General features: G+C 57.4%; 57 protein-coding genes (2 of these 57 running past the window's edge). 8 read left to right on the plus strand and 49 right to left on the minus strand.

Annotation, left to right across the window (positions count from 1 at the left end):
• Positions 1-381, plus strand: partial view of a hypothetical protein gene (locus tag BLV81_RS10785; RefSeq protein WP_369823854.1) — the 3' portion only. It extends 21 nt beyond the left edge of the window; 381 of the gene's 402 nt are visible here — the last part of the coding sequence; the start codon falls outside the window, past its left edge; its stop codon occupies positions 379-381.
• 64 nt (positions 382-445) lie between these two features.
• On the opposite strand, the gene lpxC is transcribed toward BLV81_RS10785, so the two are convergent.
• From lpxC to tyrS, 26 genes are all read right to left on the minus strand, one after another.
• Positions 446-1,381, minus strand: coding sequence for a UDP-3-O-acyl-N-acetylglucosamine deacetylase (lpxC, locus tag BLV81_RS10790; RefSeq protein WP_092355518.1), 936 nt, complete (start codon positions 1,379-1,381; stop codon positions 446-448).
• A 151-nt stretch (positions 1,382-1,532) separates the two neighbouring features.
• On the minus strand, positions 1,533-2,039 hold the full coding sequence (locus BLV81_RS10795) for a peroxiredoxin (RefSeq protein ID WP_092355521.1): 507 nt from the start codon (positions 2,037-2,039) through the stop codon (positions 1,533-1,535).
• A gap of 254 nt (positions 2,040-2,293) precedes the next feature.
• Positions 2,294-3,469 carry a cell division protein FtsZ gene (gene ftsZ, locus BLV81_RS10800; RefSeq protein WP_092355524.1) on the minus strand — a complete coding sequence of 392 codons (1,176 nt, stop codon included), beginning with the start codon at positions 3,467-3,469 and terminating at the stop codon, positions 2,294-2,296.
• A 129-nt stretch (positions 3,470-3,598) separates the two neighbouring features.
• Positions 3,599-4,831 (minus strand): cell division protein FtsA, encoded by a 1,233-nt coding sequence (gene ftsA / locus BLV81_RS10805; protein WP_092355527.1) that lies wholly within the window; start codon positions 4,829-4,831, stop codon positions 3,599-3,601.
• Positions 4,832-4,841: 10 nt separating this feature from the next.
• Positions 4,842-5,609 carry a cell division protein FtsQ/DivIB gene (locus BLV81_RS10810; RefSeq protein WP_092355530.1) on the minus strand — a complete coding sequence of 256 codons (768 nt, stop codon included), beginning with the start codon at positions 5,607-5,609 and terminating at the stop codon, positions 4,842-4,844.
• A gap of 71 nt (positions 5,610-5,680) precedes the next feature.
• Positions 5,681-6,667, minus strand: a complete 987-nt coding sequence (locus BLV81_RS10815) for a D-alanine--D-alanine ligase (RefSeq protein ID WP_092355533.1) — start codon at positions 6,665-6,667, stop codon at positions 5,681-5,683.
• Between the two features lie 14 nt (positions 6,668-6,681).
• On the minus strand, positions 6,682-8,088 hold the full coding sequence (gene murC / locus BLV81_RS10820; RefSeq protein ID WP_092355536.1) for a UDP-N-acetylmuramate--L-alanine ligase: 1,407 nt from the start codon (positions 8,086-8,088) through the stop codon (positions 6,682-6,684).
• Between the two features lie 9 nt (positions 8,089-8,097).
• Positions 8,098-9,186 (minus strand): undecaprenyldiphospho-muramoylpentapeptide beta-N-acetylglucosaminyltransferase, encoded by a 1,089-nt coding sequence (gene murG, locus BLV81_RS10825; RefSeq protein WP_092355539.1) that lies wholly within the window; start codon positions 9,184-9,186, stop codon positions 8,098-8,100.
• Positions 9,183-10,418 carry a putative lipid II flippase FtsW gene (ftsW, locus tag BLV81_RS10830; RefSeq protein WP_092355541.1) on the minus strand — a complete coding sequence of 412 codons (1,236 nt, stop codon included), beginning with the start codon at positions 10,416-10,418 and terminating at the stop codon, positions 9,183-9,185. Before ftsW ends, murG begins: the two co-directional genes overlap by 4 nt.
• Positions 10,415-11,941 carry a UDP-N-acetylmuramoyl-L-alanine--D-glutamate ligase gene (murD, locus tag BLV81_RS10835; RefSeq protein ID WP_092355544.1) on the minus strand — a complete coding sequence of 509 codons (1,527 nt, stop codon included), beginning with the start codon at positions 11,939-11,941 and terminating at the stop codon, positions 10,415-10,417. The genes ftsW and murD overlap by 4 nt, the downstream gene beginning before the upstream one ends.
• A gap of 35 nt (positions 11,942-11,976) precedes the next feature.
• The gene (gene mraY / locus BLV81_RS10840) at positions 11,977-13,146 is read right to left on the minus strand and encodes a phospho-N-acetylmuramoyl-pentapeptide-transferase (RefSeq protein ID WP_092355547.1); all 1,170 of its coding nucleotides are present in this window, start codon (positions 13,144-13,146) and stop codon (positions 11,977-11,979) included.
• Position 13,147: 1 nt separating this feature from the next.
• Positions 13,148-14,548 (minus strand): UDP-N-acetylmuramoyl-tripeptide--D-alanyl-D-alanine ligase, encoded by a 1,401-nt coding sequence (gene murF / locus BLV81_RS10845; RefSeq protein WP_092355550.1) that lies wholly within the window; start codon positions 14,546-14,548, stop codon positions 13,148-13,150.
• Positions 14,545-16,089: a UDP-N-acetylmuramoyl-L-alanyl-D-glutamate--2,6-diaminopimelate ligase gene (locus tag BLV81_RS10850; protein ID WP_092355553.1), complete on the minus strand. Its 1,545-nt coding sequence runs from the start codon at positions 16,087-16,089 to the stop codon at positions 14,545-14,547. The genes murF and BLV81_RS10850 overlap by 4 nt, the downstream gene beginning before the upstream one ends.
• A complete protein-coding gene (locus BLV81_RS10855; protein ID WP_092355555.1) occupies positions 16,089-17,870 on the minus strand; it encodes a peptidoglycan D,D-transpeptidase FtsI family protein in 1,782 nt (593 codons plus the stop codon). The genes BLV81_RS10850 and BLV81_RS10855 overlap by 1 nt, the downstream gene beginning before the upstream one ends.
• The gene (gene ftsL, locus BLV81_RS10860; protein ID WP_092355558.1) at positions 17,867-18,139 is read right to left on the minus strand and encodes a cell division protein FtsL; all 273 of its coding nucleotides are present in this window, start codon (positions 18,137-18,139) and stop codon (positions 17,867-17,869) included. Before ftsL ends, BLV81_RS10855 begins: the two co-directional genes overlap by 4 nt.
• Positions 18,136-19,119 carry a 16S rRNA (cytosine(1402)-N(4))-methyltransferase RsmH gene (gene rsmH / locus BLV81_RS10865; protein ID WP_092355561.1) on the minus strand — a complete coding sequence of 328 codons (984 nt, stop codon included), beginning with the start codon at positions 19,117-19,119 and terminating at the stop codon, positions 18,136-18,138. Before rsmH ends, ftsL begins: the two co-directional genes overlap by 4 nt.
• Positions 19,120-19,129: 10 nt before the next feature.
• Positions 19,130-19,558 (minus strand): division/cell wall cluster transcriptional repressor MraZ, encoded by a 429-nt coding sequence (gene mraZ / locus BLV81_RS10870; protein WP_092355564.1) that lies wholly within the window; start codon positions 19,556-19,558, stop codon positions 19,130-19,132.
• A 502-nt stretch (positions 19,559-20,060) separates the two neighbouring features.
• Positions 20,061-20,603 carry a crossover junction endodeoxyribonuclease RuvC gene (gene ruvC, locus BLV81_RS10875; protein ID WP_092355567.1) on the minus strand — a complete coding sequence of 181 codons (543 nt, stop codon included), beginning with the start codon at positions 20,601-20,603 and terminating at the stop codon, positions 20,061-20,063.
• A 68-nt stretch (positions 20,604-20,671) separates the two neighbouring features.
• On the minus strand, positions 20,672-22,237 hold the full coding sequence (gene purH / locus BLV81_RS10880) for a bifunctional phosphoribosylaminoimidazolecarboxamide formyltransferase/IMP cyclohydrolase (protein ID WP_092355570.1): 1,566 nt from the start codon (positions 22,235-22,237) through the stop codon (positions 20,672-20,674).
• 216 nt (positions 22,238-22,453) lie between these two features.
• Entirely contained in the window at positions 22,454-22,687 is a 234-nt protein-coding gene (locus BLV81_RS10885; protein WP_014007929.1) for a Fis family transcriptional regulator, read from the minus strand.
• Positions 22,688-22,800: 113 nt separating this feature from the next.
• Positions 22,801-23,817: a tRNA dihydrouridine synthase DusB gene (gene dusB, locus BLV81_RS10890; RefSeq protein WP_092355573.1), complete on the minus strand. Its 1,017-nt coding sequence runs from the start codon at positions 23,815-23,817 to the stop codon at positions 22,801-22,803.
• Positions 23,818-23,902: 85 nt separating this feature from the next.
• Entirely contained in the window at positions 23,903-25,039 is a 1,137-nt protein-coding gene (locus BLV81_RS10895) for a GGDEF domain-containing protein (protein ID WP_092355576.1), read from the minus strand.
• A gap of 233 nt (positions 25,040-25,272) precedes the next feature.
• Positions 25,273-25,950 (minus strand): histidine phosphatase family protein, encoded by a 678-nt coding sequence (locus BLV81_RS10900; protein WP_092355579.1) that lies wholly within the window; start codon positions 25,948-25,950, stop codon positions 25,273-25,275.
• A 26-nt stretch (positions 25,951-25,976) separates the two neighbouring features.
• Positions 25,977-26,612: a YbhB/YbcL family Raf kinase inhibitor-like protein gene (locus tag BLV81_RS10905; RefSeq protein WP_092355582.1), complete on the minus strand. Its 636-nt coding sequence runs from the start codon at positions 26,610-26,612 to the stop codon at positions 25,977-25,979.
• Between the two features lie 57 nt (positions 26,613-26,669).
• A complete protein-coding gene (gene dtd, locus BLV81_RS10910) occupies positions 26,670-27,158 on the minus strand; it encodes a D-aminoacyl-tRNA deacylase (protein WP_092355585.1) in 489 nt (162 codons plus the stop codon).
• The gene (gene tyrS, locus BLV81_RS10915) at positions 27,155-28,426 is read right to left on the minus strand and encodes a tyrosine--tRNA ligase (RefSeq protein ID WP_092355742.1); all 1,272 of its coding nucleotides are present in this window, start codon (positions 28,424-28,426) and stop codon (positions 27,155-27,157) included. The genes dtd and tyrS overlap by 4 nt, the downstream gene beginning before the upstream one ends.
• A gap of 244 nt (positions 28,427-28,670) precedes the next feature.
• Here tyrS and BLV81_RS10920 point away from each other — a divergent pair, with 244 nt between their 5' ends.
• A complete protein-coding gene (locus tag BLV81_RS10920; RefSeq protein ID WP_092355588.1) occupies positions 28,671-30,104 on the plus strand; it encodes a M23 family metallopeptidase in 1,434 nt (477 codons plus the stop codon).
• A gap of 94 nt (positions 30,105-30,198) precedes the next feature.
• Complete coding sequence (locus BLV81_RS10925) at positions 30,199-31,365, plus strand: anhydro-N-acetylmuramic acid kinase (protein WP_092355591.1); 1,167 nt, start codon at positions 30,199-30,201, stop codon at positions 31,363-31,365.
• Between the two features lie 168 nt (positions 31,366-31,533).
• On the opposite strand, the gene erpA is transcribed toward BLV81_RS10925, so the two are convergent.
• From erpA to rplM, 6 genes are all read right to left on the minus strand, one after another.
• The gene (erpA, locus tag BLV81_RS10930) at positions 31,534-31,896 is read right to left on the minus strand and encodes an iron-sulfur cluster insertion protein ErpA (protein ID WP_092355594.1); all 363 of its coding nucleotides are present in this window, start codon (positions 31,894-31,896) and stop codon (positions 31,534-31,536) included.
• A gap of 92 nt (positions 31,897-31,988) precedes the next feature.
• Positions 31,989-32,384: a bactofilin family protein gene (locus tag BLV81_RS10935; protein ID WP_092355597.1), complete on the minus strand. Its 396-nt coding sequence runs from the start codon at positions 32,382-32,384 to the stop codon at positions 31,989-31,991.
• Positions 32,385-32,396: 12 nt separating this feature from the next.
• Positions 32,397-33,131: a DUF6776 family protein gene (locus BLV81_RS10940; RefSeq protein ID WP_255365125.1), complete on the minus strand. Its 735-nt coding sequence runs from the start codon at positions 33,129-33,131 to the stop codon at positions 32,397-32,399.
• 55 nt (positions 33,132-33,186) lie between these two features.
• A complete protein-coding gene (gene argC, locus BLV81_RS10945) occupies positions 33,187-34,224 on the minus strand; it encodes an N-acetyl-gamma-glutamyl-phosphate reductase (RefSeq protein WP_092355600.1) in 1,038 nt (345 codons plus the stop codon).
• 327 nt (positions 34,225-34,551) lie between these two features.
• Entirely contained in the window at positions 34,552-34,944 is a 393-nt protein-coding gene (gene rpsI, locus BLV81_RS10950) for a 30S ribosomal protein S9 (RefSeq protein WP_092355603.1), read from the minus strand.
• A 9-nt stretch (positions 34,945-34,953) separates the two neighbouring features.
• Complete coding sequence (rplM, locus tag BLV81_RS10955; RefSeq protein WP_014007943.1) at positions 34,954-35,382, minus strand: 50S ribosomal protein L13; 429 nt, start codon at positions 35,380-35,382, stop codon at positions 34,954-34,956.
• Positions 35,383-35,920: 538 nt separating this feature from the next.
• Here rplM and BLV81_RS10960 point away from each other — a divergent pair.
• Positions 35,921-36,367, plus strand: a complete 447-nt coding sequence (locus tag BLV81_RS10960) for an OsmC family protein (protein ID WP_092355606.1) — start codon at positions 35,921-35,923, stop codon at positions 36,365-36,367.
• A gap of 9 nt (positions 36,368-36,376) precedes the next feature.
• Here the strand turns inward: BLV81_RS10960 and coq7 are convergent, their stop codons facing one another.
• From coq7 to BLV81_RS11040, 16 genes are all read right to left on the minus strand, one after another.
• Positions 36,377-37,003: a 2-polyprenyl-3-methyl-6-methoxy-1,4-benzoquinone monooxygenase gene (gene coq7 / locus BLV81_RS10965; RefSeq protein ID WP_092355747.1), complete on the minus strand. Its 627-nt coding sequence runs from the start codon at positions 37,001-37,003 to the stop codon at positions 36,377-36,379.
• Positions 37,004-37,071: 68 nt separating this feature from the next.
• Positions 37,072-37,893, minus strand: coding sequence for a DUF3025 domain-containing protein (locus tag BLV81_RS10970; protein WP_092355609.1), 822 nt, complete (start codon positions 37,891-37,893; stop codon positions 37,072-37,074).
• A 30-nt stretch (positions 37,894-37,923) separates the two neighbouring features.
• Positions 37,924-38,724 carry a uroporphyrinogen-III C-methyltransferase gene (gene cobA, locus BLV81_RS10975; protein ID WP_092355612.1) on the minus strand — a complete coding sequence of 267 codons (801 nt, stop codon included), beginning with the start codon at positions 38,722-38,724 and terminating at the stop codon, positions 37,924-37,926.
• Positions 38,725-38,743: 19 nt separating this feature from the next.
• Positions 38,744-39,571: an ABC transporter ATP-binding protein gene (locus tag BLV81_RS10980; protein ID WP_369823860.1), complete on the minus strand. Its 828-nt coding sequence runs from the start codon at positions 39,569-39,571 to the stop codon at positions 38,744-38,746.
• Positions 39,572-39,609: 38 nt separating this feature from the next.
• The gene (ntrB, locus tag BLV81_RS10985; protein WP_369823862.1) at positions 39,610-40,386 is read right to left on the minus strand and encodes a nitrate ABC transporter permease; all 777 of its coding nucleotides are present in this window, start codon (positions 40,384-40,386) and stop codon (positions 39,610-39,612) included.
• Between the two features lie 249 nt (positions 40,387-40,635).
• The gene (locus tag BLV81_RS10990) at positions 40,636-41,808 is read right to left on the minus strand and encodes a CmpA/NrtA family ABC transporter substrate-binding protein (RefSeq protein WP_369823861.1); all 1,173 of its coding nucleotides are present in this window, start codon (positions 41,806-41,808) and stop codon (positions 40,636-40,638) included.
• A gap of 418 nt (positions 41,809-42,226) precedes the next feature.
• A complete protein-coding gene (locus tag BLV81_RS10995; protein WP_092355622.1) occupies positions 42,227-42,847 on the minus strand; it encodes an ANTAR domain-containing response regulator in 621 nt (206 codons plus the stop codon).
• A gap of 150 nt (positions 42,848-42,997) precedes the next feature.
• Positions 42,998-44,032 carry a dihydroorotase gene (pyrC, locus tag BLV81_RS11000; RefSeq protein ID WP_092355625.1) on the minus strand — a complete coding sequence of 345 codons (1,035 nt, stop codon included), beginning with the start codon at positions 44,030-44,032 and terminating at the stop codon, positions 42,998-43,000.
• Between the two features lie 185 nt (positions 44,033-44,217).
• Positions 44,218-44,943 carry an amino acid ABC transporter ATP-binding protein gene (locus BLV81_RS11005; protein ID WP_092355628.1) on the minus strand — a complete coding sequence of 242 codons (726 nt, stop codon included), beginning with the start codon at positions 44,941-44,943 and terminating at the stop codon, positions 44,218-44,220.
• Between the two features lie 85 nt (positions 44,944-45,028).
• Positions 45,029-45,724, minus strand: coding sequence for an amino acid ABC transporter permease (locus BLV81_RS11010; RefSeq protein ID WP_092355631.1), 696 nt, complete (start codon positions 45,722-45,724; stop codon positions 45,029-45,031).
• Between the two features lie 2 nt (positions 45,725-45,726).
• A complete protein-coding gene (locus tag BLV81_RS11015; protein WP_092355634.1) occupies positions 45,727-46,479 on the minus strand; it encodes an amino acid ABC transporter permease in 753 nt (250 codons plus the stop codon).
• 136 nt (positions 46,480-46,615) lie between these two features.
• Entirely contained in the window at positions 46,616-47,563 is a 948-nt protein-coding gene (locus tag BLV81_RS11020; protein ID WP_092355637.1) for an amino acid ABC transporter substrate-binding protein, read from the minus strand.
• A 275-nt stretch (positions 47,564-47,838) separates the two neighbouring features.
• Entirely contained in the window at positions 47,839-48,771 is a 933-nt protein-coding gene (locus tag BLV81_RS11025; protein WP_176992819.1) for an amino acid ABC transporter substrate-binding protein, read from the minus strand.
• Between the two features lie 214 nt (positions 48,772-48,985).
• Complete coding sequence (locus tag BLV81_RS11030) at positions 48,986-50,272, minus strand: Glu/Leu/Phe/Val family dehydrogenase (RefSeq protein ID WP_092355640.1); 1,287 nt, start codon at positions 50,270-50,272, stop codon at positions 48,986-48,988.
• Positions 50,273-50,513: 241 nt separating this feature from the next.
• Positions 50,514-51,494 (minus strand): LysR family transcriptional regulator, encoded by a 981-nt coding sequence (locus tag BLV81_RS11035; protein WP_092355753.1) that lies wholly within the window; start codon positions 51,492-51,494, stop codon positions 50,514-50,516.
• A gap of 83 nt (positions 51,495-51,577) precedes the next feature.
• Positions 51,578-53,455 (minus strand): ABCB family ABC transporter ATP-binding protein/permease, encoded by a 1,878-nt coding sequence (locus BLV81_RS11040; protein ID WP_092355643.1) that lies wholly within the window; start codon positions 53,453-53,455, stop codon positions 51,578-51,580.
• A gap of 101 nt (positions 53,456-53,556) precedes the next feature.
• Between BLV81_RS11040 and BLV81_RS11045 the strand changes: the two genes are divergently transcribed.
• Positions 53,557-53,964, plus strand: coding sequence for an acyl-CoA thioesterase (locus BLV81_RS11045; protein WP_092355646.1), 408 nt, complete (start codon positions 53,557-53,559; stop codon positions 53,962-53,964).
• A gap of 17 nt (positions 53,965-53,981) precedes the next feature.
• Here the strand turns inward: BLV81_RS11045 and BLV81_RS11050 are convergent, their stop codons facing one another.
• Entirely contained in the window at positions 53,982-54,815 is an 834-nt protein-coding gene (locus tag BLV81_RS11050) for an IclR family transcriptional regulator (protein ID WP_092355649.1), read from the minus strand.
• 197 nt (positions 54,816-55,012) lie between these two features.
• Here BLV81_RS11050 and BLV81_RS11055 point away from each other — a divergent pair, with 197 nt between their 5' ends.
• The 3 genes in view from BLV81_RS11055 to dgoD are tightly spaced (at most 47 nt apart) and all read left to right on the plus strand, a layout consistent with a single transcriptional unit that may run on beyond the window.
• Positions 55,013-56,023 carry a 2-dehydro-3-deoxygalactonokinase gene (locus BLV81_RS11055; protein ID WP_092355652.1) on the plus strand — a complete coding sequence of 337 codons (1,011 nt, stop codon included), beginning with the start codon at positions 55,013-55,015 and terminating at the stop codon, positions 56,021-56,023.
• A gap of 47 nt (positions 56,024-56,070) precedes the next feature.
• The gene (locus BLV81_RS11060; RefSeq protein WP_092355656.1) at positions 56,071-56,718 is read left to right on the plus strand and encodes a 2-dehydro-3-deoxy-6-phosphogalactonate aldolase; all 648 of its coding nucleotides are present in this window, start codon (positions 56,071-56,073) and stop codon (positions 56,716-56,718) included.
• A gap of 16 nt (positions 56,719-56,734) precedes the next feature.
• A protein-coding gene (gene dgoD / locus BLV81_RS11065) for a galactonate dehydratase (protein ID WP_092355659.1) crosses the window boundary here: on the plus strand, positions 56,735-57,160 show its beginning. The gene runs 723 nt beyond the window's last position; 426 of the gene's 1,149 nt are visible here — the first part of the coding sequence; the start codon lies at positions 56,735-56,737; its stop codon lies off the right edge, out of view.

The raw sequence follows: 57,160 nt of genomic DNA on the forward strand, positions 1-57,160 counted from the left end.
GTCACACGCATGGCGGCATTGCAAAAGCAATGTGCCGCCGAATTGCCTGCCATGTTCAGTACCTGCGAAGTATTGCAATGCGAAGCCGGGCAACTGGTACTGTCAGCGCCCAACGCAGCCCTTGCAAGCAAATTGAAGCAGCAACTGCCACGCCTGCAAAACCAATTGCTGGCAGGAAATTGGCAGATTAATGCAATCCGAATCAAAGTGCAAGTAAGCCAAAACCTAATGAAAGCACCCGCCGTCAAGCAAGCCCTGCTTTCATCCAAAGCGCTTTCAGCATTCTCTACATTAATGGATGAACTGGAACCATCAACAGCAAACGAAGCACTGAAAAATGCTATTGCAGCGATGGTCAGACGCTATAGCGACAAAAAATAAATCCTCAAACCGCTATAGGCAAAGAAAAACGCCATCTTGTAAAAATGGCATTTTACACAAACGCTTAGTTCAGAGCCCACTCCTGCCCGACCTGGCGCTGGTAGGCGCCCGGCGCCTCGGTCAACTCATCGAAACTGACCACTTCATACGCATCCGGCTGAGCCAATAAAGCGCGCAACAACTGGTTATTCAATCCGTGGCCGGACTTGTGGGCGGTGTAACTGGCCAGCAGCGGATGGCCGATCAGGTACAGATCACCGATGGCGTCCAGGATCTTGTGGCGGACGAACTCATTTTCATAGCGCAAGCCGTCGCTGTTGAGGATGCGGTACTCATCCATCACGATCGCATTCTCCAGCGAACCGCCGCGCGCCAGCCCCAGGCCGCGCATGGTTTCCACATCTTGCATAAAGCCGAAAGTACGCGCACGCGCAATTTCTTTCACATACGACTGGATGCTGAAATCGACCTCGGCCGTCTGGCCGGTGCCATCCACTGCCGGGTGATTGAATTCGATAAAAAATTTGAGCTTGAAACCATTGCAAGGATCCAGCCGCGCCCATTTTTCACGCTCACCCTGGCCTTCGCGCACTTCAACGGATTTTTTGATGCGGACAAATTTCTTGGCGGCGTTCTGCTCTTCCAGCCCGGCTTGCTGCAGCAAGAACACGAACGATGATGCCGAACCGTCCATGATGGGAATTTCTTCAGCAGTCACGTCGACATACAGATTGTCGATGCCAAGCCCGGAGCAGGCTGACATCAAATGCTCGATGGTCGATACCCGCACCCCGTCCTTGACCAGCACCGAGGCCATGCGCGTGTCGCCGACTTCGGTAGCTTTTGCTGGGAAGTCGACGGCCGGGTCGAGATCGACACGACGGAAAATGATCCCGGTGTCCACGGCAGCCGGACGCAGGGTCAGTTCGACCTTGGTGCCGGAGTGGACGCCAATGCCTGTCGTCTTGACAATTTTCTTGATGGTGCGCTGTTTCAACATGATGACATTATAAATCTGACTGATAATTATTCTGTAACGATGTGTAGCCGCTGTGGGGTAAAAAACACGGCTTCATGCATTTATTTTTTTTGCCCGTACAAGCGAAAAGCGGCGCTCGCGGCGCCGCCTTGTCTACGGCCGATAATGCAGCTTATGCCAGTTGCGCCAGCAGGGTTTCTGCATTGGACACTTCAAACTTGCCGCCTTGCTCAACGTTCAGCTGCTTGACCACGCCATCGTCGATCAGTGCCGAGAAACGCTGCGAGCGCACGCCCATGCCGAACTTGCCGAAATCGGCGTCCAGGCCCAGCGCCTTGACGAAGTCGGCATTGCCGTCAGCCAGCAAACGCACGGTGCCGGCAGCGTTCTGATCACGGCCCCAGGCGCCCATGACAAATGCGTCATTGACCGAAATCGCCCAGATTTCATCTACGCCCTTGGCCTTGAATTCCGCTGCGTGCTGGATATAGCCTGGCAGGTGCTTGGCGGAACAAGTCGGCGTGAAAGCGCCAGGCACCGCGAACAAGGCGATTTTCTTGCCTTTCACCAGATCGCTGACATTGAACGTATTTGGTCCAAGTGCGCAGCCTTCGGTTTCGGTTTCGATGAATTCTGCTAATTTGCCTTCTGGCAGGCGATCGCCGATCTTGATAGTCATGATTTAGTCCTTGTCTTGGTAACGGAGCCTCTAAAACCGCAGCATCATGGTGTCATGGTGAATTGAACCGCTTTGCCGCATCTCAGAGACATCGAATGTATGTGGATGCCACAAAAGAAAACGCCGCGCCTTTCGACGCGGCGTGGAACCCGCAGTATGCCTTGTTCCGCAAATTCATGCAGAACGCTGGCGCTGATAGCGGGTATACGGTCCCGCCATCAGCACCGGCCAGGACAACCCGACCTTAATCGACCTTAGTCGGCCTGCTTGCGCAAGAAAGCCGGGATGTCGTAGGTTTCCATGCCGTTCTTTTCCAAAGCCCGCACCGTGTCGGAAGCCGATTCGCGACGCCATACTGCCGGCGCCTTCATGCCTTCGAACGAAGAGCTGCCATGTCCCACCGATGCCTGGCCATGCATCATCGGCTCGTTGTGGGTACCGGTACGCATCATCGGCGCCTGCACCAATTGCACCGACTTGCGCGCACGGCCCAGGCCGGTTGCCACCACGGTGACGCGGATATCGTCGCCCATGGTTTCGTCGTAGGCAATCCCTTGGGCAATCGAAGCATCCGGTGCCGCAAAAGCACGCACGGTTGCCATCACTTCCTTGATTTCCTTACCCTTCAGGCTGCGGCTGGCAGTAACGTTGACCAACACCCCGCGGGCGCCGGACAAATCGATGCCATCCAGCAGCGGCGAGGCAACTGCCTGCTCCGCTGCCAGACGCGCGCGATCTACGCCGTGCGCAGTAGCAGTACCCATCATCGCCTTGCCTTGTTCGCCCATGATGGTCTTGACGTCATTGAAGTCGACGTTGATATGACCAGGCACATTGATGATTTCGGCGATCCCGGCTACCGCATTGTTGAGTACGTCGTCGGCGTGCTGCAGCCACTCCATCATGCTGTCGTCTTCATAAATCTCTTCGAGTTTTTCGTTGAGAATGATGATCAGCGAATCGACATGCTGGGACAATGCTTCCAGACCTTCATCGGCGATGTCCATGCACTTCTGGCCTTCGTAGGAGAATGGCTTCGACACCACCGCCACCGTCAGCGCGCCTTGTTCCTTGGCGATCTGCGCCACCACCGGCGCAGCACCGGTGCCGGTGCCGCCGCCCATGCCCGCGGCGATGAACACCATGTGCGCACCGCGCAGCGCATCTTCGATGCGGCTACGCGATTCCTCGGCCAGCTGGCGGCCAACCGACGGCTTCATACCGGCACCCAGGCCGGTCTCGCCGATCTGGATCACGTTATGCGCCTTCGACTGCTTAAGCGCCTGTGCATCAGTGTTAGCGGCAATAAACTCCACGCCGGACACACCCTTGTTGATCATATGTTGGACCGCATTACCGCCAGCGCCTCCGACGCCGACGACTTTAATCACGGTGCCCAAAGTTGCATTGTCAAGCATATCGATTTCCATGATATTTCCTCATAAAGATGCAGCATTCAGTCAATAGGCATCACGCTGTGTGAGGCCTAGCAACTGACAACTGCGTGTTGCACAAACAACGTTAAAAACAAATTTCGTATTAAAAAAAATATAAACGTATTAAAAATTACCCAGGAACCATTCCTTCATGCGTTGCCAGATCGCCTTCGCCGAACCTTCCTGGCGTGTCACGATGTAACCGCGCAGATATTGCTTTTTCGCTTCCAGCAGCAAGCCCAGCACGGTCGAATAACGCGGGCTGCGCACCACGTCGGCCAGCTGCCCTCGATATTCAGGCGTCCCCAGACGCGCCGGCTTGAGGAAAATATCCTCTGCCAGCTCGATCATGCCGGGCATCATTGCCGAGCCGCCGGTCAGCACCACCCCGCTCGACAACACCTCTTCATAACCCGACTCGCGCACCACCTGATGCACCAGCGCGAACAACTCTTCGACACGCGGCTCGATCACTGCCGCCAATGCCTGGCGCGACAAGGTGCGTGGATTGCGATCGCCAAGGCCAGGCACTTCCAGCGTTTCGCCCGGGTCGGCCAGGATCTGTTTGGCCACGCCATAACGCAGCTTGATTTCTTCTGCTTCATTGGTCGGCGTACGCAGCGCCATCGCGATGTCGTTGGTAATCTGGTCGCCGGCAATCGGGATCACCGCGGTATGCCGGATCGCGCCTTCGGTGAATACTGCAACGTCGGTAGTGCCGCCGCCGATATCAACCAGCACCACGCCCAGTTCCTTCTCGTCAGAGGTCAGTACCGCATCTGCCGATGCCAGCGGCTGCAAGGTCAGGTCCGACACTTCCAGTCCACAACGCCGGATGCACTTGACGATGTTCTGTACCGCCGACACCGCGCCGGTAACGATATGCACTTTTACTTCCAGTCGGATGCCGCTCATGCCGATAGGTTCACGCACATCTTCCTGGCTATCGACAATAAATTCCTGCGGCACGGTATGCAGCAATTGCTGGTCGGTAGGAATATTGACGGCCTTGGCCGTTTCTATAACGCGCGAGACATCGGCTGCGCTGACTTCCTTATCCTTGATGGCTACCATGCCGCTGGAATTGAAGCTACGGATATGGCTGCCTGCGATCCCGGTGTAGACATTGCGGATCTTGCAGTCGGCCATCAGCTCCGCCTCTTCCAGCGCGCGCTGGATAGACTCGACGGTGGCTTCGATATTCACCACCACGCCTTTTTTCAGCCCCTTGGATTCAGCCTGGCCCAGGCCGATGACTTCATGGCGCCCGTCGGACAATACCTCGGCAACCACGGCCACCACTTTGGAGGTGCCGATGTCGAGACCGACGATCAAATTTTTTGCGTCTTTTGTCATAGTGTTTCGCTTATTTTTTCTTGCTTCCCAATCCGCCCGACATGCCGCTCGCCTTCAGCGCCAAGCCATTCGGATACCGCATATCTACACTTTCGATCCGGTTCTGCAAACGCGTCAGCAGTTGCGGATAGATCTGCACCAGTCGTGCCACGCGGTCTTTCAGCGTGCTCCTGTTCTGCTCTCGTCCCAACTCTACCGTCATGCCGTTGTCCAGTTTCACGGTCCACGCATAACGCGTCGACAAATCCACTTCTACCGGGTTCAGCTTCAGCGGCGCAAACCATGAGCGGAAATCCGCCAGGCGCGCCGTTACGTCTCTCTCGCTGCCTTTCGGGCCTGACATGCGCAACAGCTCGCCGTCTTCTTCCGCCTCATCCAGGTTGGCGGTAAACAAATCGCCATATACCGACAGCAAACGGCCGTCATCGTCCCAGGTCGCCAGCGGCTGATGCTCTTCAATCGTCACGACGAGCGTGTTCGGCCATTCACGCTGCACCGCCGCCTTGCGCACCCATGGCACCGATTCAAATGCAGTGCGCACCTTATCCAGGTTGGCGGTAAAAAAATTGCCTTTGATGCGCGGCAGTGCGCTGGCGCGGACAATCAATGGATTGACGCGCCGCAGTTCACTCTGCGCGGCAGCCTCGATCCGGATCGTCTTCAGCGTAAACATCGGACGCTGCGCCAGCCACCAGACACCAGACGCCAGCAATGCGAGCGCAGCCAGTCCCAGCAAAGTGCCGGAGATCGCGTTCAACATTTTGATGTCTTGCCACATGGTTATCGACTTTATCGCTTGGATCGTTAATTATTTCTTGAAATATTCATGCCTTCTTCGCCAAACCGGGATCAATCCGGCTTCCAGTCTTTCGACGGCTTCAAATCGAGCGAGGCCGACTTCAATATTTCGACGCACAGATCTTCGTAACTGACGCCGTCCGCCTTGGCCGCTATCGGCACCAGCGAATGGCCGGTCATGCCTGGCGAAGTATTTATCTCCAGCAGGAACGGTTCGTTATCCGACGAGCGCAACATGAAATCGACCCGTGCCCAGCCTTCGCATCCAAGGGCGGTGAAGGCCTGCACCGCCAGCGACTGTATGCGCTGTGTCAGTGCATCATCCAGCGGCGCCGGGCACAGATACTTGGTGTCGTCGGTAAAATATTTATGCTGATAATCGTAGTTGCCTTCCGGTGCGCGAATCTCGACGATAGGCAAGGCGCGGGCGTTGCGGCCAGCGCCCAACACCGGCACCGTCAACTCGCGCCCGCTGATGAACTCTTCCGCCAGCACCACCTCGTCGTATTTGGCGCACAAGGCGAAACCCTCGTTCATGTCGGAATAACCGGCGACCTTGCTGATGCCGATGGTCGATCCTTCATGCGGCGCTTTCAGCATCAGCGGCAAACCCAGCACGTCCGGCACCTGGCGCAATTCTTCGCGGGTGGCGCTATGGGCATCCAGGACGATGAAATGCGGCGTCGGCAATGCCATGCTGTGCCAGATACGCTTGGTCATGACCTTGTCCATCGCAATCGCGGACGCCATCACGCCCGGGCCGGTGTACGGAATGCCTAGCTGTTCCAGCGCGCCTTGCAGCGTGCCGTCTTCGCCATAGCGGCCGTGCAAGGCGATAAACACGCGATCGAATTTTTCCGCCGCCAGTTCCGCCAGGCTACGCTCGCCCGGATCGAACGGATGGGCGTCGACGCCACGGCTTTTCAATGCCTGCAGCACGCCCGTTCCAGACATGATGGAGACTTCGCGCTCGGCCGAACGGCCGCCGAACAGCACGCCGACTTTTCCGAATTGATGACCTGTCATTTTTTTGCTCATGCCTTTACTCTTGCTTATTGCTCTACCAATTGCGCCAACTTGCCAGGTACCCCGCTAATCGAGCCGGCCCCCATCGTCATCACCACGTCGCCGTCACGCGCGATGTTCAGAATCGCCGCCGGCATATCGTTGATGTCTTCCACAAATACCAGTTCGGCCATGCCCGCAACCCGCAAGGCATGCGCCAGAGCGCGGCCGTCTGCCGCCACGATCGGCGCTTCGCCGGCGGCGTACACCTCCGCCAGCACCAGCACGTCAACCGTAGACAGCACTTTGACAAAATCTTCAAACAGGTCGCGGGTACGGGTGTAACGATGCGGCTGGAATACCAGCACCAGGCGACGCCCCGGATAGGCGCCGCGCGCTGCCGAGATCGTCGCTGCGGTTTCCACCGGATGATGGCCGTAATCGTCGACCAGCGCGAATTCACCGTTCGGCTTGCCGGCGGCATCCTGCAGCTTGATTTCGCCGTAGCGGGTGAAACGCCGGCCAACGCCGTTAAATTCTGTCAACGCCTGCTGAATCGCGGTATCCGCAACGCCAAGCTCGCGCGCAATCGCAATCGCTGCGCAAGCGTTCTGGACATTGTGCATGCCAGGCTGGTTCAAGCTGATCGGCATCGCCGCGTAACCTTTTTGAATCACCGTGAATTGCATGTGGCCGGCCACTGCCTTGGCATCGATCGCGCGCACATCGGCGTCTTCATGAAAACCGTAGGTAGTAATCAGCTTGGAAATCTGCGGCATGATTTCGCGCACATTGGCGTCATCCATGCACAGCACCGCCACACCATAAAACGGCAGGCGCTGGGTGAATTCGACAAAGGCCTGCTTCAATTTGCCGAAATCGTGATCATAGGTATCCATATGATCGGCATCGATATTGGTGATGACTTCGATCACCGGCGACAGATTGAGGAAGGACGCATCCGATTCGTCGGCTTCGGCCACGATAAAATCGCCGGACCCCAGTTTGGCGTTGGCGCCGGCGCTGGTGAGGCGGCCACCGATCACAAAAGTCGGGTCTAGGCCGCCTTGCGCCAGCACACTCGCCACCAGGCTGGTGGTGGTGGTCTTGCCGTGGGTGCCGGCAATCGCGATGCCGCGCTTGAGGCGCATCAGCTCTGCCAGCATGACTGCGCGCGGCACGATGGGAATATGCTTTTCACGCGCGGCAAGCACTTCCGGGTTATCCGCCTGCACCGCAGTCGAAGTGACGATCGCATGCGCCTGGTCGATATTCGCCGCCGCATGCCCCTTGCTGATTTTGGCGCCCAGGCTGACCAGCCGCCGGGTTGCCGCATTGCTGCCGAGATCGGAACCGGAGATCGTATAGCCGAGATTCAGCAGCACCTCTGCGATGCCGCTCATGCCGCTTCCGCCAATTCCTACGAAATGGATATTCTTAACTTTATGTTTCATGGTATTTACTCACTGCGCACCTGCCAATTCTTCGAGAACCTGCGCGATCGCCTGATTGGCGTCGCGCCGGCCGTTTTCATATGCTGCCTGCGCCATCGTCTGGCAGTCCTGACGCGAGATGCGCGTCAACAACGCGGCCAGGCGCTCTTTGCTTAAGTCGGTTTGCGGCAAGTGAATCGCCGCTTTCTGTGCCGCCATCCAGCGTGCATTGTCACGCTGGTGCGAAGTAGTCGATGCCACCAGCGGCACCAGTACGCTGGCGACGCCGGCTGCGGTCAGTTCCGAAACCGTGATCGCCCCGGCCCGGCAAATCACCAGATCGGCATCGGCGTAACGGCGCGGCATATCGTCTATAAACGCCACGACCTCTGCTGTTACGCCAGCCGCAGCATAAGCGTTGCGCAGGGCATCGATATGCTGCTTGCCGGATTGATGCGTGATGCTTGGCCGCAAATCGGCCGGTATCAAAGCCAAGGCCGCCGGCAAACAATCGTTGAGCGCCTTGGCGCCCAGGCTGCCGCCCACCACCAGCAGGCGCAGCGGGCCGATGCGGCCGCTATAACGTTCTGCCGGCAACGGCAACGCCAGGATTTCCTTGCGTACCGGATTGCCGGTGACTAGAGCTTTGCTTGCAGCGCTTCCGAAATCTGCCGGAAAGCCGAACAGCACGCGTTGCGCCAGCGGCGCCAGGGTCTGGTTCGACAACAGCAAGGCCGCATCGGCATTCACCAGCACTAACGGCACGCCGCGCAGACGCGCCATTGCACCGCCCGGCACTGTCACGTAACCGCCCATGCCCAGCACCACATCGGCCTGGCGCCGGCCCAAGATGCGGAAGCAGGCTGGAAAACTCAGCAGCATGCGCCAGGCTCCGCGCACCGTATGCGCCAGGCCTTTGCCGCGCAAGCCGGAGAACGTAATCTTGTCCATCTCGATGCCATGCTGCGGCACCAGATCGCATTCCATGCCATGGGTGGTGCCCAGCCAGCTCACTTGCCAGCCGCGCGCGCGCATGGTGTCGGCAATCGCCAGACCTGGGAATATGTGGCCGCCGGTGCCTGCCGCCATGATCAATAAGCGTTTTGTATTGGAGCTCATGCCCGGCCTCCGCGCATCAGAACCCGATTCTCGTAATCGATGCGCAGCAAGATCGCCAGACCGATGCAATTGATCAGCACCCCCGAACCACCGTAGCTCATCAGCGGCAGAGTCAAGCCCTTGGTCGGCAACAAGCCCAGATTGACGCCCATGTTGATGAAGGTCTGCACCCCAATCCAGATGCCGATGCCCTTGGCAGTCAGGCCGGCAAAAGTCTGATCCATGGCGATCGCCTGGCGGCCGATTTCAAAAGCACGCTTGATGATCCAGTAAAACAGCATGACCACCACCAGCACGCCGACAAACCCCAGCTCTTCGCCAATCACCGCCAGCAGGAAGTCGGTATGGGCCTCCGGCAGATAGTGCAGTTTTTCGACGCTGGCGCCCAGACCGACGCCAAACAGCTCGCCGCGCCCGAATGCGATCAGCGAATGCGACAACTGGTAAGCCTTGCCCAGGGCATTTTCTTCCGCCCACGGATTCAGATAAGCAAAGATCCGCTCACGCCGCCATGGCGACAGCCAGATCACCAAAGTAAACATGCCGGCCAGCATGGCGCCTATGCCGCCGAACCAGATGCCGTTGATCCCGCCCAAAAACAAAATCCCCATGGCGATGCAAACGATCACACCGAGCGCGCCCAGATCCGGCTCCAGCATCAGCAGCAAGCCGACCAGCCCGACCGCGGCAGTCATCGGCAAGAACCCTTTGGTCAGCTTGTGCATCACTTCCTGTTTGCGCACCGTGTAGTTGGCTGCGTACAAGACAATGAACAGCTTCATCAGTTCCGACGGTTGCAAATTGAATACCCGGAACGACAGCCAGCGCTTGGCGCCGTTGACGCCGCGCCCCAATCCCGGCACCAGCACCATCGCCAGCAAGATCAGGGTAATCACGAACAGATACGGCGCCCACCGCTGCCAGGTAGCAATCGGAACGCGGAATGTCACCAATCCCGCAACCAGCGAGACGCAGATAAAGATCGCTTGCCGTACCAGGAAATGGGCATTCGTATAATTCGAATACTTGGGCGAATCCGGCAATGCGATCGAGGCCGAGTACACCATCACCAATCCGAACAGCATCAGCATTATGACCACCCATACCAAGGGCTGGTCGTATTCCATCATTTTCGAACGCTGGACGCCAGGTTTCTGGCTGTCGAGCGTGCGCGGCCGCGACGGCGCAGTGGCCGCAGGCTTGGCTGAAAATGATGGAAAGGCGAATTTCATAGACCGACCTCACCGCGCGACAGGGCCAGTTCACGTACTGCATCGACGAATACTTGCGCCCGATGGGCGTAATTGCGGAACATGTCGAGACTGGCGCAGGCCGGCGACAGCAACACGGCATCGCCGGGATGCGCCAGCTCGGCGGCGCGCGTTACGGCTTCTTCCAGCGTGGTGCAGGCAATGATGTCGATACCTGCCGCATGGCTTTCCACTGCAGCGCGAATTGCGGCTGCATCGCGGCCGATCAGCAGCAGTGCGCGGCCATAGGCGGCCAGCGGAGCGGCCAGCGGAGCGAAATCCTGTCCTTTGCCGTCGCCGCCGGCGATCAGCAGCAAGCGGCTGGCATTACCGTCGCCATCGGAACCGCGTCCCAGTCCGTTCAAGGCCGCTACCGTAGCGCCGACATTGGTACCCTTGCTGTCGTCGTAATATTCAACGCCGCCAATCGTCGTCACCAGCTCGACCCGATGCGGCTCGCCGTGATACTCGCGCAAACCGTGCAGCAGCGGCGCAAATGGCAAGTCAATCGCACGGCACAATGCCAGTGCCGCCAGTGCGTTGGCGGCATTGTGACGGCCACGAATCCGCAAGGCGTCAGCCGGCATCAAACGTTTGACTGAAACCGGCAGCAAGGCAAGCTGCTCTTTCTTGCTGCGCCGCTTCTCCACTCTTTCTTCTTCGTCACCCGGCACCGCTACCGACAACCACTGCATGCCGTTGTCGCTGACCAGACCAAAACAATCGCCCTCAACCGGTTCGTCGAAACCGAAGCTAATGCTGTTGCCGGTTTTAAACTGCATCGTCAGTGGATCGTCGCGATTCAGCACCCGCACGGTATTGGCACTGAAAATGCGCGCCTTGTCGGCCACATAGGACTCCATGTCGCCATGCCAGTCCAGGTGATCCTGAGTGATATTCAGGATGGTCGCCGCATCGGCAAGCAGGTTGCAGCTTGCATGCAATTGGAAACTGGACAGCTCCAGCACCCAGACCTGCGGCAAGGCATCTTTCTCCAGTACGCTACGCAACACATCCAGTGCCGCCGGACTGATGTTGCCCGCCACTTGCACCGTCAAGCCGGCGCGTTCGCACAGCAAACCGGTCAGGCTGGTGACGGTGGTTTTGCCGTTGGTGCCGGTGATGGCAATCACTTTCGGCGTATAGGCGCGACTCTCGCGCAATGCCGCCAAGGCTTGCGCAAACACTTCGATTTCACCCCATACCGGAATGTCGCGATCGGTCGCCGCGGACTGAATATCTTTCAGCTCCCGGTTCGGCGCCAGGCCCGGGCTGGTCACGACAAAGTCGATGCCGTCCAGCAGGCTGGCAGCGAAACCGCCGCCATCGCCGGAGGCGATGAATTCCACTGCCGGGATTGCCTGTTGCAACAGCGGCAGGCGTTCCGGCGCACTGCGCGTATCGGCTACGCGCACGGTCGCACCGCAATGTGCCAGCCACAATGCGGATGCCAGGCCCGATTCTCCCAGCCCTAATACCAGAACATGCTTACCCGTATAGTTCATTACCGCCTACCTTCTACCTTATCGCTACCGTAGCGCTACCTGAGCTTCAGCGTTGAAAGCCCAAACAACACCAGCATCATCGAGATAATCCAGAAACGCACCACGACCTGCGTTTCTTTCCAGCCTTTTTGTTCATAGTGATGGTGCAAAGGCGCCATCAGCAATACGCGGCGACCAACGCCGAAACGCTTCTTCGTATACTTGAAATAGATTACCTGCAGCATGACCGATAAAGTTTCGACCACGAAAATACCACCCATGATGAACAGCACGATTTCCTGGCGCACGATGACCGCCACGGTGCCCAAGGCGCCGCCCAAAGCCAGCGCGCCGACATCGCCCATGAATACCTGCGCCGGATAGGCGTTGTACCAAAGGAAAGCGAGTCCGGCGCCGGCCATCGCGCCGCAGAAAATCAACAGTTCGCCGGCCCCGGGAATATGCGGTATCAGCAGGTATTTGGCGAAAGTCACGTTACCGGTGAGATAGGCGAACAATCCAAGCGCCGCTCCCACCATCACGGTCGGCATGATCGCCAGGCCGTCCAGGCCATCGGTCAGGTTGACTGCGTTGCTGGTGCCGACGATGACGAAATAGGTCAAGGCCATGAACCCCCAGACGCCCAGCGGATAACTGACGGTCTTGAAAAACGGTACGATCAGATCGGCCTTCGGCGGCAAATCCAGGCTGAAACCGGATTCGACCCAGGCCACGAACAAGTCCCAAACCTGGGTATTGTTCGGCGCCGATACCGAGAACGCCAGGTAAATCGCCGCCACTACGCCGATCACGGATTGCCAGAAATACTTCTCGCGCGAACGCATGCCGTTCGGATCCTTGTAGACTACCTTGCGGTAATCGTCGACCCAGCCGATGGTGCCGAAACCCAGAGTGACCACCAGTACGATCCAGACAAAGCGGTTACCCAGGTCGCTCCACAGCAAAGTCGAAATGCCGATTGCAATCAGGATCAGCACGCCGCCCATGGTCGGCGTGCCGGATTTAATCAAATGCGTTTGCGGACCGTCGGTACGCACCGCTTGCCCGACTTTCAGGCGCGCCAGCATGCGGATCACGCCAGGTCCCGCGATCAAGCCGATCATCAACGCCGTCAAGGTCGCGAACACGGCGCGAAAGGTGATGAAGTTGAAAACGCGCAGGAAACTGAAATCCTGCTGAAAATTTTGTGCCAGCCATAGCAGCATGTTAGTGAACCCCTTCAGAACTTGTACCTGCAAGATGCTGAACAACCCGCTCCATTTTCATGAAGCGCGACCCTTTGATCAGCACCGTGGCGTCCGGTGTCATGGCGGCATCGAGCGCGGCTAGCAACGCTGCGATGTCGTTGAAATGTTGTGCTTGCGGACCGAAGGCGGCGCTGGCATCGGCCGCCATGTCGCCCAGCGTGAACAATCGGGTGACGCCGCGTTGCTTGGCGTAAGCGCCGATCTCCTGATGGAATTCGCGTCCTTCGTTGCCGACTTCGCCCATATCGCCCAGCACCAGCAAACGCGGCTCGGCGGTCTGCGCCAGCACATCGATTGCCGCCCGCATCGAATCCGGATTAGCATTGTAGGTGTCGTCGATCACCAGCGCGCCGGCGCAACCGGCGGCTTGCGCCAATTTGCGCTGCAGCCGGCCGCTGACCGGCGCGAACGATTCCAGGCCGCGCCTGATCGCCGCGATGTCGATGCCGATCGCCAGGGTGCAAGCGATGGCGGCGAGCGCATTGCGTACATTGTGTTCGCCGGCGGCGGACAATTGCACTGCAAATTTTTGCGGCCCTGTTGCGGTCGTAGCGGACACCATCAAATCGCTGCCGAAACCATTCGCCGCCTTGGTGTAACTGGCGCTGACATCTGCATCGGGTGTCAGGCCGAAGCTGATGCTGCCCGCCTTGTCGGCGGCATAGCCACGCCACAACTCTGTATAAGGATCGTCTGCCGGGAACACGGCAATACCGTTGGCCGGCAAGCCGCGGATCACACTGCCGTTTTCTTCGGCAACCGCCGCTACGCTCGCCATGAATTCCTGATGCTCGCGCTGTGCATTGTTGACCAGTGCCACGGTCGGTTCGGCAAGCGCTGTCAGCAGCGCAATTTCACCGGGATGATTCATGCCCAGTTCAATCACGGCGGCCTGATGGCTAGCCTCAAGCCGCAGCAGGGTCAGTGGAACGCCAATCTCGTTATTGAAATTGCCGCGTGTCGCCAGTGATTTATCAATACCAAAAGCCGCGACCAGGATCGCGGCAATCATTTCTTTTACTGTGGTCTTGCCGTTACTGCCGGTGACGGCAATCAACGGCAGCGTAAATTGCTGCCGCCAGCGCTGCCCTATCGTGCCAAGTGCAATCCGGGTGTCGTCCACCAGCAATGCCGGCACCGTCAGCGTCGCTGGTGCGCGTTCCACCACCACCGCTGCTGCGCCTTGGGCAACTACCTGATCGAGGAAATCGTGGGCGTCGAAACGCTCGCCACGCAATGCGACAAACAGCGAACCTGGCGTCACCGCACGGCTATCCGTGGACAAGCCATGCACCACGACCTGGCTGCCGGCGGCAGGCAATCCCAGCCACGATTGCAGCAGCTGCAATGAGACGTTCATACGCTGCCGCCTTTCATGGTGGCCCGCGCGGCAAGCGCCAGCGCGGTATGGTCGGCATCTAAAAACGGCAATTTCTTTCCCTTTATTTCTTGATATGTTTCATGGCCTTTACCTGCCAGCAAGACCACATCGGCCTTGCCCGCATGCCGCACCGCCCACAGAATCGCGGCGGCGCGGTCTTCCAGCGCCTGCGCGGCCTGCGGCGCTTTCATCCCGGCCAGAATCTGAGCGATGATGGCGCCCGGCTCCTCATTGCGGGGATTGTCGCTGGTGACGATGACGTGATCCGCCAGTTCTGCGATAGCGCCCATCTGCGGGCGCTTGCCGGGATCGCGATCGCCGCCGCAACCGAATACGCACCACAATTCGCCGTTGCGTTGCTGCGTGACTTGCCGCAGGGTATTCAAGGTTTTTTCCAGCGCGTCAGGGGTGTGTGCATAATCGATAACTATCAGCGGCGCGTCATGGCCGCCGAACTGCTGCATTCGACCCGGCACGGCAACCAACAGTTCAATCGCGTGCAACGCGGCATCCCAGGCAACACCTTTGGCTAGCAGCACGCCTAGAATGCCAAGTGCATTGCTGACATTGAATTGTCCCACCAGCTGCGTCTTGACGTGTGCCGAGCCGAACGGCGAATCGAGGTGGAATGCAGTGCCATTGGCGCTGGTGCGGATCGCCGAGGCGCGCAGCACCGCAACGCCCGCCGGCGTTTCCAGTTCCTCTTTCAGCTCCTCGCACGTATAGCCGATCACTGGGACTGCTGCTTGCTTTTGCGCCAAATGACTCACCAGACGCAAGCCCATGGCGTCATCGAGATTGATCACGGCTTGCTGCAATCCTGGCCAATCGAACAATATGCGTTTTGCGGCTTCGTAATGCTGTTCGTCACCGTGGTAATCCAGATGATCGCGCGTGAAATTGGTGAACAAGGCGATGTCGACATGCATGCCGCTCATGCGCCCTTGTTCCAGGCCGATCGAAGATGCTTCAATCGCCAGCGCCGCCACGCCTTGTTGGCGCATCTCGCTCAGCGCGTGTTGCAATAACAGTGCATCAGGCGTGGTATTGCCGGTTTCTTCGAATTCACCGCGCTGGCCGTGGCTATATATTCCCGTGCCGAGAGTCCCGATGACGCCGGTAGTCTGGCCCAGGTGCGACAGTGCATGGCCCAGCCATTGGGTACACGATGTCTTGCCATTGGTGCCGGTGACGGCAACCACCAGCATGTCCTGGTCGGCTTGCCGATAATAAGTATGGGCGATCTGGCCGCTAAGCTGCTTGAGGCCGCTTACCGCGCGATGGGCGACGCCCCATGCAGCATCCCAGGTAAATTTTTCGCTCTCGTAAAGCGCCGCGGATGCGCCGTTTTTCAGCGCTTGCGCAATATAGGCGCGGCCGTCGGCCGCATCGCCGGGATAGGCAAAGAACACGTCGCCAGCCTTTACCTTGCGCGAGTCCGACACCAGTTCAGCGCCAGCCGGGGCAACGCTGCTCAGCCACTGCTGGATGTCTTGCAATTGCTTTGCCGTGGATTTCATCACAAACCCTCCTGCGGACCGTCGGTCGGGATGATGATGTCGGTGACACTGGAATCCGGCGGCACGTTCAGCGCCCGCAAGGCGTTAGCGGCAACCGTCGCGAACACCGGCGCGGCGACGTCGCCGCCGAAGTGCGAGCCGACAGCCGGTTCGTCGACCATCACCGCAATAATCAGACGCGGATCGGAAGCCGGGGCAAAGCCGACGAAATCGGCAATGTATTTTTTGACATATTTACCGCCTTCAATCTTATAAGCGGTACCGGTTTTTCCGCCTACCCGATAGCCAGGTACTTGCGCTTTCGGTGCGGTGCCGCCTGGCGCGGTGACCCGCTCCAGCATGGCGCGCATGGTCAGCGCGGTCTTTTCCGAGACCACGCGCTGTCCGACCGGGGATTCGGTGACTTTCTGGAATGACAGGGGGATCAGGTCGCCGTTGCGCGCAAAAATCGTGTAGGCGTGGGCCATCTGGATCAGAGACACCGAAATACCATGACCGTAGCTCATGGTCGCCTGCTCAATCGGCCGCCACGATTTGAAAGGACGCACGCGACCGGCAACGGCGCCAGGGAAACCGAATTTCGGTTGCTGCCCAAGGCCGACGGTGGTGAACATCTCCCACATTTCTTCGGCCGGCATCTGCAACGCTATCTTGGCGGTGCCGATATTCGATGATTTCTGAATAATCTGGGCGACGCTCATGGTCTCCACCGGATGCGGATGGGAATCGCCCACGGTCGCAGTGCCAATGGTCATTTTGTCCGGCACCTGGAAGGTCGTGGTCGCCTGGACCCGATTGGTGTCGAGCGCGAGCGCAACAGTGAATGGCTTCAAGGTTGACCCGGGCTCGAAGGTATCGGTCATCACCCGATTGCGCAGCTGGGCGCCGGTCAGCACCGAGCGGTCGTTCGGGTTATAGCTGGGCAGATTTGCCAAAGCCAGCACTTCGCCGGTCCGGGCGTCAACCACGACGATGCCACCGGCCTTGGCCTTGGTCCGCTCCACCGCTTCTTTCAATTGGGTGAAGGCGATGTACTGGATCTTGCTGTCGATCGACAGCACCAGGTCCTTGCCGTCATGCGGTTCCTTGACCGCCTCGATATCCTCGACAATGCGCCCGAGCCGATCCTTGATCACGCGACGGCTGCCGGTGGCGCCGGCCAAGGTCTTCTGCTGCGACAGCTCCATGCCATCCTGACCGGCATCTTCCACATTGGTGAAACCGACCACGTGCGCCGCCACCTCGCCTTCGGGATAGAAACGCTTGTATTCCTTGCGGGTTTCGATGCCGTCGATGCCGAGCTTGACGATCTTGTCGGAAATGTCTTGTTCGACCTGGCGCTTGAGATAGACAAAATTGCGATCGGAGTCGAGTTTCTTGCTCAGTTCGGCATCGCTCATATCGAGCAGTTTTGCCAATGCCCGCAGCTTCTCTTTCGGCGCAGCCTGCACATCCTCAGGAATCGCCCAGATTGCCTTGACCGGCACCGACGACGCCAGCACCTGGCCGTTGCGATCGGTAATCTTGCCGCGCGTGGCCGGCAACTCCAGCGTACGCGCATAGCGCGAAGCGCCTTGCTTTTGCAGAAAATCGGTGGAAATCCCTTGCAGCCACAGCGACCGCACGATCAGCGCCAGGAAGGCTGCGAACATGGCGAACAGCACCACCCGCGAGCGCCATACCGGCAACTTGACTTTCAGCATCGGACTGGCGGAAAACGGCAGGCCTTTGCCGGCGGCAATCCGTCCTGTGTGTGAATTGCGCGGGGGATTGCGCGTCATTTTTCCCCCACCGTCAGATATTGGGTACGGTCAGCGGTCAGCGGCACCATGTTCAAGTCACGCGTAGCGCTGGCTTCAATCCTGGCGTTTTTCCCCAGCGTCGATTGATCGAGCTGCAATTGCGCCCATTCGATATCCAGCTGGCGCGACTGGCTGGCCGCCCGCTCCAGTTCGATGAAAAGCTGACGCGCCTGATACTGCGAATTGACCAGCGCCAAGGCGCACAGCACCAGGGCCAAGGCGAGCACGAAATTGAGACGCCCGCTCATGCCCGGCCTCCGGCAGTTGCAGAAGGTCCGGCAGCAGCCAGACGCTCACCGACCCGCATGATGGCGGAACGCGCGCGCGGATTTTCCGCGACTTCAGCGTCGGAAGGCTTGACCCGCGCCACCAGTTTCAATTCCGGTTGCGGCAGATCGACCGCACGAATCGGCAGGCGACGGTCGGGCTGCGGCATCCTGGCCTTGGAAGCCATGAACTGCTTGACGATCCGATCTTCCAGCGAATGAAAGCTGATCACGACTAATCTCCCTTGCTGGGCCATCTGCCGAAATGCCTGATCCAGTACTATCTCGAGTTCTTCAAGCTCTTGATTGATGAAAATCCGAATAGCCTGAAAGGTACGGGTGGCCGGGTCTTTGCCTTTCTCACGGGTCTTGACGGCGTTTGCCACGATCTGGGCAAGCTGTCGTGTGCCAGTGATGGGCTGGATTGTCCGGCTAGCAACAATCGCCTTTGCAATCTGAACAGCAAACCGTTCTTCCCCATAATCACGTACCACCTTTCCGATTGTTTGTTCATCTGCTATTGCCAACCATGCTGCTGCCGACATGCCGCGCGTCGTATCCATGCGCATGTCGAGCGGGCCGTCTGCACGAAAGCTGAAACCCCGGCTGGCATCATCCACTTGCGGAGACGAAATGCCCAGGTCGAGCAGCACTCCGTCAACTTGTTGAATTCCTCTTTCCTGCAATGCCTGCGCCATCGTCGCGAAGCTGTCGTGCACAATCTCGAAACGCGGATCGGCGATCGTGCTGGCGGTGGCGATGGCTTGCGGATCCTTGTCGAAGGCGATCAAGCGGCCGCGCGGCCCCAGGCTCTGCAAAATCTTGCGGCTATGGCCGCCACGACCGAAAGTACCGTCGACGTAAATGCCATCCGCACGCGTACCGACAATCGCCAACGCATCGACAGCCTCATCCAATAACACGGTGCGGTGCTGGAACTCGGGCACCACTGGTTCACTCATGGCCGGCCCGTCAGAACGAAAAATTGCTTAACACTTCGGGCATGCCAGCCGCAACTGCTTGCGACTCGCTCTCAGCCAGCTTGGCTGCATCCCAAATCTCGAAATGGCTTCCCATGCCCAACAACATCACCTCACGCGTCAAGCCGACCGCCGAGCGCAGCTCCGGCGCCACCAGAATCCGGCCGGCGGAATCGAGCTCGACATCGGAGGCGTTGCCCAGGAAAATCCGCTGCCAGGCGCGTGCCGACATCGGCCATGCCGCGATTTGTTCGCGATGGCTCTCCCAGATCGGACGCGGAAATAACAGCAGGCAGCCATGCGGGTGCTTGGTGAGCGTCAACCGCCCCTCGCATTGAACGGTGAGCGCGTCACGATGCTTGGATGGCACTGCCATCCGTCCTTTTGCATCGAGATTTAATGCTGACGCACCTTGAAACACCGCACACGCTCCTTTATTTGATCTTGGAAAATTGTCTTTGCAAGCCGGCAAAAATGCCCCACAAAAAAACACTTTTCCACACTTCCACCCACTTTAGAGGATGCACTATTCTAGGTCAAGCCATTTAGCAACAGGCAATTGCAAAATATCCGAGTAAAGTCAATGACTTAGCGCCGGTATTTAATAATGTGCCGAGAATGCTCCTACATTGAATTACTAAATAAATGAAGGACTTAGCAGTAGTTGTAAATGTCAGCTCTTAGATATACACATGTGTTTGTCACGACTTTACTGAAACAAAGATTCACAATTGAAAGAGTCTTTGGATCGACAAAATGAGACAAATCACAGATAAAGCAGGGAGTAGGCGGCTTGATAGTGCGGAATAAGCAGCTGCAGATGACGAAATAGCATTAATTCGTACTGTAACAACAGAAAACAATCCTGGATAATGCACTGAAATCGGGAGCATGAGTGGCATCGAATCAAGCTACGCTTCAAACTAGCCGATCAGCCGGCCGCCGCGTACCCGCAAACCCTTCTTCGCCAGATCCGGCGCCAGCGCACTCAGATGCGCCAGCGCATCGCCGCTGTGCGCATGACAAATCGCTACCGCCAGCGCATCGGCCGCATCGGTACCCGGCAGTCCGGGTAACTGCAACAGCCGCTGCACCATATCCTGCACCTGCTGCTTTTGCGCCTTGCCATGGCCGGCGACCGCCTGCTTGATCTGCAAAGCGGTATATTCGGCGACCGGCAAGTCTGCGCTCACCAACGCACAAATCGCAGCGCCACGGGCTTGCCCGAGCAACAGCGTCGATTGAGGATTAACGTTGACGAAGACTTTTTCGATCGCCGAGCAATCCGGCGCATAGGTGCGGATGACTTCGGACACGCTGGCCAGAATCACCTTCAGACGTTGCGGCAAATCCGCGTCCGGGGTCTTGATGGTGCCCGAGGCAACATAGCTGAGCTGGTTGCCCTGCTTGTCGATGACGCCAAAACCGGTGGTCCGCAGACCGGGGTCGATACCGAGGATTTTCATATACTCAAACGATGACCGAAGCGCTTCGCCGTGGCAAGCACGAAGCGCCGGTCGCTGCTAGCTGTTACTTAGTGGCGGAAATGGCGGGTACCGGTCAGCAGCATGACTACGCCATGCTCGTCGGCCGCATCGATTACTTCCTGATCGCGCATCGAGCCGCCCGGCTGCACTACGCAAGTCGCGCCGGCATTGACCACCACATCGAGGCCGTCGCGAAACGGGAAAAACGCATCCGAAGCCACCGCGGAACCGACCAGCGACAGACCGGCGTTTTGCGCCTTGATCGAGGCGATGCGGGCAGAATCTACGCGGCTCATCTGGCCGGCGCCAACACCCAGCGTCATGCCATTGCCGCAAAACACGATAGCGTTCGACTTGACGAACTTGGCGACACGCCAGGCAAACATCAGATCCTGCAATTGCTGCTGGGTCGGCTGCTTCTTGCTGACTACCTTCAGCTCGCTCAGGGAGACATTGCGCGCATCCGGCGCCTGCACCAGCAAACCGCCGCCGACGCGCTTGAAATCATACTGATTGATGGCGTGAGCCAATGGAATTTCCAGCAAGCGCACATTCTGCTTGGCGGCAAAAACCTGCTTGGCTTGTTCGGTGAAGGACGGCGCGATGATCACTTCGACGAATTGCTTGGCGACCGCTTCGGCGGCGTTGCCGTCGAGCTCCTGATTGAAGGCGATGATGCCGCCAAACGCTGAAGTCGGATCGGTTTGCAAGGCTTTGCTATACGCTTCCAGCGGATTGTTGCCGATGGCGACGCCGCAAGGGTTGGCGTGCTTGATGATGACGCAAGCGGTTTCGCTGAAAGTCTTGACGCATTCCCACGCCGCATCGGCGTCGGCAATATTGTTGTACGACAGTTCCTTGCCTTGCAACTGCTTGTAATTGGCCAGCGCACCTTCGACATGCCGGGCGTCGCGGTAAAACGCTGCCGACTGGTGCGGATTCTCACCGTAGCGCATTTCCTGCACTTTTTCGAAATGCAGGTTCAGTGTCGCCGGATAGGCGCTGCGGGTCGCGTGTTGCTTGTCTTCGCCCAGCGAAGTGAAGTAATTGGTAATCGCGCCGTCATATTGGGCGGTGTGCGCAAACACCTTCTTGGCCAGCGCAAATTTGGTGCCGTAACCGACTTCACCCTGATTCGCCTTCAGTTCAGCCAGCACGCCAGCGTAATCGCTAGGATCGCACAGCACGATCACATCTTTATGATTCTTGGCTGACGAACGCAGCATGGCGGGACCGCCGATATCGATATTTTCGATCGCATCCTCCAGCGAGCACTGCTCCTTGGCAATGGTCTGCTGGAACGGGTAGAGATTGACTACCACCATGTCGATCATGGGAATCTGATGTTGCTCCAACGCCGCCATATGCTCAGGGAAATCACGGCGCGCCAGGATGCCGCCGTGTACTTTCGGATGCAAGGTCTTGACGCGGCCGTCGAGCATTTCCGGAAAGCCGGTGTAATCCGCCACTTCGGTCACCTTGACGCCGTTGTCAGCCAGCAGCTTGGCGGTGCCGCCCGTCGACAGGATATTTACGCCCAGCGCCGACAATTCTTTTGCGAAATCAAGTATCCCGGTTTTATCGGATACTGAAATGAGGGCTTGTTTAATCATGATGAAAACTCTGGAAGTGAATGACGGGAAGGGACACGGATAAAGGAAAAGGATAAATACAGCATGCTGAGGAAAGTGCTGCGTCCCTGGATGGAAACTGCAGCCTGCCGCCAGCTTGTTGATTCTGTTGCCTGCTGACGCGGCGTCGCTCGGTTAATTATTTGAAACTGCGTATTGAAACCGCACCTTGAAACTGCTTCTACGGTTTTTACAAATCTACAAAAGACCATGCTGCTGCAATTTCTTGCGCAGGGTATTGCGATTAATGCCCAGCATTTCAGCCGCATGCGATTGATTGCCTTCGGCGCGCGCGATCACAGCTTCCAATACAGGTTTTTCAACCGTGGAAATCACCATGTCGTAGACGTTCGACGGCGGCTGCTCGCCAAGATCCTTGAAATATTTTTCCAGGCTTTGCTTGACGACGTCTTGGATACTTTCTTTGCTCATTCTTTTTACTGTTCTTTTTTTTTAGGACTTACGTAATACCATCAGCGGCGTTTCACCAGCTAGCTGAAGCAATCGTGGCAAGCCCTGTTTTTTGTTAATCTTGTTAATCTGACTCAGGCCGCCAGCATCTGCTCGGCCACCCCGTATTGTAACCGCTCCCCAAACGCAAACTGCGATTCGAAGAAGCTATTTACTGCGGCCAGTTGCTGGCCGCAATCTTCCAGCAGGTTCATGCGTTGCCGAAATGCCTCTCCGCCAGGCAAATCACGCACATACCAGCCGATATGCTTGCGGGCGGTACGCACCCCCAAGTAATCCCCATAAAATCCATAGTGCGCACGCAGATGTTCATCCATCAGGTGTTGCACTTCCGTCACCAACGGCGCCGGCAAATAGTCGCCGGTACGCAAATAGTGTTCGATCTCGCGGAAAATCCATGGCCGGCCCTGCGCTGCGCGGCCCACCATGATGGCGTCGGCCTTGGTGAACGCCAATACTTGCCGTGCTTTTTCCGGCGTCGTGATATCGCCGTTGGCGACCACCGGGATCGACACAGCGGCCTTGACCGCGGCAATGGTCTGATATTCAGCGTCGCCGCTATAACCGTCGGCACGGGTTCGTCCGTGCAGAGTCAGCATGGCGATGCCGCTGGCTTCTGCCAAGCGGGCAATACTCAGGGCGTTTTTATTCAGGCGGTCCCAACCGGTGCGAAACTTCAGCGTGACCGGCACCTCGACTGCGTTAACTACCGTTTCCAGAATCTCGGCCACCAGTTGCTCATCTTGCAACAAGGCGGAACCGCACCAGCTGTTGCAGACTTTCTTGACCGGACATCCCATGTTGATGTCGATGATTTGCGCGCCGTGATCGACATTGTATTTCGCACACTCAGCCAGCATCTGCGGATCGGCGCCGGCGATCTGCACCGCGCGCGGCGCCATCTCGCCATCGTGATTGATGCGGCGCGAGGTTTTCTCGGTCTGCCACAGACGCGGATTGGAGGCCGCCATTTCCGACACCGCATAGCCGGCGCCCAGCTCTTTGCAAAGCTGCCGGAACGGTCTGTCCGTGACGCCTGCCATAGGCGCCACAAAGACATTGTTACGAAGGAAATAAGGACCAATATTCACAGCGTCGTCGCTAGCTCAGGATGAAATCACAAGGGGAAAGGCGTCATTTTATCCCGATTGCCGCGGCACGCGGGTTTTTGCACAATCAAAGTTCGTCTTCGGACAGGGTATTGGAGCTGCGCAGATGCTGGGTGGCGTAATGAATTAATTCGTCCAGTCCGCGGCCGTCAGCGCCGTAAGTTGCAACCCCTATCGACAAAGCGAGCCGGATCGACCAGTTTTCGATGTTCACCGGATGATGCTTGAAATGGGCGAGAAATGCCTCCGCCAGGCTGTCGGCATCTACCGTGTCGGTGGCCGGCAACACGTACAGGAATTCGGTGGCGTTCCAGCGTCCGCCGCTGTCGGTCTTGCGCAGCTGTGCGCCGGTATCTTTGGCAAACGCCGCCAGGATATTGTCGGCTACCGCCCAGCCATACAGATCGTTGATCCTGTGAAAATCGTCCAGTTGGCAATATAGAATCGACAACGGCGATGCCTCGTCAGCGACGGCCGTGGCGGTAGCGGCCACCGCTTCTTCGTAGACATGCACGATACGGCGCCGGGTCAGCAAGCCGGTCAGCGAATCGAGCTGCGCCTGGCGCGTAAGCAAATGCGACAAATTGGATTGTTTCCAGATCACTTCGCAGACATGGCCAAAAGCCTGAAACGAAGCAAACCCGGTTTCCGAAAAATAGTCTTGGCTATCCGCATAAAACACCATCATGCCGTGCATGCGCGCCTTTTCCGAGCGCAGCGGTATGGCCAGCGCGGCCTTGGCGGAACAATGCTCGGGATGTGCCTGCCATGGCGCAAACAGCGCGTGAAATTCGCTGTCGCGGCCTGCGTCCCAATCTGCAATCTGGGTAAACGGCGCCGCGTAATCAAAACAATCCTTGGCCAACTGCCATTGGTCGGATTCGCTCCGCGCCTGGCCGACAATCGCCGTCGGCTTGATGGTCGCATCCGAATCGTCCTGGCAAAATCCCACCCATACCAGCCGGATATGCGGGCTGGCGGGCAAAATCATTTGGCACAGGCGTTTGACGCTTTCGCGACCGCTATAGGCTTGAGGCAAGGTTTGCAACAGCTGATGCAGTACGCCAACCAGCGCCAGTTGCTCTTTATTCAATGTCGGGCCAGCCAAGGTAGCGGACGCAGCCGATTTCCCCGTGGTCCCTTCGACCAATGGCTCGGGGCCAGCAGCACGCTGCGCCCAGGAGGGAAAAAGATTAAATTTCATGCTAACTGTCCCGCTGTTGTTTTAATTCTTATCGGCAAGATTAGCACAAGCACACTGCTTTTATCGCAACTGTTTTTACTGATGCTTAGATAGATTAATAGCGATTATTTGATCTTGCAGTCGAGCACCAACATAAGCGTGAAACACGATAATTTCCACTTGGAAACAAATGTTTTGTTGATCGTTTTATTGCCCAGCTTATTGCCCGACTTATTGCTTAATTTATTGCGCCTTCATTGATCAATTTCATCTAGCGACAAAGTCTCCAGATGCGCCACATCCGCCCAGCCGTCCACCCGCAGCGGTTGCGGCCACTCAGGATTCCAGCTCAGGCGATTGATGCTGGCATTGAAAATATTGCAGCTGCGCGGCTGGTCCAGCGGCAGCTTGTGCGCAAAACGGTAAATGCAATCGAGTACGCCGCCATGCGTCACTACGGCAATCCGCCGCAAATCGCCAGATGCCGACAAATCGCGCAAAGCCGTCAAGGTCGTGAAAGTTGTTATAACGCGCGCGGAGAATTCGCGCATGGTTTCCGCCGCATGCTTGCCAGCGGGATAACGGACATCGATGTCGCGTCCCATCAACGCCGCGTAGGCGTCCGGGAAGCGCTCGGCGGCTTCCGGATAACGCAAGCCTTCCAGCGCACCGTAACAACGCTCACGCAATCCGGCGGCGAGTTGCAATGTCATGCCGCGCGCCTCGGCCAATGGCGCGGCGGTTTGCTGTGCGCGCTGCAGATCGCTGCTGAAAATCGCATCCAGCGCGACGCCATCCAGGCTGGCGGCCAGCGCCTGGGCCTGGCGCCGGCCGACAGGATTGAGCTGGATGTCCAGATGGCCTTGCAGGCGACGCTCCAGATTCCAGTCCGTTTCGCCGTGGCGTATCAGTATTATTTCAGTGGTCGACATAAATTTTCTGCGGGGCCAGCCTATGCTTATAAAGCTGGATTCAAAGTGTAAATGCCGACGATGGATTCTTCCGCCAGAATGTGGCCGTGCATGGCTGCCAGCACTTGCGGCCCGGTGAATTTGCCCTCTACCGGCAAACGCGGAATGTCCAATGCATACAAAGTAAAAATATAACGATGCACGACCTCGTCGTTCCACGGTGGACATGGACCGTCATAGCCGAAATAGTCGCCGCTCATCGCTGCATCGCCGGCAAACCAGCCGGTGTAGTCATTCAAGCCATGACGTGCGCCGGCAATAGGGCCGCCATAGATGTCGGGACCGGGCTTGCCATGGGAGGTGACTCTGTCGCTGAAACTGCCGGCTTCGATCGAAGCGGCATGCGGCGGCAGGTCGACCAGCACCCAATGAAAGAAATCGACGCGCGGCAGATCGGCCGGCACGGTCCTGCCTTCCTGGTTGACATCGTCGCCGCGCGAGGGCACATCGGGATCGTGGCAAATCAGCAGCAGCGATTGCGTGCCGGCCGGCGGTTCGCCCCAACCCAGATGCGGGTTGTGGTTGGCAGACAAAGTGATGTGAGTATCGGGATGCACCACCGCGAAAGCGAACTCGCCGGGGATATAGGCACCGTCGTTAAAGGAATGGCTCCAGAGTTTCATGCTCAGCTCCCGTTGGTAAAGTTATCAGGCTACTCCAAAAGAACGCATTTGATCTGCTTACGTTAATGCTTTGGTTGATGCTTTAGCTAACTCTTTCGCCGCCGGCGGTTTTACTTGCAGCCAGAAGGTCACCGGACCGTCATTGGTCAAGGACACTTTCATGTCGGCGCCAAAGCGGCCGGTAGCCACCTGTGCGTGCCGGCTGGCAGCTTGCCCGGCGAAATAGTCGAACAGGCGGCGGCCGTCTTCCGGCGCCGCCGCCGGTGTGAACGAGGGGCGCTTGCCTGATTGCGTATCCGCCGCCAGCGTAAATTGCGGCACCAGCAGCAAGCCGCCGCCGATGTCGCTCAGGCTGCGGTTCATCTTGCCGGCGTCGTCGGCGAACACCCGATAAGCCAGCAATTTGGTCAGCAGCGCATCCGCTTCTTTTTCGCGGTCTCCGCGTTCAGCGCACAGTAGTACCAGCAAGCCGCCATCGATGGCGCCGACCGTTGCGCCATCTACCACAACGCTGGCATGGCTGACTCGCTGCAACAGCCCGATCATACGCTCAAGGTCACGCGGGCAAACTTGCGCTTGCCGACTTGTATCACGAAAGTGGCAGCTTCAACTTTCAAGCCTTTGTCGCTGACGACGGCGCCATCGATCCGCACGCCGCCCTGCTCCACCATGCGCAATGCCTCGGAGGTGGACGGGCAAAGATTGGCTTGCTTCAGCAACTGGCCGATACCCAGCGGTGCGCCGCTCAGGCTCAGTTCCGGAATGTCGTCCGGAATGCCGCCCTTGGCGCGATTGTTAAAGTCGCTCAAGGCATCTTCCGCCGCCTGCTGGCTGTGGAAGCGCGCCACGATTTCTTGCGCCAACACAACCTTGATGTCGCGCGGATTCTGGCCGCCTTCGACTTGCGCCTTGTAGCCGGCGATCTGCGCCAGCGACTTGAACGACAACAGCTCGTAGTAACGCCACATCATGACGTCGGAAATGCTCATCACCTTGGCGAACATGGTATTGGCCGGTTCCGTGATGCCGATGTAGTTACCCTTGGATTTCGACATCTTCTCGACGCCGTCCAAGCCTTCCAGCAAAGGCATGGTCAGGATGCATTGCGGCTCCTGGCCGTAATGCTTCTGCAGCTCGCGGCCCACCAGCAGATTGAATTTCTGGTCGGTGCCGCCCAGCTCGAGATCTGATTCCAGCGCCACTGAATCGTAGCCCTGCATCAATGGGTACAGCAGTTCGTGCACCGAAATCGGCGTGCCGGCCTTGAAACGTTTGGTGAAATCTTCGCGCTCCAGAATCCGCGCCACCGTATATTTAGCCGACAGCTGAATCATGCCGCGCGCGCCGAGCTTGTCCGACCATTCCGAGTTGTAGCGGATTTCGGTACGCGCCGGATCCAGCACCAGGCTGGCTTGGGCAAAATAAGTCTTGGCGTTTTCTTCGATCTGTTCGCGGGTCAGCGGCGGCCGCGTCACATTGCGTCCGGACGGGTCGCCGATCATGGAGGTAAAGTCGCCGATCAGGAAAATCACCTTGTGTCCCAGATCCTGCAGTTGCCGCATCTTGTTCAGCACCACCGTATGGCCGAGGTGCAAATCCGGCGCGGTCGGGTCCAGGCCCAATTTGATACGCAGCGGCTTGCTGCTTTGTTCGGAACGCTGCAGCTTGCGCGCAAAATCGCTCTCGATCAGCAGCTCGTCGACGCCGCGCTTGGTAATCGCCAATGCTTCCTGGGTCCGGTCCGACAGAACCAGTGGAGTGTTTTCAACAGCAGCGGCTGCCTTCGGTGACGTGTTTTGGGAATCGTGAGCCATATGGGAGTAAGGGAAAAAATCCGGCGAAAATAACATCTAAAAAATTGCGCTTGCGCCTGAACGGAACGGCCGTAACGAGAGGAAATATATAGCAATTACATAGGGTTACCAGAAATCAGATGAATCCTGCGGCCCACCAATATGGGCTACGGTATAATCCATGATCCTTTTAATCCCGCCGCAAGTCGTTCAATCAAACAACAACACAAGAATCGGTAGCAAACGGCAAATTTTAACGTATTGCATGTCTCTCAAAGATAAATTCATTAACTTGCGGTCCAGTATCAAGCCGTTTTTCACGCAGATACCCGTTCGGGCCTATGCCGCGTTTGCTGATTCCACGCCGAAAACCCGTATAGTCTCCGCTTCTGCCGTAGTGCTGACGCTGCTTGCCTTTGGTGCAGCTGGCGTTGCTCCGATGGCAACGGATCCCGACGAAGTCTCGGTCAAGGCGATTTCCGCAGAACTGGAATTGCCCAGCCTTGGCGAGCAAATCGCAAAACTTGAAGCTCAGCAACAGCTTTATGTTGCCGAAGACAAAATGCGCGCCGGCGACACCCTGGCGACTTTGCTGACCCGGCTTGGCGTCGACGACGAGGAAGCCAGCAATTTCATCAAATCCGACGCTCGCGCACGCGCCGTGCTGCGACTCAAGAGCGGCACTGTAGTGCAAGCGCAAACCAGCAATGACGGCGTGCTGCAGATGTTGCGCGCGACGATAGTCGACGGCAGTGAAGACACTCCCAGGAATCTGCTGATCCGGCGCGACGGCGATACCTTCACTGTAGCGGAAGAAACAGCCACGGTTGAACGGCGCATCGAGATGCATACGGGCGTGATTCGCTCTTCGCTGTTCGCGGCGACCGATGCTGCCGATATCCCGGACAGCGTGGCTTCGCAAATCGTGGCCATGTTCGGCACCAATATCAATTTTGCCTCAGACCTGAAGCGTGGCGACCATTTCAATGTCGCTTATGAAACATTTTGGCAAAACGGCCAATTCCTGCGCGCCGGACGCATCCTGGCCGGTGAATTCGTGAATGGCGGCAAACCGTTCCAGGCAGTCTGGTTTGACGATCCCGCCAGCAGCGGCCAAGGCGGCTACTACGGTTTCGACGGTAAGTCGCTGAAAAAAGCATTCCTGAAATCACCTCTAGCCTTTACCCGTATTTCTTCCGGCTTCTCGATGCGTATCCATCCTATCCTGGGCAAATGGAAAAAACATAGCGGCGTCGATTTTGCCGCCGCCACCGGCACGCCTATCCATGCCACGGCGGACGGCGTGATCAACTTTGCCGGCGTCGAAAGCGGTTACGGCAACGTTGTCATCATCAAGCACGATGGCAAGTATTCAACTGTATACGCCCACATGAGCCGGATTGCAGCGAGCTCGCGCAAAGGCAACAAGGTTAGCCAGGGCGACGTCATCGGCTACGTCGGCATGACCGGCTGGGCTACCGGCCCGCATCTGCACTATGAATTCCGGGTCGATAACCAGCCGCGCGATCCCTTGTCGGTAGCAGTGCCTACCGTAACTCCGCTGGCCGGCGCCGAATTGCAGCGCTTCAAGGCGGTTGCGGCCGATATCACCCACCGCTTTAACTTGTTGAGCGGCGGTGAAATGGTAGCTGCAGCAACAGTAGCAAGCACCCCAGCCACCAAACTGGCGTCAAAATAAGCTTCGGCAGATCTCTGCCTCGCTGAGTCTCGAATAAATATAGAACCGTTGCCGGGTCGTTGATAGAATCAGACGATCTCACAACGGTTTTATTATGCCCACTCCAACACTCCACAGCGGCTTGTTCATAGGCTTGATGTCCGGCACCAGCCTGGACGGCGTCGATGGCGTCATCGCGGCATTTCCCAGCGGTCCGGCGCAACATCCGGTAGCTACCCTGGCCTCGGCCTACGTGCCATTCTCAGCTTCGCTGCGGGCCGAACTGATGGCGCTGCAAACTGCAGGCCAGAATGAGATCGAACGTGAGGCGCTGGTTGCCAATACCCTAAGTTCACACTATGCGGCGTGCGTCGAACGCTTGCTGGCGGATGCCGGCTTGCGGCCGGATCAGATCCGTGCCATCGGCGTCCACGGTCAAACCATCCGGCATCGGCCCGAGCTTGGCTTCACACGCCAGGCCAACAACCCGGCGCTACTGGCCGAGCTGACCGGGATCGACGTCATCGCCGATTTTCGCAGTCGCGACATTGCCGCCGGCGGCCAGGGTGCGCCGCTGGTGCCGGCGTTCCACCAGGCGGTATTCGCCGATCCGATGCAAACCAGGGTGGTGGTGAATATCGGCGGCATTGCCAACATCAGCGTGTTGCATGCCCATGCTCAAGCAACACCAGGGCAAACCCGCGATGTCATCGGTTTCGATACCGGACCGGGCAATGTGCTGATGGATCTGTGGATCAAGCGCCATCATGGCAAGCATTACGACGAGAACGGCATGTGGGCGGCTTCCGGCCAAGCTGTGCCATCTCTGCTCGACGCCATGCGCAAGGAAGAGTATTTTGCCGCCGCACCGCCCAAAAGCACCGGTCGCGATCTGTTTCACGCCGACTGGCTGGCACGTCATCTGAGCAACTTCCCGCAACAGCTTGCTCCTCGCGATGTGCAAGCGACCCTGGCGCTGCTGACTGCCGCCACCATTGCAGACGCCATCGCTCTGCATGCCCCGACAGCGCAAACCGTGCATGTCTGCGGCGGCGGCGCCTATAACCCGTATCTGATGCAACAACTGGCGCACGCGCTGCAACAACGACATCTGACGGCAGCGGTGCAATCCACCGAAGCACTCGGAATCGCTCCCAACCACGTCGAAGCGGTGGCTTTCGCCTGGCTGGCGCTACGTTTCGACCAGCGCTTGCCGGGTAATTTGCCGCGGGTAACCGGGGCCCGGGATTTACGGATTCTGGGGGCGCTTTATCCCGCGTAACTGAAACAGGCTGAAAGTAGAATCGACATCACAAGCAACAATAAAAAAACAGGCAATAAAAAAAGGACGCCCGAGGATTTCTCCCCGGCGTCCTTTTTTAACGAACCGCTTGTTCCTTAGCGTGTTCCTTATTATCGCTTGCTGCCGGTTGCTGCCAGCCAGGCCCGATCAGGCCGAGAAAGAAGAACCGCAGCCGCAGGTAGTCGTCGCATTCGGATTCTTGATCACGAATTGCGCGCCTTCCAGGTCGTCCTTGTAGTCGATTTCAGCGCCGACCAGATATTGATAGCTCATCGAATCGATCAACAACTGCACGCCGTTCTTGCTCATGGTGGTGTCATCTTCATTGACGATTTCATCAAAGGTGAATCCATACTGGAAACCGGAGCAACCGCCACCCTGCACGAAAACGCGCAATTTGAGGTCGGGATTACCTTCTTCTTCGATCAGCTGCGCAACCTTGGCGGCGGCGCTATCGGTAAACACGATCGGAGATGCGATTACATCTTGAATTTCAGCGACAGCATTCATTTTTGGCTCCTGCGGGGTACATACAATACTGCATTATAGGCGCTCGCCCGAATTCATGCAGACAAAGACCGAAATCCCGGTGGGGTGTTGTTTTAGGCAGATTGCGACATGGCAAGCTTCAGCACCGGCTCGACGACATTCTGTTCATGGGTCAGTTTGCCGCTTACCAGGGCGCCGCTATGCATTTCCAGCGCCTTGTAATTGACATCACCGGTTATGCGGGCTTTCGGCTGCAATTCAAGCAGCTCGGCAGAATAAACATTGCCGCAGATTTCACCGTTGACCACCAGATGCGCGACCCGCACGTCGCCTTCCACCTTGGCGCTCTCGGAAATCACCAGGACGCTGCTTGCACCCACTTCAGCCACCACATTGCCCTTCACATGGCCGTCAATGCGCAGGCCGCCCTTGAAGTGAACATCGCCCTCGATGCTGGTGGACGAACCAATCAAGCTGTCGATAGTGCTTTTTGCTTTGCGGTTGAACATGATGTTTCCTTTTTACAAATTAGAGGTTTGCTGCGCACGCATCTGGCCTTTTTCCATCACCTTGGCCTGGATCGCCCTGACCACGGCGCCTTCCGGCAAAGTCAGTTCAGCCTCGACCCGCTGGTAATACTTGAAATCCAATTGGGAGGCAGCTTTTTCCGTCGCCGTGGCGTTGGCGCCGGGGAAAGTCAGCACCGTGCTTTTGCCCGCCACCGTGGCGGTGACTAATAGTTGCACATTCCCGACAAAATTGGGGCCCTTACCGCCTTGCATAATCAGCATCCGATAGCGCAATTGCGTCGGCGTCAGTAATTCGGCGGTCAGGCGCTGAATGGTAATGCCTTGCTTGCCTGTCGCATTCGGCAGCAGACCTTCGAAAAAAGCCAGATCCTCCTTCAGCTTGGCGTTTTCGCTTTCCAGCACCTTGATCTGCTGGCCCAGCTGTTCTTGCGCCGCCTTCTCGATATTGAGCCGGCTTTCGGCAGCGTTGACGGTACTCGAGAAACGATCTCTTTCAGCCGTCAGGGCCTCCACTTTCTCATTCAGATCTGCCAGCTGCTGTTTGCTGAGCGCCGGACTATGGCCGGTGAAATCGCGTCCCAGGTCGTAGACCCACATCGCGACGGCGCCGCCGAACCCCAAAACCAAGACCAGGAAAAGCGCCTTCAATGGCCATGGGAAATGGCTTTTAACCGTCATTTTCGGCGCCGAGATCGACATGCGCCGGACCCACAACTTATACTTCATCGCAGCCGACTCTGTCGCTCAGGAACGGCTGCCGATGACACAATGGCCGGCCACATCATGGCATTACTGGCACGTGCAGCAAACCGGTAGTCTCTTCCAGGCCGAACATCAGGTTCATGCATTGCACCGCCTGGCCAGCCGATCCTTTTACCAGATTGTCCTGCACCACCAGCACCACCAGGGTGTCGCCGTTGTCAGGACGGTGCAAGGCGATCCGCAACATGTTCGAACCACGGGTGGAACGGGTTTCCGGATGCGAGCCAAACGGCATCACATCGACAAACGGCTCATCCTTGTAAGCATCTTCAAACAGCGCCTGCAGCGCCGCATTGTCGATATCTTTGGTCAGACGCGCGTAAATGGTCGAGTGCATGCCGCGTATCATCGGCACCAGATGCGGCGTAAACAACAGGCCGATTTTTTTGTCGGTCAATTTGCCGAGTTGCTCCACCGTTTCCGGCGAATGCCGATGGCCGGATACGCCGTAAGCCTTGAAATTGTCGCTGGCTTCCGAGAACAGCATGCCGATTTCCGTCTTGCGGCCACCGCCGGATACACCTGATTTGCAATCGGCGATCAGGTGCGACGCATCCACCACGTCGGCCTTCAGCAACGGCGCCAGGCCGAGTTGCATGGTGGTTGGATAGCAACCTGGATTGCCGATGATGCGCGCGTTCTTGATCGCGCTGCGATTCAGCTCGGGTAAGCCATACACAGCTTGCTTCAGCAGCTCAGGACAACTGTGCTGCAGCTTGTACCATTTCTCGAACACCGCGGTATCTTGCAGGCGAAAATCGGCGGCCAGATCGATCAGCTTGACGCCGGCTTCCAGCAGCTCAGGCGCTTGCGCCATGGCGACGCCATGCGGGGTGGCGAAGAACACCACGTCGCATTCGGTCAGGCGCGCTTTCTCAGGCGCCGAAAATGCCAGCGCAACGCGGCCCCGCAATGACGGATACATGTCGGCAATCGGCATGCCGTCTTCTTTGCGCGAAGTCACCGCCTGCAATTGTGCATGCGGATGGGTTGCCAGCAAACGCAGCAACTCGACCCCGGTATAACCCGTACCACCCACAATCCCGACTTTGATCATCTTATTTCCTCGCATGGAGCTGTCTATGTTTTCAACCCGATTTTCAAGCTGCTTTTTCGACCCGGCTGTCCAAATCCGATATGAAATTTGTACGATGTTGGCCCCGGTATTTTGGGCAAATCGCCGCCAAGAGCTGGCTATTTTAGCAGCCTATGAATTGCTTAGGGCCGCTTAACATTCAAATCGGAAAACCCTTGCAATTGCAGGCTCCGCAGCGCTTTCCCGAATGTTGAGCTTTCGTAAAGAGACGCAACTGAGGGAGCGAACAAATGACAAAAAGCCGCCAGGCGCGAACCTGGCGGCTTTTCGATATTCTGAAAGCGTAGATTAGCGCTTGGAGAATTGTTTTGCGCGACGTGCCTTGCGCAAACCGACCTTCTTACGCTCAACTTCACGTGCATCACGTGTAACGAAGCCGGCTTTCGACAGCTCCGGTTTCAAGGTTGCATCGTAGTCGATCAGGGCACGAGTAATGCCGTGGCGAACTGCACCAGCCTGGCCGGACTCGCCGCCGCCGCTGACATTGACTTTGATGTCGAAAGTTTCGACATGGTTAGTCAGTTCCAGTGGTTGACGAATCACCATCAAACCGGTTTCGCGCGAAAAGTATTCATTCGCTGGCTTGCCGTTGACGATGATCTGGCCGGAGCCGGACTTGATGAAGACGCGCGCCACTGCACTCTTGCGACGGCCGGTTCCGTAATTGTAGTTACCGATCATGTCTATTCCTTAGAGTTCGAGTGCTTTAGGTTGCTGCGCAGTGTGCGGATGGCTGCCATCCGCATACACTTTGAGCTTCTTGATCATGGCGTAGCCAAGCGGACCCTTAGGCAGCATGCCCTTGACCGCTTTTTCCAGCGCACGACCCGGAAAACGCTGTTGCATTTTCTGGAAATTTGTTTCGTAGATGCCGCCTGGGTAACCGGAGTGACGGAAGTACGTCTTGTCGGTTGCCTTGGCGCCAGTGACGCGCAGTTTACCTGCATTGATGACGACGATGAAATCGCCGGTATCAACGTGAGGAGTAAATTCGGGTTTGTGTTTGCCGCGCAGTCGGAGTGCCACTTCGCTGGCAACACGTCCGAGGACTTTGTCCGTCGCGTCAATCACGAACCAATCACGCTGGACTTCATGGCCCTTAGCGGAAAAAGTTTTCATGTTGACTTCCTAACTAGTTTAATTCGCTCAAATGGTGGTTCCAGCGCTATCGAAAACCGGCTTTGGGCTGGACGCCCTTCACCAGATTTCGTCTTGCATCAGCGACAGACTCTGCCTTGTTATCTTTTCCTGAGCAAACGGAAAAGCCGTAAATTATAGCCTTTTCAAGGACTTGGCGTCAAACCGATTGAATGAAATTGCCATTTACGCTAGAAATCGTTGTAAATGCGCCTGTAAATGCGGCGGCAGACCCGCCCGGCTACCCCTAGCTGCGGATAAAAGAAAACCCGAACTGCAGCATCGGGTTTAAATCCACTCCAACGGAGGGGTGGAGGAGACATTGCATCGGTTGCCGGGAATCAATCCTGCAACCCTTAGATTGATCTTAGCAAACGGAATTGTGCGTCGCAAGGTGAAAAACCGAGATGTTTATCGAAAAGCCTGGCCATGATTTTCTTTTTGCCAAGAAAACCAAGCGAAACCACATCTGCCAAGAGCAGTTAGAATATTGCGACACAATCACTTCCCACGAGACCCTATGGAATGCACAGTTCGCTGGACCGGCTTGTCCGGCATGACGTTTTTAGCCGAAACCGGCTCCGGCCATATATTGACGATGGATGGCGCGCCTGACGGCGGCGGCCGCGACCTGGCGCCGCGGCCGATGGAAGTGGTGCTGGCCGGCACCGGCGGCTGCACCGCCTATGACGTGGTGCTCATCTTGCGCAAAAGCCATCAGGACATCCGTGGCTGCGATGTCACGCTAAAATCGGAACGGGCAGAGAAGGAGCCCAAGGTATTTACCAAGATCCATTTCCACTTCACCGTGCGCGGCCGCAATCTGAAACCTAATCTGGTGGAACGTGCGATCAAGCTGTCGCATGAGAAATACTGTTCGGCTTCGATCATGCTGGAAAAGACCGCCGAGATCACCCATTCGTTTGAAATCGTCGACGACCTGGCGGAACCGCTTGCCAATACTTAGGCTTAGGTTTTAGATGTAGTAGGCGACTGACGTCATGACCTTGGACATCGCCTGCATCAGCTTTTGCGCCGGCAGCGGCATGTCGGCCGCTCCTAATGTGCGCGCCGCCTCGCCATGGGCGATTTCATCGTCGCGCATCTGCTCGACGATGGCGCGCGACTTGGCGTCTTGCAAGGGCAGTTTTTCCAGATGGCTGTTCAGATGCCTTTCCACCTGGCGCTCGGTTTCCGAGACAAAAGTCAGGCTGCGCACATCGCCCAGCCGCGCCGCCAGCGTCCCCAGCGCATAAGAACCTGCGTACCATAAGGGGTTCAGCAAGCTGACGCGTGAGCCCAGCTCACGCAAGCGTTCCGCGGTCCAGGCCAGATGGTCTTCCTCTTCCCTGCCCGCTTCGGCAAACTGTTGCTTGATCGGCTCGCCTTGGGCGAAACGGCCCTGGGCGTCATACAGTGCCTGGGCGCAGACCTCGCCGACATGATTGATGCGCATCAGTCCGGCGCTGTGCCGCTGCTCGGCGGCGTCCAGCACGCCGTCAGGCGCCTGCAAGGCCGGATTCGGCCGCGAAGCGGAAGCTTGCCCGGTAATCACGCGCAAGGCGTTGTCGAAATCGGCGATGGCTCTGTCTATGAATGGCATGCTGGGATCATTTTTCAACATTTATGAACGGTTGTGAAATTAAGTGCTTGAATTTTATCAGGCCTGCATCATTTGCTGCGCTTTGGTCTGAATACTGCGGTATCCGCATAAAAAGCCTGATCCTGGCCACCGCTCCAGCCCGGCACGCCCAGCACCGGCAACGGCGTCAAACGGCCGATCAGGGCATCCTGCTGCACCAGATCGGCGGCGATGCTTTGATCGATCCAGTCACGCTTGGCGTCATCTGCCAGCGCAAAATAAGATTCGGGCACGCTGAGCACCAGGGTATGCGCGGTAATCGCCTTGTAGGGCTGCACCAGCTTTTCCAGCAAGGCGTGGCCAAACAGCCAGACCTCCGCATCCCTGGCAAACATGTGGCCTTGTTCGACAAACACTTGCTGCCATTGATGTTGGCGCAGAGCGGCGATCAGCGCTTGCCCCGCTGCATTGTCCGGCACCAGCAGCAAGGCGGCATTTTCATCAAAGATGGTGGCGGCATCGCGCGCCGCGCCGCGTGGTTTGCTGCTGCCGGAGAGCGTCCCGGCCTTGGCCAGTTCGGCAGCTTGCAGCGCGTTCAGGCGCGCCTTGATAGCGGGGAATGACAGCCAGATCAGCGCATTCAGGAAATCGTGGAGATTGTCGCGCGTCGGCACTTTGCCGCTGTTGCCGATAAAAGCTTCGTAAGCGGTCGCTGCCGGCAGTTCAGCTTGCGCGACAAAGCTGATCGGCAAACCCAGATAATTGCGGATGCCGCGTTCTTGGGCAATGGTATTCAAGGCCAGCCGCCAATTATCGGAAGCGGCAGCAGCTGTGCTGAAGCGCTGGCCGAGAACGCGAAACGGCTTGAGCCAGGGCTGAGACCAATCGATGAGGGCGGCGGGAGTAGACATTTGCCGCGCATTTTACCTCGCGCAAGCAATTCAGCCCAATGCTCTCCGCTGCAGTAAATGGTCGAGGCCGATCTCGGCGCAAGCATCGGCACTGCGCACGACTTCGCCGATGACGATAATGCTGGGGCTGCCGAGGCCGCTTTCATGCAGCGCTTGCGGCAGCTGATCCAGGCTGGTCAGCAACTGCGCTTGCGTGGCCAGCGTGGCCGACTGGATCACCGCAACCGGCATCGAGCCGGCCATGCCTGCCTCCAGCAGACTGCGCTGCAACTGCCTGCAGCGCGCCACGCCCATGTACACCACCAGCGTCATGCCGGCCGCCACCAGCGCCTTCCAGTTCGGCTGCGTGGTCTCGTTCTTGCCATGGCCGGTGACGAAGATCACGCCCTGGCTATGGTCGCGGTGGGTAGCCGCGATGCCGATGCTGGCCGCTGCCGCCATGCCGCTGGTAATCCCCGGCACCACTTCGACTGTCACGCCTTGCCGCCGCAAGTGGGCGCGCTCTTCGCCGCCGCGGCCGAACAGATAGGGATCGCCGCCTTTCAGACGGACCACGCAATGACCTGCCTGCGCCTCCACCACCATCAGACGTTCGATGAATTCCTGCGAGGTCGACTGGCAACCGCCGCGCTTGCCGACATGGATCACGCGTGCGCCATCCTGCGCATGTGCCAGCACTTCGGGATTGACCAGATCGTCCACCAGCAACACATCGGCCTGAGCGATTGCCTTGACCGCCTTCAGCGTCAGCAAATCGGGATCGCCTGGCCCGGCGCCGACCAGCATCACTTTGCCTGTCTGTTTTACAGTCTGCTTCACAGCTTGTTTCATATGGGCTCCCCTCTGAGCATCACGCCGCTTGCGCGACCGGATGGGCTTGCTTGCGATACAGGAACTCCAGCACCGAGGTCCGGTATTCGGCATACAAAGGATCCTGCGCCAGCGCCACACGTTCACGCGGCCGTGCCAGCCTTACCTGTACGATGTCGCCGATGGTAGCGGCCGGGCCATTGGTCATCATCACGATACGATCCGACAACAGCACCGCTTCGTCGACATCGTGGGTCACCATCACTACCGTCGATCCGGTCTTGGCGACGATCTTCAGCAGTTCATCCTGCAGGTGAGCGCGGGTCAAGGCATCCAGTGCGCCGAACGGTTCGTCCATCAGCAATACTTTCGGCTCCATCGCCAAGGCGCGGGCTATGCCGACCCGTTGTTTCATGCCGCCGGAAATTTCATGCGGATGCTTTTGTCCGGCCGCCGTCAATCCCACCATCGCCAACGCCGCTTTGGTGCGTTCCTTCAGGGCGCTTTTGTTTTCGGTAGCGGCAAATACCCGTTCCACGCCAAGATAGATATTTTCGTGGCAGGTCAGCCAAGGCAGCAGCGAATGGTTTTGAAACACCACCGCGCGTTCCGGCGACGGTCCGGCAATTTCGCGGCCGGCGCAAATCAGCACACCGTCGCTCGGCAACAGCAGGCCGGCGATCAAATTCAGCAGGGTCGATTTGCCGCAACCGGAATGACCGATCAAGGTCACGAACTCGCCCTTGCGTACAGTCAGGTTGATATCGCGCAGGGCGTGAAACTGGCCCTTGCTGGTATTGAACACCATTTCGGCTTGATGGATATCGATGAATCTGGCGTCGCGTTGTTCCATAATTTCCCCCGTCATTACCCCGTCGTTACCCTGTTATTCCGCTTTGCAATGGATCAACTTGAAACCTGTTCGTAGGTGAACGCCTTCGCCAGCGCCACCAGCATTTGCTCCAGCAGCAAGCCGACCACGCCGATCACCACAATCGCGATGATGATATGCGGCACGTTGAGGTTGTTCCATTCATCCCAAACCCAGAAGCCGATGCCGACACCGCCGGTCAGCATTTCAGCAGCGACGATCACCAGCCAGGCAGTGCCGATCGCCAGCCGCACCCCGGTCAGCATGTACGGCAATACCGATGGAAAAAGAATCTTGGTGATGATTTTCCATTCCGACAGGTTCAGCACCCGCGCCACATTCATGTAATCCTGCGGCACTCTCTGTACGCCAACCGCGGTGTTGATGATCATGGGCCAGATCGAGCAAATGAAGATGGACCAGATCGCCGCCGGATTGGCCGATTTGAACACCAGCAAACCGATCGGCAGCCACGCCAGCGGCGACACCGGTTTCAGCAAACTGATGATGGGACCGAACATGCTGGACAGGAATTTGAAACGGCCAATCATGAAACCCAATGGAATCCCGACCAGCGCCGCCAGGCCAAAACCGACCGCTACGCGTTGCAGCGAAGCCAGGATATTCCAGCCGATGCCCTGGTCGTTGGGACTGGTCCGGTAGAACGGATCGGCAAACAGTTTCAGCGCCTCCTGCAAGGTCAGCATCGGCGTCGGGAACTGGCTGTTGCTCATCGCAATGATCTGCCAGATCAGTACCAGGAACGCCAGGCCCAGCAGCGGCGCAATGATTTGCATCAGCCAGGACGGCATGCTGCTGCGGCGATTGGCGATCTTCAATACTGGCCGGGGAGTGAGGGGAGTGACGATAGCGGCTTCAGCCGCGACGCCTGCCGTAGCACTATCGATTGTTGCCGCCTGACGATTTGCATTTGCCGCTGTGTCCATGATTGCGCTCATATTGACTCCCGAATGAATCGCGGTTCTGTTCTATCTGGATTGTCTGGATTGTCTGGATTGTCTGGATTGTCTGGATTGTCCGGATTGACGGTCTTTCAAGATCTATGCATGGATCTTGAAAGAGGCGGCATAGGCTTTCGGATTCTTGCCGTCCCACACCGTGCCATCCATCAATTTAGAGGTCCGCAACACGTCTTTCGGCAGCGGCGTTTTTGTCATCGCAGCCGCGTCTTTGTAGAGATCGATCTGGCTGACAGATTTGGCGACCGCCAGGTAATCCGGATCGGTCTTCAGCAAACCCCAGCGCCGGTGCTGCGTCATGAACCACATGCCATCCGACAGATAAGGGAAATTCACCAGGCCATCGTTGTAGAACTTCATGTAGTTCGGATCGTCCCAGGTCTTGCCCAGGCCGTTTTGATAGCGCCCCATGATGCGTTGGTCGATCACATCCTTGCTGGTGTTGACATAGGATTTATCGGCGATCGCTTCGGCCATCTTGTTCTTGTTGGCGAGCGAGGCGTCGATCCACTTCCCTGCTTCAAGCACAGCCGCAATCAAGGCACGGCAAGTGTTCGGATTCTTGGCGGCAAAATCGGCGGTGGTGCCTAGCACTTTTTCCGGATGATCCTTCCAGATCTCCTGAGTTGTAATCGCGGTAATGCCGACACCGTCGACAATCGCCCGATGGCCCCATGGCTCGCCGACGCAGAAACCGTCCATATTGCCGACCCGCATATTGGCCACCATTTGCGGCGGCGGCACCGTAATCACCTTGGCATCCTTGAGCGGATTGACGCCGTTGGCGGCCAGCCAGTAATACAACCACATGGCATGCGTACCGGTTGGGAAAGTCTGGGCGAACGTGTATTCGCGTTTGTCGCTGGCCATCAGTTTGGCGAGCGAAGCGCCATCCACCGCGCCCTTGTCAGCCAATTTCTTGGAAAGTGTGATCGCCTGGCCGTTGTTGTTGAGCCCCATCAGGATCGCCATGTCTTTTTTCTGGCCGCCGATACCCATCTGCACACCGTAGATCAAACCCGACAACACATGCGCGGCATCCAGCTCGCCGTTGGCCAGTTTGTCGCGCACGCCGGCCCACGAGGCTTCCTTGCTGAGGACGATCTTGATGCCGTATTTCTTATCGAAGCCGAGCAGCGATGCCATCACCACCGATGCGCAATCCGTCAAGGGAATGAAGCCGATCTTGACCTCGGTTTTTTCCGGTTTGTCCGAGCCTGCGGCCCACACTCCGGTGCTAGAAAGTCCCAACATGCCAGCTCCTGCCGCGAGAGTTGCGGTTTGTAGTATTTGACGGCGCTTGCCGTCGACAAGCGTGTTCGGCATGTCACCCGGCAGTGCATTTTTTGATTCCATCGCATGGCTCCACAGTGTTTCGGCAACAAAAAAGGCGTCGTCCCGCGATGAACAAGTCATGCGGAAAGACACCTTTGTCTTATGTGGAAAAGACCGCCGTTAGCCGATTCCAACAGCGCCAGCGTTGGCGCCTGGAAGTAGACTATGCAAACCACGTGCCAGGAATTTTTGCCGGGGAACATGGCGATTCGGGCCGGTTTCCCGCTCAAAAAAGCGCACCTGCTTTGTGCATTGCACCAAACAAGCTCGCAGCTATGGGGCGCTTCTGCTCATTTCTGCTTGCCGGTTCGAGCGATGTTCATCACTGGAACAGTGATCAGCCCAGCAAATCCGCCGCATCGATGATGCGCTGCGCGACCTCGGACAATTTGAGGTTCTTGTCCATCGCCAGCCGGCGCAGCTTTTGATAAGCCTCTTGCTCGCTCAGCTTGTGATGCTCCATCAGCAAGCCTTTGGCCCGTTCCAGCACCTTGCGCTCGGCCAGCTTCAGCTTGGTGTCGGACAGCTCCGCCAGCAGCTTCTGCTCTTGCCGGAAGCGCGCCAATGCCACCTCCAGCACCGGCTTGATGCGCGCGGTTTGCAATCCCGCCACGATGTAGGCAGAGACGCCGGCCGCCATCGCCGCATCCATGCTGGAGGTTTTGGCATCTTCGGTAAACAGGACGATGGGACGGCGCGCATCGCGGGTCGCCACCACCACATGCTCCAGCACGTCGCGGGCGTCGGATTCGGCATCGACGATGATCATGTCTGGTTGCAGCTGAGCAATTCTTTCGGGGAGATAGAGGTCGGCAGGAAGCGAGGCGACGATGTTATAGCCGGCTTCCAGCAAACCGATGCGCAAAGCCTTGCCGCGCGCCGCCTGCGCCTCGAACGCAGGATCGTCGTCGCCTTCGATGGCGACCGGATTGACAACAACGATACGTAGACTTTGCATGCTTGAAACCCGCGTCCGGAGACGAATCTGTGAGCTACGGTTAGACCGGATTGGAAGACGATTTATCCATCCCCATCCAGCATGCAAGCAAAAATCGCACCATGACGATGCGAATGAGTGATAACAGTGCGTTTAAGTAATTTTTTCGCCCTACGCCATTTGCCAATCTATCGTCTCGCCGCCGTTCAACGGCACCAGTGTGGCATCTCCCAACGGCAGTTCAGCCGGCAGGGTCCACGCTTGGCGCTTCAAGGTGATGTAGCCCTGATTGCGCGGCAGATTGTAGAAAGCCGGACCGTTAAAGCTGGCGAATGCCTCCAGCTGATCCAGCGCGCCGGCCTGATCGAAGGCCTGTGCATACAACTCCATCGCATGCAGGGCGGTATAGCAGCCGGCGCAGCCGCAGGCATGTTCTTTCAAACCCTTTGGATGCGGCGCCGAATCGGTGCCGAGGAAGAACCGTGTGCTGCAGGAAGTCACTGCGCGCACCAGGGCCTGGCGATGCTCTTCGCGCTTCAAGACCGGCAGGCAGTAGTAATGCGGCCGGATCCCGCCCTTGAAGATCTCGTTGCGGTTATACAGCAGGTGATGTGCCGTTACGGTGGCCGCCACCGGCCCCTCGGCGCTCTCCACGTATTGTGCGGCTTCCTTGGTGGTAATGTGTTCGAACACCACTTTCAGTTCCGGCATGTCGCGTCGCAGCGGTTGCATCACACGATCGATGAAAACGGCTTCGCGATCGAAAATGTCGATCGCCGGATCGGTCACTTCACCGTGCACCAGCAACGGCATGCCGAGCTGCTGCATGGTTTCCAGCGTCTTGTAGCACTTGCTCAGGTCGGTCACGCCGGCGTCGGAATTGGTGGTGGCGCCGGCCGGATACAGTTTGACCGCGTGGATGAAACCGCTATCCTTGGCGCGGCGGATTTCGTCGGGCGGCGTATTGTTGGTCAGGTACAGCGTCATCAAGGGCTCGAACGCCAAGCCGGCCGGCAAGGCCGCCAGGATGCGATCGCGGTAGGCTGCAGCTTGCGCGGCAGTCGTCACCGGCGGCTTCAGGTTCGGCATCACGATGGCGCGGCCGAACTGGCGTGCGCTATGCGGCAAAACGCTGGTAAGCGCAACACCGTCGCGCAGATGCAAGTGCCAGTCGTCGGGACGGGTGATGGTCAGGGTATCGGTCATGTCGGGATTGAGTTTCAGGCTATGAAAATGAGGTTTGGCGGCTTCTGTGACGCCATTTTACCGCAGCGCCGCAGGGTGGGCACCTGTGCGCGCCCTACGGCGCTGGCGCGCGATTGGCACATGCAAATAAAAAAGCCGCCTGGATATCATCCGAAGCGGCTTCCTGCCCTGCAAAAATACGCCGGTCAGTGAATGATTTTCGCCAGGAAATCGCGAGCGCGGTCGGAACGCGGTGCGCCGAAGAACTCGTCCTTGGTGCAATCTTCCACCACCAGGCCCTTGTCCATGAATACCACGCGGTTGGCAACCTTCTTGGCGAAGCCCATTTCATGCGTCACCACCATCATGGTCATGCCTTCTTGCGCCAGGCCGACCATCACGTCCAGCACTTCATTGATCATTTCCGGATCGAGCGCCGAAGTCGGCTCATCGAACAGCATCGCAATCGGATCCATCGACAATGCACGGGCAATCGCCACACGTTGCTGCTGGCCGCCGGACAATTGGCCCGGGAACTTGTCTTTCTGCGCGATCAGGCCGACCCGATCCAGATACTTCAAGCCTTTTTCGTTCGCTTCATCCTGGCTGCGGCCGAGCACCTTGACTTGGCCGATGGTCAGGTTTTCACGGATCGACATGTGCGGAAACAGCTCAAAGTTCTGGAACACCATGCCGATGCGCGCGCGCAGTTTCGACAGGTTGGTCTTGGGATCGCCAACCGAAATGCCGTCGACGATGATTTCGCCCTTCTGGAACGGCTCCAGGCCGTTGACAGTCTTGATCAGCGTCGATTTGCCGGAACCCGACGGGCCGCACACCACCACCACGTCACCCTTGGCGACTTGGGTGGTGCAATCGGTCAGGACTTGAAAGTGACCGTACCATTTGCTGACGTTATTAAGTTTAATCATGAGTATTTCTCCTAATTCCTGAATTCTGTTTTACAGGCCAGGCCTTGCCCGGATATCGCGGATATCGCTGGCAACGCACCGTCCTTTATCGAATAATCGCAACCCTGTGTTGCAGCTTCTTGACCAGCGTCGACAAACCGAAGCTCATCACGAAATACACCACGGCGACAAACATATACATTTCCACCAGGCGGCCGTCACGTTGCGCGATCTTCGAGGCGACGGTAACGAAGTCTGGCACCGAACCCAACACATACACCAGCGAGACGTCCTGGAACAGCACGATGGTTTGCGTCAGCAGAATCGGAATCATGTTGCGGAACGCTTGCGGCAGCACTACATTGCCCATCATTTGCCAGTAGTTCATGCCCAGCGCGTAGCCGGCGGAAACCTGGCCGCGTGGAATCGACTGGATCCCGGAGCGCATGATTTCGCAATAATAAGCTGCTTCAAACAAAATGAAGGTGATCAATGCCGATGAGAACGCGCCGACCTGGACCGGCTGTTGCGCACCGATAATCCAGGCGCCGATATACGGCACCAGGAAATAGAACCAGAAAATCACCAGCACCAGCGGCACCGAGCGGATCAGGTTGACATAGCTGGTGGCGATCAGTGAAATCGTCTTGCTATGCGACAGACGCATCATCGCCAGGACGGTACCGAACAAAATGCCGCCTATCATTGCCACCACGGTCAGCGTCAGCGTGAACTTCATGCCGGTGGTGAACAGGTAGAACCAGGAACGCTGGATGACGTCAAAATCGAAATTCGAAAACATGATTAATGCCCCCCTGTATTCGCACTGCCGGCGGCAATAAATCCTGGAATCGCGATCGCTTTTTCAAGCCAGCGCGCCAGCAACAAGGCAATCCCCGAAATGATCACGTAGATCACGGTGGCGCCGGTGAGGGATTCGAAAGTCTGGAAGGTAAACTCACGCATCGAGTAAGTGGCGGCGGTCAGTTCCACCAGGCCGATCGTCAGTGCAACCGAGCTGTTCTTGATGATTGCTGCGAATTCGTTGGTCAGCGACGGCACGATGATCCGGAACGACATGGGCAACAATACGTAGCGATATGTTTGCGGCAACGTCAGACCGAGTGCAGTACCCGCCAGCTTTTGGCCACGGGGCAGTGCATTAATGCCAGCGGAGACTTGTACGGCAATCCGCGACGACGTAAAAAAACCCAGCGCCAGGAAGGCGGTGATAAATGATGCGTTCGGCAGGCTCTTGAGCCAGCCGCCGATGCTCGCAGGGACGATTTCCGGCATCACGAAATACCAGAGAAACATTTGTACGATCAGCGGGATATTACGAAATAATTCAACGTAGCCATTGGCCACGCGTACTGCCCATTTGTTCGGCATGGTGCGAATCGTGCCGATCACGGTGCCAATGATCAGCGCCATGATCCAGGCCCCTGCGGACAGCGCAAGCGTCCACTTCAGGCCGGTCAGCAAGGTGTCCATGTAAGTACTGACACCATCGGGTGACTCTTGCCAGAAGATGCCCCAGTTCCAGTTGTAATGCATATTAAGTCCCCTCTATTACTCTTTGTCTCATTGCCGCTGCCTGCACCCGGCGCACGCCTTGTGCGCCGCAGCAATTAAATTCTAGAAACAAAACGGGAGGCTTGCGCCCCCCATCCCGTTCTTTATATTGCCAATCTTATTTTTTCTTCGAAGATTGTTTTTGCGCTTCAGGCACGGCAGCGTAGGCAGCCGGATCGCCCGAGTCAGTCGGATGGGCGAATGCGGCCTTCAATTGCGGGCTCATCGGCACGTTCAGGTTGATACCCTTAGGCGGAATTGGTTTCAAGAACCATTTTGCATAGATATCGTTGATCTGACCGGATTTGTACACATTGGCCAGTGCAGTGTCGACTGCGTTTTTGAATGGCAGGTCGCCCTGGCGTTCAATGATGCCGTACGGCTCAACCGACAAAGCTTCGGCTGTGATCGCATAGTCGGCAGGCGCTCTGGAGCTAGCCGCCAGCGACGCCAGCAGGATGTCATCCATTGCAAATGCGACTGCACGGCCGGTTTCGACCATCAGGAAAGCTTCAGCGTGGTCTTTGGCAGCCAGGATGTTCATGCCCAGGTTGCGTTCGGCATTGAGAACGGTGATCTGCTTCAGGTTGGAGGTACCGGAGGTCGACACGATGGTCTTGCCCTTCAGGTCGTCCAGCGACTTGATGTTGGCCGATTTTTTAGCCAGCAGGCGATTCGCTGTCACGTACATGGTCGGCGCAAAGGAAACAACCTTTTGACGCTCAGCATTGTTGGTGGCGGAATCGCAAGACAGGTCGATAGTGCCGTTAGCGATCAGCGGGATACGGGTAGCCGAAGTCACCGGAACCATCTTGACGTTCAATGCTGTCATGCCGAGTTGCTTCTGAATGGCAGTCGCAGCTTTCAGGCACAAATCGATCGAGTAGCCTTGATATGATTGCTTGTCATCCAGGTAGGAAAATGGGATGGAAGAATCGCGCACACCCAGGGTAATGGTGCCGGTGTCTTTGATTTTTTTGAGGGTTCCGGTCAATTCTTGCGCTTGTACGGAGCCAACCATCATTCCCAAGCCAAGCAATGCGACAACTAATTTCGATGACATCATAACAACTCCCGTAAAAAAATTATCTGTATAGTTTAACAAACTCGCCGCCTGAGCAGCAGACTTAAACTCATGCTTATTTATTATTATCACCTCTCCTACTAAAATCCTTGTCTCCAAGTCTCCAACTTTGCATAAATCGACATTTACAGCCAAATTCTTTTGCGAAATTTCTCAGATATTTCAAAATTTCTGCGTCACTTACTCAGTTGAGGATAGAGTCGCCCGGAAAAGGGTAATTCGTCGCGCTACGGCGACTCCTAAACCCTGTCCCGCAATTAATTGCCAACCTGATCCGACGGGAAGCGCAATGATTCTCTGAAAAGATAGCCCATCGGCATGTTCAACGTAAGGTTATTTTTTGCCGAAATCGGACTCAGGAACCATTTGGTGTACAGCTTGTAGATTTCACCATCGTGGATAATGCGCCCCATTTCACGGTCCACCACCGTCTTATATGCAGCATCGTCCTTAGGCAGCATGATGGCGTAAGGTTCCGTTGTCAAAGGATCTCCAACCACGGCATACGCTGCAGGATCCTTGGCGGTAGCCTTCAATCCGTAGAGCAGCACATCGTCCATGACGAATGCATCGGCCGTCTTGTCCACCACCATCTTGAACGATTCGTTATGATCACGCCCTTCTACGATGGTCATATTCAGCGAACGGATCTGGCCACGGTCTGCCAGCGATTTGACGCTGGTGGTGCCTTTGGTCGTCGCCACTTTTTTATCGCGCAGATCCGGCCAGTTTTTTATCTTGTCTTCCACCCGGACCAACATGCGCGACGACGCCATGAAATGCGCAATAGTAAAGTTGACCTGCTTGCGCCGTTCTGCGTTGTTGGTGGTTGAACCACATTCCAGGTCGATTTTTCCGCTGGTAACCATTTCGATGCGATTCGAAGAAGTCACTGGAACGTAGGCGATATTCAATTGCTGCAGTTTCAGATTCTGCTTCACTGCATCCGCAATTTTGAGACACAGATCGATTGCATAGCCGACCGGTTTTTTATCCTGATCCAAAAAAGAGAATGGAAATGAAGCTTCCCGATAGCCTATCGTGATGGTCTTGCTATCACGTATTTTTGCCAGTACATCTTCTGCATGGACAGTTGTCGCGCCGACGCTCAGCACCAATGCCAACGCCAGGCCGAAACCTGAATTGCGCCGCGCGGCACGCCAGCTACCCTTAAATTCCCTAGATACCACGTTATTCTCCCGAGTGTTGCGCTGTCGATATGATTTTTACAATGAATATGCTTAATGCAATATTCAAGCCAGCTGTTTGATTACCTGCGGTGACTGCTTTCGCGCCACTCTTTTGCAAACAAGTCCTCGAACAAGTCCGAGGCCAGACGACTTGCGCTCAAGCGGCAAGCCGGTTGAGCGCGAGCAAAACATTTCGACTATAACGCAACATCAATCAAGGATACAAACCGCGCATCTCACGCGCTTGCAAGACTCGGGTGCAAGCAACGATAAACGCCGCGGTACGCAGCGATACTTTCTTCTCTTCAGCCAGTTGCCAGACCGCGGTAAACGCCTCGCGCATGATGCGGGTAAGACGCAGGTTGATTTCATCTTCAGTCCAGAAAAAGCTGGAGAAATCCTGCACCCACTCGAAATAGCTGACTGTCACACCGCCAGCATTGGCGATCACGTCCGGCACTACCAGCACGCCCTTCTCATGCAGGATGTCATCTGCGGCCGGGCTGGTCGGGCCATTCGCACCTTCCAGAATGATCTTGGCGCGGATGGTCGGCGCATTCTCCACGGTGATTTGCTGCTCCAGCGCCGCTGGCACCAAAATATCGCAATCCACCGCCCAAAACTGCGCACGGTCGCTGACTTCTTCGCCGCCGCGGAAACCGGCGACGCTGCCGGTTTCATTGACGTGGGCTTGCAACGCCGCCACGTCCAGGCCGCTGGAACGCATCACAGTGGAGATATGATCTTGTACCGCCACCACTTTGGCGCCGGCTTCCGCGAACAAGCGTGCCGCAATGCCGCCGACATTACCGAAGCCCTGCACGGCAACCTTGGCGCCATGGATGTTCAAGCCGCGTTTGACAGCGGCTTCGCAACCCACCACGAACACGCCGCGGCCGGTAGCTTCGCGCCGTCCGAGGCTGCCGCCCAATGAAATCGGCTTGCCGGTGACGACGCCCGATGCGGTGCTGCCCTGATTCATGGAATAGGTATCCATCATCCAGGCCATGATTTGTTCGTTGGTGTTGACGTCCGGCGCCGGGATGTCTTTGTTCGGGCCGATGATGATGCCGATCTCGCTGGTGTAGCGACGCGTCATGCGCTGCAATTCACCTTGCGACAGAGTCTTGGGATCAACCCGGATACCGCCCTTGGCGCCGCCGTACGGCACGTTGACCGCAGCGTTCTTGACCGTCATCCAGGCCGACAAGGCCATCACTTCAGACAGCGTCACGTCCTGGTGGAAACGGACGCCGCCCTTGCCTGGGCCGCGCGAGGTGTTGTGCTGGACGCGATAGCCTTCGAAGTGGGCAATGGTGCCGTCGTCGCGTTCGATAGGGACGTCGACGATCAGCATCCGCTTCGGACGTTTCATGGTTTCAACCCAACGGGCCAAATTGCCAAGGTAGGGGGTTACGCGATCGATTTGTTCGAGATAGTCGCCCCATGGGCCAATGCCATGTTGCGTGAGATAGGATGGAACTTCGTGCTTGATAGTCATATTTTTGCGCGCTCCTGGAAGTTGCAGACCGGCCCCCCATGAAAGACTGCAACGGGGCAAAATCGATCTAGTGGCGAATCGTAGGACAACGGCATAGGGCAAAGCCAATGCTTTGTGCGCATGTAACTATGCATTTTTTGCATTGATACTAAAAGTGCAATTTTATTGCAGCAGATGCGGCTTCCCCGCCAGCATCGGAAAATGCCGGGTAACTGGCCGGCTCAGCTGGCCGAATCAGAATTTAAGCGTGGGCTTGCGGAGTTTTACGTTTTGCGTTTTTTGCGGCCTCTTTAGCCACTTCTTCCTGCTGTTCCAACAGGTAGGCCCACAAGCGCGCCACCACCGGTTTGCCCGGCCGTTGCACGGTAGGACGCTCGCGATACAAGCGAATTTCCATGGTGGCTTCCCACTCGGGCGCGCCTTGGTCGACGCTGGCCAGCTGCTTCAGCTTGACTTCGCGGGTCACGGCGGATTCCGGCAAAAATGCCACGCCATGTCCTTCCAGCGCCATCATCTTCAGGCCTTCCGCCATATCCGTTTCATAACGCTTTTCAAGGTAGAGCGGCTTCTTGGCGTCGGCCAGGATCAATTCCACCATGCGTCCGAGATAGGCGTTGCTGGTATAGGACAAGAACGGCAAAGGCGCGCTGGCGCTGCCAGGGAAAACATAATCGGGCACGCCGGCCTTGTTGCAATGGGCATAGGCGCGCAATACTTCGCTGCCTAGCGTGATCAGATCATAGCGGCCGGTATCGAGCTGTACCGGCTGGCGCGGATGGTGATAGCACAGCAGCAGATCGCAGCCGCCGTCCACCATGGCCATCACCGCATCGTGCACGTTCAAGGCCAGCAAGCGCGTGTTGAGCGGCCCGAAACCGTTCTCCAGAACGCGAATCCAGCGCGGCACATAGGTCAGCGATAAAGTATGCGGCACGGCGAAATCGACGGTGCTCAAGGCGGTCGGGCGCTTGCCGCGCATCAGCGCGCGGGCGTTGTTGATCTGGCCCAGCATCTCCAGCGCCTGCTCGTAAAAGACTTCGCCGGCGGCAGTCAGGCGCGTCGGGTAGGAAGTGCGATCGATCAGATCAGCTCCCAGCCAAGCCTCCAGCGACTGGATGCGGCGCGAAAAAGCCGGCTGCGTGACGTGGCGCAATTCTGCAGAGCGGCTGAAACTATGCGTTTCCGCCAGCGAAATAAAATCTTCTAACCATTTGCTTTCCATGCCGCTATCGTAACGCGAGTCGGTAATCGCGGCATAGGGAATTGCTGCACATCCGGCCAACAATCTGCATCGGCGTTGTACCGTTACACCATCCGCACTACGTTTTCAGGGTAACCGTCAGCGACGCCAGGCGACGGGCTCGCCGCCTCTTCAGGGTGCGCTTGCTGGCGCAGCCACATCTGCGCATAAGCGCCGTCCGCCGCCAGCAACTGGGCGTGCGTGCCGCGTTCGATGATGCGGCCGTGATCGAGCACCAGGATTTGTGCGGCGTCGGCAATGGTCGACAAACGATGCGCAATCACCAGCGTGGTGCGATCCTTGGCGATTTCCTTCAACTGCGCCTGGATCGCCTGTTCGGATTTCGAATCGAGCGCCGAAGTGGCTTCATCGAAAATCAGCACGGCAGGATTTTTCAGCAAAGTGCGGGCGATCGCCACCCGCTGTTTTTCCCCGCCCGACAACTTCAAGCCGCGCTCACCCACCATCGAGTTATAGCCATCCGGCAGAGATTCGATGAAATCATGGATATGCGCAGCCTTGGCGACCGCAATGATTTCCGCCTTGGTGGCGCCCGGCTTGCCGTAGGCGATGTTGTACTCGATGCTGTCGTTGAACAGCACCGTATCCTGCGGCACGATGCCGATCGCCTGGCGCAGCGAAGCTTGGGTGATGTCGCGCAAATCCTGGCCGTCGATCGTGATGCGGCCGCTGTTGATATCGTAAAAACGGAACAGCAGGCGTGACAGGGTCGACTTGCCGGAACCGCTGTGGCCGACCACCGCGGTGGTGGTGCCGGCAGCTATCGTGAAATCGACGTCAAACAAGATCTGGCGCTTGCTTTCGTAGCTGAAATCGACATGCGCAAAACGCACCTGGGCGCCGCCGGTCAATAGCGGCCGCGCCTCCGCGGCGTCAGCGATCTCGCGATTTTCATCCAGCAGATGGAACAGCCGCTCCATGTCGGCCAGGCTCTGTTTGATTTCACGATAGATAACGCCGAGGAAATTCAACGGTATGTACAGCTGGATCATGAAGGAGTTGACCAGCACCAGGTCGCCCAGGGTCATCTTGCCGTCAATCACGCCCTGCGTGGCGCGCCACAGAATCAGCGTGACCGCGATGGCGATGATCAGCGATTGCCCGGTATTGAGCAAAGATAGCGAGCTCTGCGATTTTACCGCGGCGGTTTCGTAACGCATCAAGCCATCGTCGTAACGCCGCGCCTCGTATTCCTCGTTGCCGAAGTACTTGACGGTTTCGTAGTTGATCAGGGAATCGATGGCTTTGGTATTGGCGCTGGAATCAAGCGCATTCATGGTGCGCCGGAAATGGGTGCGCCACTCGGTGACGGTGACCGTAAACCCGATGTAGCTGACCAGCGCCACCATGGTAATCCCAGCAAACCAGATATCGTAATGCAGTACCAGATAGCCGAGCACCAACGAGATTTCGATCAAGGTCGGCAGGATGCTGAACAGGGCGTACGACACCAGCGACGAGATGCCACGCGTGCCGCGTTCGATATCGCGCGTCATGCCGCCGGTCTGGCGATTCAGGTGAAAACGCAGCGACAGCGAATGCAAATGACGGAACACCTGCAAAGCGATGGTGCGCACCGCTCGTTGGGTGACGCGGGCGAATACGAATTCGCGCAATTCGGTAAACAAGGTGGTGCTCAGGCGCAGCGCACCGTAGGCGACCAGTATTCCCAGCGGCAGCACCAGCATCGCCTGCGGATGGCTGACCGTGATGGTCATGCTGTCCACCAGCTTCTTCAGCACCAGCGGCACGCCGACATTGGCCAGCTTGGCGCCCAGCATGAACAGCAGCGCCAGCGAGACCCGCCATTTATAGGTCCAGAGATAAGGCAGCAAGGTCTTGAGCGTGGCCCAGTCGCTGCGCTTGGGCTGGGCGCCTGCAACGGGCGCGGCGTCCGGCGGGGTGGAAGAATGGTGGCGCATGAGATGACAATCTTAAAGAATAGTTTAAGCTACGAGCTAAACGGAGTGTTCCGGATAAATTCACGTATAGCGCTAATTGTAGCTCTCAGGGAAAATAACAGATGACTGATCAAAACAACAACCAATTACCTCCCGACACTATGCCGCAACTGCGCGTGATGCCGATGCCTTCCGACGCCAATGTACACGGCGACGTTTTCGGCGGCTGGATCATGGCACAAGTTGACATTGCCGGTTCGTTGCCGGCCACGCGCCGCGCCAATGGCCGGGTGGCGACGATTGCAGTGAATTCCTTCCTGTTCAAGCACCCGGTATTTGTCGGCGACCTGCTGTCGTTTTATGCCGAGATCGTCAAGGTCGGCAATACCTCGATCACCGTCAACGTCGAGGTGTATGCCGAGCGCAACCGGCTGCAGACGGAAATTGTGAAAGTCACTGAAGCGACGCTGACTTATGTCGCTACCGATGAGCAGCGCAAGCCGCGTCAATTGCCGCCGCTCTCGACCTGATCCGCCGCCATATTTTCTTATTTGTTTGCGCCAAGTTCGCTGGAAATACCGGCGGCTGCGGCTTGCACCACGGCGATCAGCGACTGCATCCGTTTCAGCGGCATATAGGGCAAGGTGCTGGAGACGCTGATGGCAGCCACAATCACGTGGCTGGCGTCATAAATCGGCGCCGCCACGCAGCGTATCGACGGCTCGTTGTCTTCCAGATCGAAGGCGTAACCGCCTTTGACATATTCGCGCATCTGATCGCGAAACTCGGTCCAGCTACGCTTTGGCAATAAGCCGGAAGCATAGTTGCCGGTTGCGGCACTGCGCTTCTGGTACAGGGTTTTCCATTCCTCTTCACGCATGCCCAGCATTAACGCCTTGCCGACGCCGGTGGTAGCGATAGGCATCCTGTGCCCCACACGCGAACGCATTTCCAAACCCTTCTTGCCAGGGATCTTGTCCAGATAAAGTACGTCGTCGGCATCCTGCAAGGCCAGGTGGATGGTGTCGCCGGATTGCTCAGCCAGCTGCTCCAGATACGGCCGCGCCACCACGCTCAGCGACACTTCGTCGCGTGCCTGGAAACCCAATTCGATCAGTTTCGGCCCCAGCACATAACCGGCATTCGGCGTGAAACGCAAATACCGTTCTTGCACCAGACAGTTCGCCAGCCGGTGCGTGGTGCTGCGGGTGGTGCCCAGCATTTGCGATATCTGCTTTAAATCGCGCGCACCGTCGGCCACTGCCTGCACTACCGCCAGTCCGCGCGTAAGAGTTTGGGTGCCTGTCGGCGCCACGGCAATCGGATCGCCCGAATTGTCCTGGCTGCCTTGCGACTCCGCCGATCCCTGCAATTTGCGCATTATTAAAACCTGTAAAAATATTCATAATCCCATATATTGGGACATAATATCATATATTGACAAGCAATTGTCATCGGAATAAAGTACGCCACGCACTGCGGCTGTCAGATCCTGCCGCGCAATTTTTGAAATTAATCCAAGCCATGCAGCCTGCGCAGCATCAAACGCAGTTAATAACGCAATTAATGAGATAAGCAATGACGCAACTGATCGCCCTCGATTGGGGGACTTCGTCGTTACGCGCCTACCGGCTCGGCGCATATGGCGCGACGCTGGAATTACGCGCCCTGCCCTGCGGCGTGATGCAATTGCCCGCAACTGATGGCGATGACAAAACCGGCTTCGAAAGCGCTTTCGAGCAAGCGTGCGGCGATTGGCTGAGGGCAGCGCCGGATACGCCAGTCATTGCTGCAGGCATGGTGGGCAGTCGCCAGGGATGGCATGAAGTTCCGTATCTGGAGGTACCGATTGCGGTCGACCGTATCGGCGCCAGCTTAAGCACATTGCGTAGCCGCAATGGCCAGCTGATCCATATCGTGCCGGGCCTGATCCAGCATTCAATGCTGCCGAACGTCATGCGCGGCGAAGAAACCCAGGCGATAGGCGTGCTCAATACCCTCGACGCCGCATCAGATGCGCCAGGCCAGGATGTCTTGATCGGCTTGCCCGGCACCCATTCCAAATGGGTGCAGATACATCGCTCGAAAACGCAAAACCAGGTGGCGCATTTCGATACGTTCATGACCGGCGAAGTCTATGCCGCCCTATGCGGACATACCATTCTCGGTCGCAGCATGCAGGCCAGCGACGGTCGAGGCGAAAGTGAAAATGACGCCGATGCAGCACAGCGCGCGTTTGAGCGCGGCGCCTTGGTGGCGCAAACCGCCGCCGGCCAGGCTGGCGTATTGTCGACCATATTCAGCGCGCGCACACTGGGCCTGACCGGCGTGCTGGACGGCACCGGCCAGCGCGAATACCTGTCCGGATTGCTGATCGGCCATGAGATCGCCGCGTTGCAAAGCATGCTGCGCGCTCAGGGATGGCAGCCGTCTCAGGTAATGCTGGTCGGCGAAGCCGGCTTGTGCGAACGCTATGCACAGGTGTTGCGCGCTTACGATTTTGGAAAAGTCGAAGTGCTTGCCCAGGCTACGCAACGCGGCCTGTGGCAACTGGCGCTGACGGCGGGCTTGCTGAAACAAGCTTGCTGAGATAGGTTCGACGGGACTGGAAACAGCTGGAATATCGGGAAATCATCATGTTAAAAAATGCAATGAAACAATGCGGATTGATCGCGATTCTGCGCGGCGTCCAGCCGCACGAAGTGGCGGCGATCGGTTTCAAACTGTACGAAGCCGGCTTTCGTATCATTGAGGTGCCGCTCAATTCGCCGCAACCTTTCGACAGCATCCGCACCTTGCGCAACGGCTTGCCGGCAGACTGCGTGATTGGCGCCGGCACCGTGTTGACGACGGATCAGGTGGCAGCAGTCAAACGGGCCGGCGGCGAGATCATCGTGATGCCGCACAGCGACCCGCTGGTGATCGCCGCCGCCAAACAGGCCGGCCTGGCTTGCGCGCCTGGAGTTGCCACGGTAACGGAAGCATTTGCCGCGCTGGCTGCCGGCGCCGACGTATTGAAAATGTTCCCGGCCGAGCAATTGGGGCCGAACGTGGTCAAGGCATGGCGCGCGGTGATTCCGCGCGAAGTGGCGTTGCTGCCGGTAGGCGGCATCACGCCGCAAAACCTGGCAACATTCATCAGCGCGGGCGCATCCGGATTCGGCCTGGGATCGGCGCTGTACAAGCCGGGCCTGAGCGCTGAACAAGTCGGCCAGAATGCCAACCACTTTGTCGCTGCATGGTGTGCGACACAAAAGTCATCGGAAACATCGAAAACAAATTGACCAGGAGACCAGATTAATGAAGATCACCAAACTGACCACTTACATCGTACCGCCGCGTTGGTGTTTCCTGAAAATAGAAACCGACGAAGGCGTGGTCGGCTGGGGTGAACCGGTAGTCGAAGGCCGCGTGCATAGCGTGGTTGCCGCCGTCGAAGAATTGTCCGACTACCTGATCGGCAAGGATCCGCGCCATATAGAAGACCACTGGACAGTGCTGTATCGCGGCGGTTTTTATCGCGGCGGCGCCATCCACATGAGTGCGCTGGCCGGGATCGACCAGGCGCTGTGGGATATCAAGGGCAAGGCGCTCGGAGTCTCGGTCAGCCAGTTGCTGGGCGGCCCGGTGCGCGACAGCATCCGCGTATACTCCTGGATCGGCGGCGACCGCCCGGCCGATACCGCGGCCGCGGCCAAGGATGCCGTAGCGCGCGGCTTCACCGCA

Source organism: Collimonas sp. OK242, assembly GCF_900107095.1.
Lineage (GTDB): Bacteria > Pseudomonadota > Gammaproteobacteria > Burkholderiales > Burkholderiaceae_D > Collimonas.

Excerpts from the sequence above, each read along its gene's own strand:
- BLV81_RS10960 (WP_092355606.1), top strand. The coding sequence starts at position 35,921 with ATGGAATGCACAGTTCGCTGGACCGGCTTGTCCGGCATGACGTTTTTA.
- BLV81_RS10885 (WP_014007929.1), bottom strand. The coding sequence starts at position 22,687 with ATGAGCAAAGAAAGTATCCAAGACGTCGTCAAGCAAAGCCTGGAAAAA.
- BLV81_RS10895 (WP_092355576.1), bottom strand. The coding sequence starts at position 25,039 with ATGAAATTTAATCTTTTTCCCTCCTGGGCGCAGCGTGCTGCTGGCCCC.
- BLV81_RS11055 (WP_092355652.1), top strand. The coding sequence starts at position 55,013 with ATGACGCAACTGATCGCCCTCGATTGGGGGACTTCGTCGTTACGCGCC.
- murC (WP_092355536.1), bottom strand. The coding sequence starts at position 8,088 with ATGAAACATAAAGTTAAGAATATCCATTTCGTAGGAATTGGCGGAAGC.
- dtd (WP_092355585.1), bottom strand. The coding sequence starts at position 27,158 with ATGATCGGGCTGTTGCAGCGAGTCAGCCATGCCAGCGTTGTGGTAGAT.
- erpA (WP_092355594.1), bottom strand. The coding sequence starts at position 31,896 with ATGAATGCTGTCGCTGAAATTCAAGATGTAATCGCATCTCCGATCGTG.
- ftsL (WP_092355558.1), bottom strand. The coding sequence starts at position 18,139 with ATGAGCGGGCGTCTCAATTTCGTGCTCGCCTTGGCCCTGGTGCTGTGC.
- cobA (WP_092355612.1), bottom strand. The coding sequence starts at position 38,724 with ATGAAACAAGCTGTGAAGCAGACTGTAAAACAGACAGGCAAAGTGATG.
- BLV81_RS10940 (WP_255365125.1), bottom strand. The coding sequence starts at position 33,131 with ATGAAGTATAAGTTGTGGGTCCGGCGCATGTCGATCTCGGCGCCGAAA.
- tyrS (WP_092355742.1), bottom strand. The coding sequence starts at position 28,426 with ATGGCTCACGATTCCCAAAACACGTCACCGAAGGCAGCCGCTGCTGTT.
- ftsW (WP_092355541.1), bottom strand. The coding sequence starts at position 10,418 with ATGAAATTCGCCTTTCCATCATTTTCAGCCAAGCCTGCGGCCACTGCG.
- mraY (WP_092355547.1), bottom strand. The coding sequence starts at position 13,146 with ATGCTGCTATGGCTGGCACAAAATTTTCAGCAGGATTTCAGTTTCCTG.
- BLV81_RS10900 (WP_092355579.1), bottom strand. The coding sequence starts at position 25,950 with ATGTCGACCACTGAAATAATACTGATACGCCACGGCGAAACGGACTGG.
- BLV81_RS10810 (WP_092355530.1), bottom strand. The coding sequence starts at position 5,609 with ATGTGGCAAGACATCAAAATGTTGAACGCGATCTCCGGCACTTTGCTG.
- BLV81_RS10905 (WP_092355582.1), bottom strand. The coding sequence starts at position 26,612 with ATGAAACTCTGGAGCCATTCCTTTAACGACGGTGCCTATATCCCCGGC.
- murG (WP_092355539.1), bottom strand. The coding sequence starts at position 9,186 with ATGAGCTCCAATACAAAACGCTTATTGATCATGGCGGCAGGCACCGGC.
- BLV81_RS10850 (WP_092355553.1), bottom strand. The coding sequence starts at position 16,089 with ATGAAATCCACGGCAAAGCAATTGCAAGACATCCAGCAGTGGCTGAGC.
- BLV81_RS11050 (WP_092355649.1), bottom strand. The coding sequence starts at position 54,815 with ATGCGCAAATTGCAGGGATCGGCGGAGTCGCAAGGCAGCCAGGACAAT.
- BLV81_RS10795 (WP_092355521.1), bottom strand. The coding sequence starts at position 2,039 with ATGACTATCAAGATCGGCGATCGCCTGCCAGAAGGCAAATTAGCAGAA.
- rplM (WP_014007943.1), bottom strand. The coding sequence starts at position 35,382 with ATGAAAACTTTTTCCGCTAAGGGCCATGAAGTCCAGCGTGATTGGTTC.
- BLV81_RS10935 (WP_092355597.1), bottom strand. The coding sequence starts at position 32,384 with ATGTTCAACCGCAAAGCAAAAAGCACTATCGACAGCTTGATTGGTTCG.
- BLV81_RS10970 (WP_092355609.1), bottom strand. The coding sequence starts at position 37,893 with ATGTCTACTCCCGCCGCCCTCATCGATTGGTCTCAGCCCTGGCTCAAG.
- murD (WP_092355544.1), bottom strand. The coding sequence starts at position 11,941 with ATGAACTATACGGGTAAGCATGTTCTGGTATTAGGGCTGGGAGAATCG.
- murF (WP_092355550.1), bottom strand. The coding sequence starts at position 14,548 with ATGAACGTCTCATTGCAGCTGCTGCAATCGTGGCTGGGATTGCCTGCC.
- BLV81_RS11020 (WP_092355637.1), bottom strand. The coding sequence starts at position 47,563 with ATGATGTCATCGAAATTAGTTGTCGCATTGCTTGGCTTGGGAATGATG.
- coq7 (WP_092355747.1), bottom strand. The coding sequence starts at position 37,003 with ATGCCATTCATAGACAGAGCCATCGCCGATTTCGACAACGCCTTGCGC.
- BLV81_RS10995 (WP_092355622.1), bottom strand. The coding sequence starts at position 42,847 with ATGCAAAGTCTACGTATCGTTGTTGTCAATCCGGTCGCCATCGAAGGC.
- BLV81_RS11040 (WP_092355643.1), bottom strand. The coding sequence starts at position 53,455 with ATGCGCCACCATTCTTCCACCCCGCCGGACGCCGCGCCCGTTGCAGGC.
- BLV81_RS10920 (WP_092355588.1), top strand. The coding sequence starts at position 28,671 with ATGTCTCTCAAAGATAAATTCATTAACTTGCGGTCCAGTATCAAGCCG.
- ntrB (WP_369823862.1), bottom strand. The coding sequence starts at position 40,386 with ATGCCGTCCTGGCTGATGCAAATCATTGCGCCGCTGCTGGGCCTGGCG.
- BLV81_RS11045 (WP_092355646.1), top strand. The coding sequence starts at position 53,557 with ATGACTGATCAAAACAACAACCAATTACCTCCCGACACTATGCCGCAA.
- BLV81_RS10855 (WP_092355555.1), bottom strand. The coding sequence starts at position 17,870 with ATGACGCGCAATCCCCCGCGCAATTCACACACAGGACGGATTGCCGCC.
- BLV81_RS10815 (WP_092355533.1), bottom strand. The coding sequence starts at position 6,667 with ATGAGCAAAAAAATGACAGGTCATCAATTCGGAAAAGTCGGCGTGCTG.
- BLV81_RS10980 (WP_369823860.1), bottom strand. The coding sequence starts at position 39,571 with ATGACGGGGGAAATTATGGAACAACGCGACGCCAGATTCATCGATATC.
- BLV81_RS10990 (WP_369823861.1), bottom strand. The coding sequence starts at position 41,808 with ATGTTGGGACTTTCTAGCACCGGAGTGTGGGCCGCAGGCTCGGACAAA.
- purH (WP_092355570.1), bottom strand. The coding sequence starts at position 22,237 with ATGATTAAACAAGCCCTCATTTCAGTATCCGATAAAACCGGGATACTT.
- BLV81_RS11005 (WP_092355628.1), bottom strand. The coding sequence starts at position 44,943 with ATGATTAAACTTAATAACGTCAGCAAATGGTACGGTCACTTTCAAGTC.
- rpsI (WP_092355603.1), bottom strand. The coding sequence starts at position 34,944 with ATGATCGGTAACTACAATTACGGAACCGGCCGTCGCAAGAGTGCAGTG.
- ftsA (WP_092355527.1), bottom strand. The coding sequence starts at position 4,831 with ATGACAAAAGACGCAAAAAATTTGATCGTCGGTCTCGACATCGGCACC.
- BLV81_RS11035 (WP_092355753.1), bottom strand. The coding sequence starts at position 51,494 with ATGGAAAGCAAATGGTTAGAAGATTTTATTTCGCTGGCGGAAACGCAT.
- BLV81_RS11010 (WP_092355631.1), bottom strand. The coding sequence starts at position 45,724 with ATGTTTTCGAATTTCGATTTTGACGTCATCCAGCGTTCCTGGTTCTAC.
- lpxC (WP_092355518.1), bottom strand. The coding sequence starts at position 1,381 with ATGTTGAAACAGCGCACCATCAAGAAAATTGTCAAGACGACAGGCATT.
- ftsZ (WP_092355524.1), bottom strand. The coding sequence starts at position 3,469 with ATGGAAATCGATATGCTTGACAATGCAACTTTGGGCACCGTGATTAAA.
- argC (WP_092355600.1), bottom strand. The coding sequence starts at position 34,224 with ATGATCAAAGTCGGGATTGTGGGTGGTACGGGTTATACCGGGGTCGAG.
- BLV81_RS11060 (WP_092355656.1), top strand. The coding sequence starts at position 56,071 with ATGTTAAAAAATGCAATGAAACAATGCGGATTGATCGCGATTCTGCGC.
- rsmH (WP_092355561.1), bottom strand. The coding sequence starts at position 19,119 with ATGAGTGAACCAGTGGTGCCCGAGTTCCAGCACCGCACCGTGTTATTG.
- BLV81_RS10925 (WP_092355591.1), top strand. The coding sequence starts at position 30,199 with ATGCCCACTCCAACACTCCACAGCGGCTTGTTCATAGGCTTGATGTCC.
- ruvC (WP_092355567.1), bottom strand. The coding sequence starts at position 20,603 with ATGAAAATCCTCGGTATCGACCCCGGTCTGCGGACCACCGGTTTTGGC.
- BLV81_RS11030 (WP_092355640.1), bottom strand. The coding sequence starts at position 50,272 with ATGACTATCAAGCACGAAGTTCCATCCTATCTCACGCAACATGGCATT.
- BLV81_RS11015 (WP_092355634.1), bottom strand. The coding sequence starts at position 46,479 with ATGCATTACAACTGGAACTGGGGCATCTTCTGGCAAGAGTCACCCGAT.
- pyrC (WP_092355625.1), bottom strand. The coding sequence starts at position 44,032 with ATGACCGATACCCTGACCATCACCCGTCCCGACGACTGGCACTTGCAT.